The organism is Streptomyces sp. NPDC049915, assembly GCF_040656475.1.
Lineage (GTDB): Bacteria > Actinomycetota > Actinomycetes > Streptomycetales > Streptomycetaceae > Streptomyces.
Map to the genome: position 1 here is coordinate 1 of NZ_JBFAMH010000036.1, position 53,995 is coordinate 53,995.

At 71.2% G+C, this 53,995-nt stretch carries 46 protein-coding genes; 21 read left to right on the plus strand and 25 right to left on the minus strand.

Annotation, left to right across the window (positions count from 1 at the left end):
- Nucleotides 1-289: 289 nt before the first annotated feature.
- A complete protein-coding gene (locus AB0J12_RS35590; protein ID WP_363268822.1) occupies nucleotides 290-1,507 on the minus strand; it encodes a helix-turn-helix domain-containing protein in 1,218 nt (405 codons plus the stop codon).
- A 378-nt stretch (nucleotides 1,508-1,885) separates the two neighbouring features.
- Nucleotides 1,886-2,200 (minus strand): hypothetical protein, encoded by a 315-nt coding sequence (locus AB0J12_RS35595; RefSeq protein ID WP_363268823.1) that lies wholly within the window; start codon nucleotides 2,198-2,200, stop codon nucleotides 1,886-1,888.
- Nucleotides 2,201-2,509: 309 nt separating this feature from the next.
- Here AB0J12_RS35595 and AB0J12_RS35600 point away from each other — a divergent pair, with 309 nt between their 5' ends.
- Nucleotides 2,510-3,037: a universal stress protein gene (locus tag AB0J12_RS35600; RefSeq protein WP_363268824.1), complete on the plus strand. Its 528-nt coding sequence runs from the start codon at nucleotides 2,510-2,512 to the stop codon at nucleotides 3,035-3,037.
- A gap of 146 nt (nucleotides 3,038-3,183) precedes the next feature.
- Nucleotides 3,184-3,738: a hypothetical protein gene (locus tag AB0J12_RS35605; protein ID WP_363268825.1), complete on the plus strand. Its 555-nt coding sequence runs from the start codon at nucleotides 3,184-3,186 to the stop codon at nucleotides 3,736-3,738.
- 147 nt (nucleotides 3,739-3,885) lie between these two features.
- Here the strand turns inward: AB0J12_RS35605 and glmS are convergent, their stop codons facing one another.
- Together glmS and AB0J12_RS35615 are read right to left on the minus strand one after the other, a co-directional pair.
- Complete coding sequence (glmS, locus tag AB0J12_RS35610; protein WP_363268826.1) at nucleotides 3,886-5,703, minus strand: glutamine--fructose-6-phosphate transaminase (isomerizing); 1,818 nt, start codon at nucleotides 5,701-5,703, stop codon at nucleotides 3,886-3,888.
- 14 nt (nucleotides 5,704-5,717) lie between these two features.
- Nucleotides 5,718-5,975 carry a hypothetical protein gene (locus tag AB0J12_RS35615; RefSeq protein ID WP_363268827.1) on the minus strand — a complete coding sequence of 86 codons (258 nt, stop codon included), beginning with the start codon at nucleotides 5,973-5,975 and terminating at the stop codon, nucleotides 5,718-5,720.
- A gap of 165 nt (nucleotides 5,976-6,140) precedes the next feature.
- Here AB0J12_RS35615 and AB0J12_RS35620 point away from each other — a divergent pair, with 165 nt between their 5' ends.
- The gene (locus tag AB0J12_RS35620) at nucleotides 6,141-7,706 is read left to right on the plus strand and encodes a metallophosphoesterase family protein (RefSeq protein WP_363268828.1); all 1,566 of its coding nucleotides are present in this window, start codon (nucleotides 6,141-6,143) and stop codon (nucleotides 7,704-7,706) included.
- 30 nt (nucleotides 7,707-7,736) lie between these two features.
- Here the strand turns inward: AB0J12_RS35620 and AB0J12_RS35625 are convergent, their stop codons facing one another.
- Complete coding sequence (locus AB0J12_RS35625; protein WP_363268829.1) at nucleotides 7,737-8,612, minus strand: DUF4429 domain-containing protein; 876 nt, start codon at nucleotides 8,610-8,612, stop codon at nucleotides 7,737-7,739.
- A 62-nt stretch (nucleotides 8,613-8,674) separates the two neighbouring features.
- Between AB0J12_RS35625 and AB0J12_RS35630 the strand changes: the two genes are divergently transcribed.
- A complete protein-coding gene (locus AB0J12_RS35630) occupies nucleotides 8,675-10,309 on the plus strand; it encodes a beta-N-acetylhexosaminidase (protein ID WP_363268830.1) in 1,635 nt (544 codons plus the stop codon).
- Nucleotides 10,310-10,380: 71 nt separating this feature from the next.
- Here the strand turns inward: AB0J12_RS35630 and AB0J12_RS35635 are convergent, their stop codons facing one another.
- The 10 genes from AB0J12_RS35635 to AB0J12_RS35680 form a co-directional block, all read right to left on the minus strand.
- The gene (locus AB0J12_RS35635) at nucleotides 10,381-12,153 is read right to left on the minus strand and encodes an IucA/IucC family siderophore biosynthesis protein (RefSeq protein ID WP_363268832.1); all 1,773 of its coding nucleotides are present in this window, start codon (nucleotides 12,151-12,153) and stop codon (nucleotides 10,381-10,383) included.
- Entirely contained in the window at nucleotides 12,150-12,674 is a 525-nt protein-coding gene (locus AB0J12_RS35640) for a GNAT family N-acetyltransferase (protein WP_363268834.1), read from the minus strand. The genes AB0J12_RS35635 and AB0J12_RS35640 overlap by 4 nt, the downstream gene beginning before the upstream one ends.
- Nucleotides 12,671-13,954 carry a lysine N(6)-hydroxylase/L-ornithine N(5)-oxygenase family protein gene (locus AB0J12_RS35645; RefSeq protein ID WP_363268836.1) on the minus strand — a complete coding sequence of 428 codons (1,284 nt, stop codon included), beginning with the start codon at nucleotides 13,952-13,954 and terminating at the stop codon, nucleotides 12,671-12,673. The genes AB0J12_RS35640 and AB0J12_RS35645 overlap by 4 nt, the downstream gene beginning before the upstream one ends.
- The gene (desA, locus tag AB0J12_RS35650; RefSeq protein WP_363268838.1) at nucleotides 13,938-15,380 is read right to left on the minus strand and encodes a lysine decarboxylase DesA; all 1,443 of its coding nucleotides are present in this window, start codon (nucleotides 15,378-15,380) and stop codon (nucleotides 13,938-13,940) included. The genes AB0J12_RS35645 and desA overlap by 17 nt, the downstream gene beginning before the upstream one ends.
- Nucleotides 15,381-15,491: 111 nt before the next feature.
- Nucleotides 15,492-16,346, minus strand: coding sequence for a siderophore-interacting protein (locus AB0J12_RS35655; RefSeq protein ID WP_363268839.1), 855 nt, complete (start codon nucleotides 16,344-16,346; stop codon nucleotides 15,492-15,494).
- Nucleotides 16,347-16,499: 153 nt separating this feature from the next.
- Complete coding sequence (locus AB0J12_RS35660) at nucleotides 16,500-17,549, minus strand: ABC transporter substrate-binding protein (RefSeq protein WP_363268840.1); 1,050 nt, start codon at nucleotides 17,547-17,549, stop codon at nucleotides 16,500-16,502.
- A 99-nt stretch (nucleotides 17,550-17,648) separates the two neighbouring features.
- Nucleotides 17,649-18,809: an acyl-CoA dehydrogenase family protein gene (locus AB0J12_RS35665; RefSeq protein WP_363268841.1), complete on the minus strand. Its 1,161-nt coding sequence runs from the start codon at nucleotides 18,807-18,809 to the stop codon at nucleotides 17,649-17,651.
- A gap of 5 nt (nucleotides 18,810-18,814) precedes the next feature.
- On the minus strand, nucleotides 18,815-19,756 hold the full coding sequence (locus AB0J12_RS35670; protein ID WP_363268843.1) for a hydroxymethylglutaryl-CoA lyase: 942 nt from the start codon (nucleotides 19,754-19,756) through the stop codon (nucleotides 18,815-18,817).
- Complete coding sequence (locus AB0J12_RS35675; protein ID WP_363268845.1) at nucleotides 19,753-21,714, minus strand: biotin carboxylase N-terminal domain-containing protein; 1,962 nt, start codon at nucleotides 21,712-21,714, stop codon at nucleotides 19,753-19,755. Before AB0J12_RS35675 ends, AB0J12_RS35670 begins: the two co-directional genes overlap by 4 nt.
- Nucleotides 21,715-21,725: 11 nt before the next feature.
- Nucleotides 21,726-23,342, minus strand: coding sequence for a carboxyl transferase domain-containing protein (locus AB0J12_RS35680; protein ID WP_363268846.1), 1,617 nt, complete (start codon nucleotides 23,340-23,342; stop codon nucleotides 21,726-21,728).
- A 95-nt stretch (nucleotides 23,343-23,437) separates the two neighbouring features.
- Between AB0J12_RS35680 and AB0J12_RS35685 the strand changes: the two genes are divergently transcribed.
- Nucleotides 23,438-24,034, plus strand: coding sequence for a TetR/AcrR family transcriptional regulator (locus AB0J12_RS35685; protein ID WP_363268847.1), 597 nt, complete (start codon nucleotides 23,438-23,440; stop codon nucleotides 24,032-24,034).
- Nucleotides 24,035-24,047: 13 nt separating this feature from the next.
- On the opposite strand, the gene tgmC is transcribed toward AB0J12_RS35685, so the two are convergent.
- The 4 genes from tgmC to AB0J12_RS35705 form a co-directional block, all read right to left on the minus strand.
- Complete coding sequence (gene tgmC / locus AB0J12_RS35690; RefSeq protein WP_363268848.1) at nucleotides 24,048-25,166, minus strand: ATP-grasp peptide maturase system methyltransferase; 1,119 nt, start codon at nucleotides 25,164-25,166, stop codon at nucleotides 24,048-24,050.
- Entirely contained in the window at nucleotides 25,163-26,086 is a 924-nt protein-coding gene (gene tgmB, locus AB0J12_RS35695) for an ATP-grasp ribosomal peptide maturase (protein WP_363268874.1), read from the minus strand. Before tgmB ends, tgmC begins: the two co-directional genes overlap by 4 nt.
- Nucleotides 26,087-26,102: 16 nt before the next feature.
- Complete coding sequence (gene tgmA / locus AB0J12_RS35700; RefSeq protein ID WP_363268875.1) at nucleotides 26,103-26,390, minus strand: putative ATP-grasp-modified RiPP; 288 nt, start codon at nucleotides 26,388-26,390, stop codon at nucleotides 26,103-26,105.
- Nucleotides 26,391-26,529: 139 nt separating this feature from the next.
- Nucleotides 26,530-27,099 (minus strand): DUF6415 family natural product biosynthesis protein, encoded by a 570-nt coding sequence (locus AB0J12_RS35705; protein WP_363268849.1) that lies wholly within the window; start codon nucleotides 27,097-27,099, stop codon nucleotides 26,530-26,532.
- A 516-nt stretch (nucleotides 27,100-27,615) separates the two neighbouring features.
- Here AB0J12_RS35705 and AB0J12_RS35710 point away from each other — a divergent pair.
- From AB0J12_RS35710 to AB0J12_RS35720, 3 genes are all read left to right on the plus strand, one after another.
- On the plus strand, nucleotides 27,616-28,584 hold the full coding sequence (locus AB0J12_RS35710) for a hypothetical protein (RefSeq protein ID WP_363268850.1): 969 nt from the start codon (nucleotides 27,616-27,618) through the stop codon (nucleotides 28,582-28,584).
- A 1-nt stretch (nucleotide 28,585) separates the two neighbouring features.
- Entirely contained in the window at nucleotides 28,586-29,140 is a 555-nt protein-coding gene (locus AB0J12_RS35715; RefSeq protein ID WP_363268851.1) for a GNAT family N-acetyltransferase, read from the plus strand.
- Between the two features lie 290 nt (nucleotides 29,141-29,430).
- Nucleotides 29,431-30,006, plus strand: a complete 576-nt coding sequence (locus AB0J12_RS35720) for a hypothetical protein (protein ID WP_363268852.1) — start codon at nucleotides 29,431-29,433, stop codon at nucleotides 30,004-30,006.
- A 15-nt stretch (nucleotides 30,007-30,021) separates the two neighbouring features.
- Here AB0J12_RS35720 and AB0J12_RS35725 read toward each other — a convergent pair whose 3' ends face one another.
- The gene (locus AB0J12_RS35725) at nucleotides 30,022-30,450 is read right to left on the minus strand and encodes a DUF3592 domain-containing protein (RefSeq protein ID WP_363268853.1); all 429 of its coding nucleotides are present in this window, start codon (nucleotides 30,448-30,450) and stop codon (nucleotides 30,022-30,024) included.
- Nucleotides 30,451-30,624: 174 nt separating this feature from the next.
- Here AB0J12_RS35725 and AB0J12_RS35730 point away from each other — a divergent pair, with 174 nt between their 5' ends.
- From AB0J12_RS35730 to AB0J12_RS35740, 3 genes are read left to right on the plus strand one after another with little or no spacing between them, the layout of a single operon-like run.
- Nucleotides 30,625-31,782, plus strand: coding sequence for an acyl-CoA dehydrogenase family protein (locus AB0J12_RS35730; RefSeq protein ID WP_363268854.1), 1,158 nt, complete (start codon nucleotides 30,625-30,627; stop codon nucleotides 31,780-31,782).
- Between the two features lie 35 nt (nucleotides 31,783-31,817).
- Nucleotides 31,818-32,690, plus strand: coding sequence for an acyl-CoA thioesterase II (gene tesB, locus AB0J12_RS35735; protein WP_363268855.1), 873 nt, complete (start codon nucleotides 31,818-31,820; stop codon nucleotides 32,688-32,690).
- A gap of 26 nt (nucleotides 32,691-32,716) precedes the next feature.
- Nucleotides 32,717-33,763 carry a cation diffusion facilitator family transporter gene (locus AB0J12_RS35740; protein ID WP_363268856.1) on the plus strand — a complete coding sequence of 349 codons (1,047 nt, stop codon included), beginning with the start codon at nucleotides 32,717-32,719 and terminating at the stop codon, nucleotides 33,761-33,763.
- Nucleotides 33,764-34,082: 319 nt separating this feature from the next.
- Here AB0J12_RS35740 and AB0J12_RS35745 read toward each other — a convergent pair whose 3' ends face one another.
- Together AB0J12_RS35745 and AB0J12_RS35750 are read right to left on the minus strand one after the other, a co-directional pair.
- Nucleotides 34,083-34,871: a phosphatase gene (locus tag AB0J12_RS35745; RefSeq protein ID WP_363268857.1), complete on the minus strand. Its 789-nt coding sequence runs from the start codon at nucleotides 34,869-34,871 to the stop codon at nucleotides 34,083-34,085.
- A 74-nt stretch (nucleotides 34,872-34,945) separates the two neighbouring features.
- The gene (locus AB0J12_RS35750) at nucleotides 34,946-36,412 is read right to left on the minus strand and encodes a PucR family transcriptional regulator ligand-binding domain-containing protein (protein ID WP_363268859.1); all 1,467 of its coding nucleotides are present in this window, start codon (nucleotides 36,410-36,412) and stop codon (nucleotides 34,946-34,948) included.
- 168 nt (nucleotides 36,413-36,580) lie between these two features.
- Between AB0J12_RS35750 and AB0J12_RS35755 the strand changes: the two genes are divergently transcribed.
- From AB0J12_RS35755 to AB0J12_RS35790, 8 genes are all read left to right on the plus strand, one after another.
- The gene (locus tag AB0J12_RS35755; RefSeq protein ID WP_363268860.1) at nucleotides 36,581-38,041 is read left to right on the plus strand and encodes a sodium:solute symporter; all 1,461 of its coding nucleotides are present in this window, start codon (nucleotides 36,581-36,583) and stop codon (nucleotides 38,039-38,041) included.
- Between the two features lie 57 nt (nucleotides 38,042-38,098).
- Complete coding sequence (gene speB / locus AB0J12_RS35760) at nucleotides 38,099-39,079, plus strand: agmatinase (protein ID WP_363268861.1); 981 nt, start codon at nucleotides 38,099-38,101, stop codon at nucleotides 39,077-39,079.
- The gene (locus AB0J12_RS35765; protein ID WP_363268862.1) at nucleotides 39,076-40,761 is read left to right on the plus strand and encodes a thiamine pyrophosphate-binding protein; all 1,686 of its coding nucleotides are present in this window, start codon (nucleotides 39,076-39,078) and stop codon (nucleotides 40,759-40,761) included. Before speB ends, AB0J12_RS35765 begins: the two co-directional genes overlap by 4 nt.
- Nucleotides 40,762-40,838: 77 nt before the next feature.
- Nucleotides 40,839-41,756: a serine hydrolase gene (locus AB0J12_RS35770; protein WP_363268863.1), complete on the plus strand. Its 918-nt coding sequence runs from the start codon at nucleotides 40,839-40,841 to the stop codon at nucleotides 41,754-41,756.
- Nucleotides 41,757-41,809: 53 nt separating this feature from the next.
- Nucleotides 41,810-42,817 (plus strand): esterase-like activity of phytase family protein, encoded by a 1,008-nt coding sequence (locus AB0J12_RS35775; protein WP_363268864.1) that lies wholly within the window; start codon nucleotides 41,810-41,812, stop codon nucleotides 42,815-42,817.
- Between the two features lie 123 nt (nucleotides 42,818-42,940).
- Nucleotides 42,941-46,660, plus strand: a complete 3,720-nt coding sequence (locus tag AB0J12_RS35780) for an ABC transporter ATP-binding protein (RefSeq protein ID WP_363268865.1) — start codon at nucleotides 42,941-42,943, stop codon at nucleotides 46,658-46,660.
- Between the two features lie 220 nt (nucleotides 46,661-46,880).
- On the plus strand, nucleotides 46,881-47,276 hold the full coding sequence (locus tag AB0J12_RS35785; RefSeq protein ID WP_363268866.1) for a hypothetical protein: 396 nt from the start codon (nucleotides 46,881-46,883) through the stop codon (nucleotides 47,274-47,276).
- Nucleotides 47,277-47,363: 87 nt separating this feature from the next.
- Nucleotides 47,364-48,776 carry a S28 family serine protease gene (locus AB0J12_RS35790; RefSeq protein WP_363268867.1) on the plus strand — a complete coding sequence of 471 codons (1,413 nt, stop codon included), beginning with the start codon at nucleotides 47,364-47,366 and terminating at the stop codon, nucleotides 48,774-48,776.
- Between the two features lie 380 nt (nucleotides 48,777-49,156).
- On the opposite strand, the gene AB0J12_RS35795 is transcribed toward AB0J12_RS35790, so the two are convergent.
- Nucleotides 49,157-50,995, minus strand: coding sequence for a glycoside hydrolase family 3 protein (locus AB0J12_RS35795; protein ID WP_363268868.1), 1,839 nt, complete (start codon nucleotides 50,993-50,995; stop codon nucleotides 49,157-49,159).
- Nucleotides 50,996-51,260: 265 nt separating this feature from the next.
- Here AB0J12_RS35795 and AB0J12_RS35800 point away from each other — a divergent pair, with 265 nt between their 5' ends.
- The gene (locus tag AB0J12_RS35800) at nucleotides 51,261-51,887 is read left to right on the plus strand and encodes a GNAT family protein (RefSeq protein ID WP_363268869.1); all 627 of its coding nucleotides are present in this window, start codon (nucleotides 51,261-51,263) and stop codon (nucleotides 51,885-51,887) included.
- Between the two features lie 8 nt (nucleotides 51,888-51,895).
- On the opposite strand, the gene AB0J12_RS35805 is transcribed toward AB0J12_RS35800, so the two are convergent.
- Together AB0J12_RS35805 and AB0J12_RS35810 are read right to left on the minus strand one after the other, a co-directional pair.
- Nucleotides 51,896-52,696 (minus strand): sugar phosphate isomerase/epimerase family protein, encoded by an 801-nt coding sequence (locus tag AB0J12_RS35805; protein WP_363268871.1) that lies wholly within the window; start codon nucleotides 52,694-52,696, stop codon nucleotides 51,896-51,898.
- A 48-nt stretch (nucleotides 52,697-52,744) separates the two neighbouring features.
- Nucleotides 52,745-53,341 carry a dihydrofolate reductase family protein gene (locus tag AB0J12_RS35810; protein ID WP_363268872.1) on the minus strand — a complete coding sequence of 199 codons (597 nt, stop codon included), beginning with the start codon at nucleotides 53,339-53,341 and terminating at the stop codon, nucleotides 52,745-52,747.
- Nucleotides 53,342-53,491: 150 nt separating this feature from the next.
- On the opposite strand from AB0J12_RS35810, the gene AB0J12_RS35815 reads away from it, so the two are divergent.
- Complete coding sequence (locus AB0J12_RS35815) at nucleotides 53,492-53,881, plus strand: tautomerase family protein (RefSeq protein WP_363268873.1); 390 nt, start codon at nucleotides 53,492-53,494, stop codon at nucleotides 53,879-53,881.
- Nucleotides 53,882-53,995: the final 114 nt, after the last annotated feature.

Here is a 53,995-nt window from a genome sequence, read left to right on the forward strand (position 1 = left end):
CCGCCGTCGGCGGGTGCCGGCCGTCGTAGCTGTCCGCCGGCCGCCGCGCGTGCGCGCACAGCTGCGGGCGGTCGCCATGCCGACATAGCTGCGGGCAGTCGTGCCTCCCCCAAGCTCTTCGAGCAGGGGGGACCCCCAGGGCGGCACGGGTGGGCGCAGCCGCACCCCGTCGCGCCGGGCTGCGCACCCACACCCCCGGCCCGCACCCACGCCGGGCGCGTAGCCCGAGCCGCGCGGCAACGCGAAAGGGGCCCGTAGGGACGGCTGTCCCCACGGGCCCCCCGCTCGGTCAGGAGCCGCTGCGTTGGCTCGGCAGGCTCAGCGGTGCCGGGGTTGCGGAGCTCAGCGCGCCTACCGTGGTGCGGCGGGACTGCAGGGGCACCGGAGTGTCCGGGTGCAGGGCCGCCGGGGCGTGCGGGTGCGGTGCCGACGGGCCGGCCAGCGCAGCCGGCTGCTGCGTCGGGTCGGCCTCGGCCGGTTTCTCAGCCTGTGGGCGCCTGGCCCGGTACGCGGCACGGTACGCCGCCGGGGACGAACCCAGCTGGCGGCGGAAGTGGCCGCGCAAGGCCACCGGCGAGCGGAAGCCGCAGCGGCCCGCGACCTCGTCCACCGAGTAGTCCGACGTCTCCAGCAGCCGCTGGGCCTGGAGCACCCGCTGCGTGATCAGCCACTGCAGCGGTGCGCTTCCGGTCAGTGAACGGAAGCGGCGGTCGAACGTGCGGCGGCTCATGTACGCGCGCGCGGCCAGTGTCTCCACGTCGAACTGCTCGTGGAGATGCTCCAGCGCCCAGGCGACGACCTCGGCGAGCGGGTCGGCGCCGATCTCCTCCGGTAAAGACCGATCGAGGTAGCGCTCCTGCCCTCCGGACCGGCGCGGCGGCACCACCAGGCGGCGGGCGAGCGCACCGGCCGCCTCGTTGCCGTGGTCCGTGCGCACGATGTGGAGGCAGAGGTCGATTCCGGCCGCCGTACCGGCGGAGGTGAGGACGTCTCCGTCGTCGACGAAGAGCTCTCGCGGATCGACGTGCACCGACGGATAGCGCTTGGCCAGCGTCGGTGCGTACATCCAGTGTGTCGTCGCCGGGCGGCCGTCCAGCAGGCCGGCCGCGGCGAGTACGAACGCGCCGGTGCACAGCCCGACGATGCGGGCACCTTCCTCATGCGCCCGGCGCAGTGCGTCGAGCGCTTCCTCCGGTGGCGGTGAGGTGATCGAGCGCCAGGCCGGTACGACGACCGTGCCGGCGCGTGAGATCGCCTCCAGCCCGTGTGGCGCGGAGAGTTCCAGGCCTCCTGTGGTCCGCAGGGGGCCTTCCTCGCCCGCGCACACCAGCAAGCGGTAGCGCGGAACGCCGGCGTCCTGGCGGTCAACCCCGAACACCGACAGCGGAATGGAACTCTCGAAAATGGGGCCGCCGCTGAACAGCAGCACCGCGACGATCTCCTTGCGGCGGCGCCCGGACAGCTTCCGGGCCGCGGTGTCCGGCGCGGCAGTGGAGTCGTGGCTCATCCTGCTAAGCCCCCCTCGGTGGTCGCGGCTCCTCGGTTGTGTCGCTCCTGCACGTTTCCCCTCGGTCCTGCACGAGTCCCCCGCCGTAAGACAGTCAAGATCGAATCTACTGTGTCCCGCCAAGCCGCGGTGACCGGTTCGCCACCCCGTGGATTGTCGACATGACAACTTGGCGTAAAGCATTCGATCACGAAGCGTTGCACTCGGGGAGGGCGCAGGGAAGTGCGCCTCGTCGCGGTGGCCAATCCACGTAGGGTGCGGGAGGGTCCTGAGACCCTTTCCTTGCAGGTCGAACGGGGGGTGGCAGGTGTTCGGAGGCGGTCGGGGGCGGTATCAAGAAGTTGGCTGAAAAGAGACGGGTGCGTGCGCGGAAACCGGTCAGCTGACCGGTGTGTTTCCCTCCGTGTGCGCCGGGGGTGCGGAGAGGCGCCCTCCGCGGTGCGTGACGCTCCCCGTGCGCTGGTGACGCCCGCCGTACGGCGGCGGTTCCTCCAGCAGCCGGGCCGGGAAGCGCTCGGAGCGGCGCAGCAGCAGCCGGCAGACGGCGGTGACCGCAGCGAGGCCCAGTGCGGTGCCGGTGGCGCCGCCGAGCGAAGTGCCGTACCAGAGCAGTACCACGGGAACCAGGACGCAGCTGAAGGCCGCCCAGCGGACGACATCGGTCGAGGTGTCCTCGGTACGCAGTGCGGGCATGGCCCCTCCTGGAGTCGATCACCGGTTCAACGCCTGTTCGACCGGTCGGTCACCGTGTGACGGCCGCGGGATGATCGTCCGGCCGACGTCAGCGGATCTGGTCGGAACCGCCTGTACGGGGCAGCAACCATTGCGTTACGGGCGCCCACTCGTGCATGCTCCGGTGAACCCCGCTGTGCAGGCGCGGGATCTGGGCTAAGGAGGCGTGCCGCCGTACCCTTGGGGGTATGGGGTTGGGAAGACGTTTCCCGGACACAGCTCCGCCGCACACTGTCGTCCCCCATAAAGGATCACAACGCCGAGACAGCCATGGCCGGTCACGAATTCTTCGAACCAGCGGACCGCAAGCGGCCGGTCGCCGACCCGTCGGCGATGGAGCCCCAGGCGGCCGAAGAGGCACGCCATCCCTGCGATCCCGCTTTCAAGCACGGCGTGGTCGTCGGCTTCGACGGCTCGACGTCCAGTGAGCGTGCGCTGGCGTACGCGATCGGTATGGCGCACCGGTCCCGTTCGGGGCTGATCATCGTCCATGTCGCCAACCGGCTGCCGACCACGGTGTGGGCCGGCTGCGAGCCGCCTGTCTTCGTCGACGTCCCCGATCACCGCACCGAGGTGCTCGGCCTGGAACTGGCCTGCGCGGACTACCTCGCCGAGGTGCCGTGGATCCTGGTCGAGCGCGGCGGCGACATCTGCCACGAGCTGGAAGAAGTCGGACAGGAATACGAGGCCGACGCGATCGTCGTCGGGTCCACACACGGCATCGTCGGCCGGATCTTCGGCTCCGTCGCCGGACGCCTCGCCAAGCGGGCGAAGCGGCCCGTGATCGTCATCCCCTGACGTCTCCGGTTCTCTGCGCGCGACTCACGGCGTGTCAACCTCCCTGTGCAATGCGTGAAGTTACTCGCGCGTTGCAGGTGTTTGTGCGGTTGTGAAGGACATATACCGGTCACCGCACAACTGCACATGCATGAAGGGAGCCCGCCGTGGACAACGACGTCTCTGCGGGAAGCGTCAGTACTGCCGTGGTCGGCCGACTCGCCCTGGGTATCACCCTGTTGGCGTTCGGGCTCGGTACGACCGGTGTCATCGACGGCGTGGCGACATCCGACGCCGTGTCACTGGCCCACTACGTGGGCGGGGTCGCGCTGTTCCTCGTCGGGCTGCTGGCCCTGCGTGACGGCGCCGCCGGCGTGGGGTACGTCGCTCTCGGCGCCCTGTGGTTCACCTGGGCCGTCTCGGGGCACGGCTCGGCCCACGCGGCGGGGCTCTTCCTGCTGCTGTTCGCGCTGGTGGCTCTCACGCTGACCCTCGCGGGTGGCGACACCCTCGGCCAGGCCGTGCACGGCCTGCTGTTCCTGGCGATGCTCGTGCTCGCCGTCGCACAGTTCGCGGACAGCTCCGTGCTCACCAAGGCCGGCGGCTGGGTGGCGGTCGCCTCCGGTGCGGTGGCCTGGTACGCGGCGACCGCGGCGGCCGCGCACTGGCCGACGGTGCTTCCTCGGCGTGCGGCGGGCCGGGGGGTGACGGCCACCGGGTAGCTGCCGCCGGCCGGGGGGTGGGCGGCTCCCCGGCGTTTGTGAGCGGACCCCCTGGTGATGGGGCATCACCAGGGGGTCCGTTCTCTTGTGCGGCCGCTGCGGGTTCGTTGTGGCTGGTCGCGCAGTTCCCCGCGCGCCTTACGTCGGTTATTCGACCGTTACCGACTTGGCCAGGTTGCGGGGCTTGTCGATGTCCCTGCCCAGGGCCTTGGCCGTGTGGTAGGCGAGGAGTTGGAGGGGGATGCCCATCAGGATCGGGTCGAGTTCGTCCTCGTTCTTCGGGACCACGATCGTGTGGTCGGCCTTCTCCTGGTGCTGGTGGGCGACGGCGACGATGCGGCCGCTGCGGGCCTTGATCTCCTCCATCGCGGCGCGGTTCTTCTCCAGCAGGTCGTCGTCCGGGACGATGGCGACCGTCGGCAGGGCGGGCTCGATCAGGGCCAGCGGGCCGTGCTTCAGCTCGGAGGCCGGGTAGGCCTCGGCGTGGATGTACGAGACCTCCTTGAGCTTCAGGGAGGCCTCGCGGGCCACCGGGTAGCCCCGGACACGCCCGATGAAGAGCATCGAGCGGGCCTCGGCGAGCTCTTCTGCCAGCTTCTTGATCTCGTCCTCGTTCTCGAGCATCGCGGAGATCTGCGCGGGCAGCTTGCGCAGGCCCTCGATGATCCGCTTGCCGTCGCGGACCGAGAGGTCGCGGGTGCGGCCGAGGTGCAGGGCGAGCAGGGCGAAGGCGACCGTGGTGTTGGTGAAGCACTTCGTGGAGACCACGCAGACCTCGGGGCCGGCGTGCACGTAGACGCCGCCGTCCGCCTCGCGGGCGATGGCCGAGCCGACCACGTTGACGACGCCGAGGACGCGGGCGCCCTTGCGCTTGAGCTCCTGGACGGCCGCGAGGACGTCGTAGGTCTCACCGGACTGGGAGACCGCGATGTACAGGGTGTCGGGGTCCACGACCGCGTTGCGGTAGCGGAACTCCGAGGCGGGCTCGGCGTCGGCGGGGATGCGGGCCAGCTCCTCGATCATCTGGGCGCCGATCATGCCCGCGTGGTACGAGGTGCCGCAGCCGAGGATCTTCACGCGGCGGATGCGGCGCGCCTCACGGGCGTCCAGGTTGAGGCCGCCGAGGTGCACGGTGGAGAAGCGCTCGTCGATGCGGCCGCGCAGCACGCGGTCCACGGCGTCGGCCTGCTCGTGGATCTCCTTGTGCATGTAGGTGTCGTGGCCGCCCATGTCGTAGGAGGCGGCCTCCCACTCCACGGTGGTGGGCTCGGCCGTGGTGCGGGTGCCCTCGGTGGTGTAGGTGCGGAAGTCGTCGGCCTTGAGGGTGGCCATCTCGCCGTCGTCGAGAGTCACTATCTGCCGGGTGTGGGCGACCAGCGCGGCGATGTCGGAGGCGACGAACATCTCCTTCTCGCCGATGCCGAGGACGACCGGCGAGCCGTTGCGGGCGACGACGATGCGGTCGTTGAAGTCCGCGTGCATGACGGCGATGCCGTAGGTGCCCTCGACCAGGCGCAGCGCGTCGCGGACCTTGTCCTCGAGCTTGTCGGCCTGGGAGCGGGCGACGAGGTGGACGAGGACCTCGGTGTCCGTCTCGGAGAGGAACTCGACGCCGTCGGCCTCCAGCTTGCGGCGCAGGTCGGTGGCGTTGTCGATGATGCCGTTGTGGACGACGGCGACCTTGCCCGTGGCGTCCATGTGCGGGTGGGCGTTGACGTCGGAGGGGGCGCCGTGGGTGGCCCAGCGGGTGTGGGCGATGCCGGTGGTGCCCTTGAAGCGCGCCGGGACCTTGGCCTCCAGGTCGCGCACCCGGCCCTTGGCCTTGACCATCTTCAGGCCGGCGGTCTTCGGCGAGGTGACGACGATGCCCGCGGAGTCGTAGCCGCGGTACTCCAGTCGCTGGAGGCCCTCGAGCAGGAGGGGGGCGACGTCACGCTTCCCGATGTATCCGACGATTCCGCACATATGTTAGGTATTCCTCAGCCGTAGACGATGCGGCGCAACTGCCGGAGCGACAGCTCCGGGGGCGCCACTGCGCGATACTTCAGGTCCGCCGCGATCCGCTCGAAGATCGTCGTGTTCACCAGGCCCTGGGCCTGGAGTTCCCGGTGGCGGCGACGGACGTACTCCTCGGTCGTCTCGTCGAAAAACGCGAGCACGTCCTGGATCACCCGCAGCGCCTCGCCCCTGCTCAGGGGCGTGGAGCGCGTCAGGTGATCTACGAGTTCGTCGTGCACCCGGTAGATCCTGGGGTACCGGCCGCTCTTTCGCAAGAAACCTGCCCGATTTCGGGCAAGCGACTGTTGGAACTCTCATGAGCGGCTGTTTGTCGGCTGTCCATCCGGCGGCCGGACTCCCGTTGTCTGCGCAGACGAGTTTCAGACGCCATGGACATTCCTCGTATGGGAGTACCGGACCAGCTCGCCGACCGCATGAGCATGGCCGAACAGCACGAGTACCTGCGGTCGAGATTCTCCCGCCGCACCATGTTCCGCGGCGGCGCCGTCACCCTGGGGGCCGTGGTCGGTGGCGCGTTCGTGACGGGTGCCACCGCCCAGGCCGCCGTGCCGACCCAGCGAACTGCTCCGGCCACCGAGAGCGTCGACGGCGCCCTGGTCGCTCCCTTCGGCCGCCACCTCGCCTATGGCAACGACCCGCGCACCGAGATGACCATCTCCTGGCAGGTCCCGGTCGCCGTGAAGAAGCCGTTCGTGCGCATCGGCGCGCACCCCTGGGACCTCTCCCGCAAGATCGAGGCCGAGGTGCGCACCCTGTACACCCCGGCCGGTGTCGGCGCGAGCGGCGACCACACCCAGTACTACCTGCACGCCCAGCTGAGCCACCTGCGCCCCGGTCGCACCTATTACTACGGGGTCGGCCACGAGGGCTTCGACCCGGCCGAGTCCCACCTGCTGGGCACCCTGGGCACCTTCACCACCGCGCCCGCCCACAAGGCGCCGTTCACCTTCACCGCCTTCGGCGACCAGGGCGTCAGCTACCACGCGCTGGCCAACGACGCGCTGATCCTCGGCCAGAACCCGGCCTTCCACCTGCACGCCGGCGACATCGCGTACGGGGACCCGTCCGGCGCGGGCAAGACCACCGACACCGGCTTCGACTCGCGCACCTGGGACCAGTTCCTGTACCAGACCGAGTCCGTCGCCAAGCAGGTCCCGTGGATGGTGTCGTACGGCAACCACGACATGGAGGCCTGGTACTCGCCCAACGGCTACGGCGGCGAGGAGGCCCGCTTCACCCTGCCCGACAACGGGCCGGACAAGAAGAACCTGCCCGGCGTCTACTCCTTCGTCCACGGCAACACCGCGATCATCTCGCTCGACCCCAACGACGTCTCGTACGAGATCCCGGCCAACCTCGGCATCTCCGGCGGCACGCAGACGACGTGGTTCGAGGACCAGCTGAAGAAGTTCCGGGCGGCGACGGACATCGACTTCGTCGTCGTCTTCTTCCACCACTGCGCCTACTGCACCTCCACCGCGCACGCCTCGGAGGGGGGCGTGCGCCAGGAGTGGGTGCCGCTGTTCGAGAAGTACCAGGTCGACCTCGTCATCAACGGTCACAACCACCAGTACGAGCGCACCGACGTGATCAAGGGCGACCAGGTCGCGAAGAAGCTGCCGATCGGCGGCACGGCCTACCCCGAGACCGAGGGCGTGGTGTACGTCACGGCGGGCGCGGCGGGCCGCAGCCTGTACGCGTTCACCGCGCCGGACTCCTACGAGGGCCACGAGCACGAGGTCGACTCCGTCGCCTCCTTCGTCAACCTCAAGGGCGGCAAGCAGAACGAGACCGTCGCCTGGTCCCGGGTGCGCTACCTGAACTACTCCTTCCTGCGGGTGGACGTCGAGCCCGCGCCGCAGGGCCACTGGACCACGCTGAAGGTCCAGGGCATCGCCGAGACCGGCGACCGGATCGACCACTTCACGGTCGCCCGCCGGGCGAAGTAGGCCCCGGTGTGACGGCAGGCGGTCCTGGTGTCACAGACGCTTCAGGACCGCCTGCTTGGCCAGCGTGAACTCCTCCTGGGTGAGCACGCCCGCGTGGTGCAGCTCGCCCAGTTCCCGCAGCCGCCGCAGCAGGGCGTCGGTCTCGTCCTCGGCGGCGGGCGGCCCGGCCGCCGGCGCCGCCACGGTCTGCGGCCGGTCCGCGGGCGTGGACGGGTGCGGCAGCCGCGCCTGCACCGCCGCCGCGACCAGCGCCATCAGCGGGTCCCGCTTGAACCCCCACAGCTCCACCGCGTGCGGGTCGTACTTCGGCGGCGCCTTGGTGGGCGCGTCCTTCACCGTGAAGCGCAGACAGCCGTTCTCCAGGCCCACCGCAGGCTGCCACTCCACGGCCGCGATCTCCTTCAGGGCGAGCGTGCGCGGACCGGCGGCGGCCTTCACGTCCTCCGTCTTCCAGTTCCACTCCAGGCGGACCTGTTCCCCGTCGAAGCTCGCCGTGCCGTCCCCGGCGGACATCGACAGCGGCACCCGCGGACCCGGCAGCAGGTATGAGGTGACCGGTCCGGACTCCACCTCGTCCAGCAGCAGGGCGCCGCGCACCTCGTCCGTGAAGTACTCGGCCACGCCGTACCGGTCGGACTCCACCACCAGCTGGTAGGGATCGTGCGGCTCGGTGAGCCGGCCCCCGGTCGCCTGCAGCAGCGGATCGGCGCCCTCGCGCAGCCGCAGCCTGAGCCGCCCCGACTTCCTGCCCTGCTCGAACGACACCCCCGCCAACGCCTCCAGCGGTACGACGAGTTCGCCCAGCGTCCTGCGCAGCACGCCGACGGCCTTGTCCCGACCCGGCGTCAGCCGCAGGGCATCACCGTCGAACGCCCAGGTGCCGTCCTTCTGGATGATTTCCGCCATGCGGGGATTGTTTCACCGGATCTGCGGGACAGTGGTCTCAACCACTTCCGAAGGGAGCGCATGTGAGACGGCACCACAGCACGACTCCCCGACAGCGGACCACGGCCACCCGCACGGCCCGGGTCCTCGGCGCACTGCTGCTGACCGCGGCGGGCGCCCTCACCGTCGGCGCGACCGCCCCCCGGGCCATACCGCAGACTCCCGCCGCCCGGGCCACGCCACTCGGCCAGGTGGTCCCGGCGCCCGCGTCGGTCACCGCGAGCGGGCAGCCGTACCGCATCACCGGCGGCACCTTCCTGCGCGTCGACGACGATCCCGCGGCCGAGCGGGTCGCCGCCTACCTCGCGGACGTCCTGCGGCCCTCCACCGGCTACCCGCTGCCCATCGTCCACGAGGGCACGAGCGGCATCGCCCTGCACCTGACCCCCGGTCGGTACGGTGCGGAGGGCTACCGGCTGCGCAGCGGCCCCGGCGGTGTCACCCTCACCGCGGGCACACCGGCCGGCCTCTTCCACGGCGTGCAGACGCTCCGTCAGCTGCTGCCCGCCGCCGTCGAGAAGGACACCGTGCAGCCCGGCCCCTGGCTGGTGGCCGGCGGCACCATCACCGACACCCCGCGCTACGGTTACCGCGGCGCCATGCTCGACGTCTCCCGGCACTTCTTCACCGTCGACCAGGTGAAGCGGTACATCGACGAACTCGCCCTCTACAAGATCAACAAGCTGCATCTGCACCTCAGCGACGACCAGGGCTGGCGCATCGCCGTCGACTCCTGGCCCCGCCTGGCCACCTACGGCGGCTCCACCCAGGTCGGCGGCGGCCTCGGCGGCTTCTACACCAAGGACGACTACCGGGAGATCGTCCGCTACGCCGCCTCCCGCCATCTCGACGTGGTCCCCGAGATCGACATGCCCGGCCACACCAACGCGGCCCTCGCCTCCTACGCCGAACTCAACTGCGACGGCACCGCGCCCCCGCTGTACACCGGCACGAGCGTCGGCTTCAGCTCGCTGTGCGTGCCCAAGGACGTCACCTACCGCTTCGTCGACGACGTCGTACGCGAGCTGGCCGCACTCACCCCGGGCCGCTATCTGCACATCGGCGGCGACGAGGCGCACTCCACCAGCCACGCCGACTACGTGACGTTCATGAACCGGATCCAGCCCGACGTCGCCAAGTACGGCAAGACGGTCATCGGCTGGCACCAGCTCACCGGCGCCACCCCCGCCCCCGGCGCCCTCGCCCAGTACTGGGGCCTGGACTCCACCAGCGCCACAGAGAAGGCCCAGGTCGCACAGGCCGCGCAGCACGGCACCGGGCTGATCCTGTCGCCCGCCGACCACCTCTACCTCGACATGAAGTACGACAGCACGACCAAGCAGGGCGCTACCTGGGCCGGCTACGTCGAGGTGAGGAAGTCCTACGACTGGGACCCGGCCGCCTACCTGCCCGGCGCCCCCGCCACCGCGGTCAAGGGCGTCGAGGCGCCGATGTGGACGGAGCGCATCACCACGTCCGCCGACATCGAGTACATGGCCTTCCCGCGCGTCGCCGGCGTCGCCGAACTGGGCTGGTCCCCTGCGGCCACCCACGACTGGGACGCCTACAAGGGCCGCCTGGCCGCCCAGGGCCCGCGCTGGGACGCCCTCGGCATCGGCTACTACAAGTCGCCCCAGGTCCCCTGGCCGGCTCCCTGACCACCCCGACGCACAACACCGACGGGCGCCCCGGTGGACCGTACACCGGGGCGCCCGCCCGCTTTCGGAGGTCAGAACCCGGCGATCGGGTTCTCCAGCGTGCCCACCAGCTGCAACGCCCCCGAAGGGTCGGCCAGGTCGACCATCTGCCGGTTGTCGCGCAGCTGGAGCCGGTTGAGGCAGGACAGCGCGAACGCCGGGGCGAACATGTCGTACTGCCGGAACCGGTCGGCGAGTTCGGGATGCGCCTGCTGGTACTCGCGGGTGACCTCGGCGACCGTCCGCCAGAAGCCGTCCTCGGTCAGCACCCCCTCGTCGGCGAGCAGCGCGGCCAGGAAACGGAAGAAGCAGTCGAAGACGTCCGTGAAGACCGACAGCAGCTTCTTGTCCTCCGGCACCTCGACCCGGATGCGCGCCACCTCCGGCGGCAGCACCGCGTCCGGGTCCATCACCGCGATCTCCTCGGCGATGTCCTTGTAGACCGCCCGCTGCACCACGCCGTCCCGCAGCACCAGGATCGTGTTCTCCCCGTGCGGCATGAACACCAGGTCGTAGGCGTAGAAGCTGTGCAGCAGCGGCGTGTAGTACGCCCGCAGATAGCGCCGCAGCCACTCGGTGGGCGCGAGGCCCGACCGCTCGATCAGCGCGGCCGCGAAGGCACGGCCCTCGTGGTCGACGTGCAGCAGCGAGGCCATCGTCGCTAGCTGCTCACCGTCCGCCAGCGACGGCACCGGGGACTCCCGCCACAGCGCGGCCAGCATCTTGCGGTACGGCGAGTAGCGGTCGGTCGCCTGCTCGTACTCCAGGTGCCGGTAGCCGACGGCCGCCCGCTCCCGGAGGATCGACAGGCCCGCCGACTTCAGCACCGGGTCGCCCTCGATCAGCTGCGCCAGCCAGTCGTTGATGGCCGGGGTCGCCTCCATGTACGCGGCGGACAGCCCCCGCATGAAGCCCATGTTGAGGACGGACAGAGCCGTCTTGACGTAGTGCTTGTGCGGGTGCGAGGCGTTGAAGAAGGTCCGTATGGACTGCTGCGCCAGATACTCGTCGTCGCCCTCGCCCAGGCACACCAGGTGCCGGCGCGCGACCTCGGCGGCGAAAGTGACGGTGAGCTTGTTCCACCACTGCCACGGGTGGACCGGCATCAGCAGGTAGTCGGCCGGATCCAGGCCCTGCTCGCGCAGCACGCCGTGGAACCGCTCCACGGTCTCCTCACCCAGCTCCTCGCGAACGAAGCTCTCGTACTCGATGCCGGCACCGGCCGTGAACGCCGCCCTGGACCGGTGCGCCGCCAGCCACACCAGCCGGACGGGGCTCGCCGTCTCCGGCGCGTACGACAGGTACTCGTGGATGCCGAAGCCGAGCCGCCCGTTGTTGGCGACGAAGCAGGGGTGGCCCTCGGTCATCCCGGTCTCGATCGCCTGGAAACCGCTCCTGGCCAATTCGGCGGCGCTCACGCGCGGTGCGGTGAGTTTGTAGCAGGTGCCGGAGAGGGTGGAGGAGATCTCCTCCAGATACACCGGCAGGATCTCGTCGCTCAGCCCCAGGGACCCCTTCAGCTCGATGACGAAGTCCAGGGCGGCGAGCGGCAGTTCGGCCCTGTCGCGGTGGCGGGTGAGCGAGCGGGCGTCCACCTGCCAGTGGTCCAGGGCACGGCGCACGGCGGTGAAACCGTACCGGGTCAGCCCGTCGTCGCTGCGGACGACGTACTGCCCGGGAGAGGTCTCCTCGGGGGTGATCAGCCGCTCGTGCGCGAACTCGGCGAGCGCCTTGCGCACCAGCAGTCGGTTGGCCTCCTCCCAGCGCTCCGGCGACAGGTGGGCCACGGCGTCGGCGAGGGTCATGCGCGCACCGCCTTCTCGAACTGCTCACGGGTGCAGAAGCTCAGCAGCGCCCGCTTCTCCGGCTTGTCGATCTCCCGCTCCGGCACGAAGCCCACGGCCGCGTTGAGCGCGTGCACGGCCGTGTTGCGCACGTCCGGCTCCACGACGACACGCCGCACCGCCGGGTCCTCGAAGAGGTGCCCCATCACGGCGGTGATGACGGCCCGCGTGAACCCGTGCACGGGCGTGTCGGCCGGCGGCGTCAGGAAGTGCATGCCGACATCGCCCGGCCGCGCCTCGTACAGGCCGGCCAGCTCGCGGTGGGCGGGGTCGTAGCGCTCCATGAGGAAGACGGGCTCGCCGCCGTCGAGCCCGAGCAGCGCCTCGTGGTGCTCGTCCGCGGCGATCTCCCTGTACGCCCGCTCGACGTCCTGGAGTGTCGCGTCCTGCATCATCCAGAACGCCGCCTTGGGATGCGTGACCCAGGAGTGCACCAGCTCGGCGTCCTTCAGCGGGTCGAGGGGGCGGAACGTGAAGGTCATGCGGCGAACTCCTGGAAGGCGATGGTCTTCTCGACCGGGTAGTACTCGCTGCCGAGCAGTTCCCGGATGATGTAGCTGTTGCGGTACGCGCCCATGCCCAGGTCGGGGCTGGTGATGCTGTGGGTGTGGACGCCGGCGTTCTGCAGGAAGACGCCCCGGCCGGTGACGTCGACGGCGTAGTTGCGGGCGACGTCCAGGCTGCCGTGCGAGTCGTACACCAGTCGGTCGCGGATGGGCTTCAGGAACTCCGGCTCGACGTATCTGTACCCGGTGGCCAGGATCAGACCGTCGGTGACGATCTCGAAGTCCTTGCCCTGCTCCTCCTGGTGGAAGGTGAGGGTGTACGCGCCGTTGCCGTACGTCGCCTGGGTCAGCGCGGAGTTGGTGAGCAGCCGGGTGGGCACCGGGCCGCCGAGGTTCTTCTCGTAGAGCAGGTCGAAGATCTCGTTGATCAGGTCGCCGTCGATGCCCTTGAACAGGCCCTTCTGGCGCTCCGTGAGCCGGTAGCGGGTCGCCTCCGGCAGGGCGTGGTAGTAGTCGATGTACTCGGGGGAGGTCATCTCCAGGGTGAGCTTGGTGTACTCCAGCGGGAAGAAGCGCGGGGAGCGGGTGACCCAGTTCAGCCGGTAGCCGTGGACGTCGATCTCGCTGAGCAGGTCGTGGTAGATCTCGGCGGCGGACTGCCCGGAGCCGACCAGCGTGATCGTCTCCTTGCGCTGCAGCTCGGCCTTGTGCTGCACGTAGCGCGAGTTGTGGAGGAGGTCGCCGCCCAGGCCCCGGCAGGCCTCGGGGATGTGGGGCGGGGTGCCGGTGCCGAGGACCAGGTGGCGGGCGCGGAACGTCTCACCGTCGGCGGTCCGCACGGCGTACAGCTCGTCGCTCTCGTCGTACGTCACCTCGGTGACCGTCGTGCTGAAGCGCACGCTGCTCAGCTTGTTCGCGGCCCAGCGGCAGTAGGCGTCGTACTCGACGCGCAGCGGGTAGAAGTTCTCCCGGATGTAGAAGGAGTACAGCCGGCCCTGCTCCTTGAGGTAGTTCAGGAACGAGTACGGCGAGGTCGGGTCGGCCAGGGTGACCAGGTCCGACATGAACGGCGTCTGCAGGTGCGCGCCGTCGAGGAACATGCCGGCGTGCCACTCGAAGTCCGGCTTGGACTCCAGGAAGAGTCCGTCCAGCTCGGCGATGGGCTCCGTCAGGCAGGCCAGGCCGAGGTTGAAGGGCCCGAGCCCGATGCCCACGAAGTCGTAGGTGCGGTCTCGGGATTCAGCAAGCGCGGTCAAGGGACTCTCCCAGGTACTGCTCGGCGTGGCCGGCGATCAGGTCGAGCACGGCCGCGATGTCCTCGGCCGTCGTCTCGGGATTGAGCAGGGTGAACTTCAGGTAGTGGCGGCCCGCGACCTTGGTGCCGGCGACGATGGCGTCCCCGGAGGCGAACAGGGCCTTGCGGGCGCGGAGGTTGGCGCGGTCGATCTCGGCCGGGTCGGTGACGGCGGCCGGGATGTAGCGGAAGACCAGGGTGGACAGGGCCGGTTCGACGACGACGTCGTAGCGCGGGTCGCCGGCCAGCAGCCGGAAGCCCTCCCGCGCCAGGTCGCACACCTCGTCGAAGAGCCGGCCGACGCTGTCGGCGCCCATCACGCGCAGCGTCAGCCAGAGCTTCAGGGCGTCGAAGCGGCGGGTGGTCTGCAGGGACTTGTCGACCTGGTTGGGGATGCGCTCGGCGACCATGCGGCGCGGGTTGAGGTACTCGGCGTGGTAGGTGGCGTGCCGCAGGGTGGCGGCGTCGCGGACCAGTACGGCGGAGGAACTCACCGGCTGAAAGAAGGACTTGTGGTAGTCGACGGTGACCGAGTCGGCGCGCTCGATGCCGGTCAGCAGCGCGCGCCGGGTGGGGGAGACCAGCAGCCCGCAGCCGTAGGCGGCGTCGACGTGCATCCAGGTGCCGTACTGGGCGCACAGCTCCGCGATCTCGGGCAGCGGGTCGATGGAGCCGAAGTCGGTGGTGCCGGCGGTGGCGACGACGGCCATCGGCACCAGGCCGTCCTCGCGGCAGCGCTGGAGTTCGCGGGCGAGGGCGACGGTCTGCATCCGCTTGTCGTGGTCGACGGGGAGGGTGACGACCGCGTCGGGGCCGAGGCCGAGGAGTTTGGCGGACTTCTTCACGCTGAAGTGGCTGACCTCGGAGGCGAAGACGCGCAGCCGTGCGAGGGAGTCGCTCTTGGCCTCTTCCCGGGCAAGCAGCAGCGCCTGGAGGTTGGACTGGCTGCCGCCGGAGGTGAAGACGCCGTCGGCGGCCGGGCCGAGGCCGATGCGCTGTGCGGTCCAGTCGACGATCCGGCGCTCGATGAGGGTGCCGCCGGCCGACTGGTCCCAGGTGTCGAGGGAGGAGTTGACGGCGGACAGGACGGCCTCGCCGAGCACGGCGGGGATGACGACGGGGCAGTTGAGGTGGGCGAGGTAGCGGGGGTGATGGAAGTAGACGGCGTCGCGGAGGTAGACCTCCTCCAGTTCGTCCAGGGCGGCCGTGGTGTCGAGCAGCGGCTCGTCCAGGTCGATGCCCTCGATGCGGGGGGCGAGGTCGTCGGCGGTGACGCCGGTGAACGGACGGTCGGTGGTGGCGAGTTTCGCGGCCACCCGCTCGACTCCTTCGGTCACGGAGCGGCGGTAGTGCTCCGTGGTGAGGTCATTGAGCAGGTGCGAGCGCATGTGGGGGTCCTCCGGTGGGGACAGTCCGTGCGGGCTAATTTAGGTTAGCCTAACCTAAATTGATCAGGTGCCGACATGGCTGTGCCGTGACCGCGGTCACGAAGGGGGGAGTTACTCCGCCGCGCGGAGCTGTTCCTCGGTCATGCCCTGCCGCCAGTACCCGACGAACGTCACGCGCCGCCGGTCGACGCCACGCTCCCCGACGAAGTGCCGGCGCAGCTCCTTGACCCGGCCGGACTCACCGGCGAGCCACACGTACGGCCGTGCCGAGACGGGCAGGGGGGCGGTCCGTACGGCGTCGACGGTCGTGGGGGACCCGTCGTGCCGTACGAGCCACGTGATCTCGACGTCCGCCTCGGTGGCCACGTCCTGGATGTCACCGGCGTGCGGCACCTCCAGCCAGGCACGCACCCGCGTACCGGCCGGCAGGGACTCCAGGACGGCGGTCGCGGCGGGCACGGCCGTCTCGTCGCCCCACAGCACGACGAGATCGGTGTCCGCGGGCGGACGGAAGCGGACGGCCCGGTTGTCGGCGACCGCAGGGCCGAGCAGCAGCACCCGGTCACCGGCCGCGGCCCGGGCGGCCCAGCGGGAGGCGGGACCGGCGGGAGCGACCGCACCGGGCCCGACGCCGTGCAGCGCGAAGTCGATGTCGATCTCGCTGGTGCGCCCCCAGGCGTCCTGACGCAGGGCGCGCAGCGTGTACGACCGCATCACGGCCCGTACGTCGTCCGGGAGTTCCCGCCACCCTTGCCACCAGCCGTCGCCCAGCTCGATCGGCACGACCGGCTCCGGCTGCCCCGGATGCGGCAGGAACAGCGACAGCGACTGATCACGCCCCACCGACCGCAAGGCGTCCAGATCGGCCCCGGCGAAGGAAACCCGGACGAGCGACGGCCCGAGCCGCCTCGTCCGGACAACCTGAAGGGAAAAGAAACGGAACGGAGCGGCTACGGCCGTGGTCATGGAGGCTCCTCAAGCGACGTCAGATTGTGGGAGAGGGCGAGGTGTCCCACTCCAGGGGGCGGGAACTGCGCGACCAGCCACAAACGGCCCGCAGCCCGCCCACGGCGAAGCGCCCCCACGGCGCTTAGGGGGGCACCTCACCGGCGGAACATGTCAGCCAACCTTCTTGGCCTTCTCCAGCGCCTCGGCCAGCTGCTCGAGCAACGGCGCACACTTGTCGTAGGACAGAATCGGCTCGGGATTACGGGAGATGACCTGCCCGGCCTTCACCGCGGGCAGCTTCTTCCAGGTGGCCTCGGAGATGTCGGCGGGCTGCACCGCAGACGTGCGGTTGTCCATCATGATGATGTCCGCCGCGTACTTGTCGACGTTCTCCCAGCTCAGCGACTCGAACCAGCCGCCGCCCTGCTTCTTCGCGCTCTCCGGCGGCTCGACGAAGTTCACGCCGAGGGCCTTGAAGTACTCCAGGTCGATGGAGAGGTCGGTGCCGGAGACGTAGAACAGGTCCTGGCTGGCGCTGCCCGCCATCACCTTGATGTCCGGCTTGGCCTTCGCCGCGGCGTGCAGCCGGGCCGCCGCGTCCTCGAACCGCTTCTTCGCCCGGGTGACCTTCGCGGCGGTCACGTCACCGCCGAGGGACTTCGCCAGCTCGAGCATGCGCGCGAGCGGCTCGGTCAGCTGGCGGTCGTAGACGGAGATGCCGGCGCTGGGCGCGCCGACGGCTTCGATCTTCTTCTTCGACTCCTCCGGGACGTACCAGAGGCTGCCGACGTTGTCGAACATGGTGGAGATGAGCAGGTCCGGCTGGAGCGCGGCGTACTGCTCGATGTTGAACTGGCCCCACTCGTTGCCGAGGACGGTCACCTTGTTCACGTCCAGGCCGCCGGCCTGCACGTCGGCCTTGCCGTCCTTGGTCTTCGTCGGGCCGAAGACGCCCTTCACCTCGACGCCGTAGTCGTGCAGCGCGGCGGCGACACCGGTGAACGCGACGATGTTCGACGGCACCTGGTCGGCCTTCGCCGTCTGCCCGCGGTCGTCCTTGAAGGTCCAGGGGCCGGACCTTGCGGCGGCGGTGCCCTTGCCCGAGCCCCCGGATGTCGCGTCGTCGTCACCGCAGGCGGCGAGCGCGGCACCGAGGCCGATGACGCCGCCCGCGGCCAGGATCCCGCGGCGGGTGAAGTGGGTGGCGCTGGCGTTGGGCATGGGTATGACTGCTTTCGAACGGGGCGGAGCGCCCGCAGGACAGGTTCGAAGGTAGGTTAGCCTAACCTCACTCACTGTCCAGGGGGCGCCCCCTCGCGCTCAGCTCACGAGCCCCAACTCCCGTGCGATCAGCATCCGCTGGACCTCGCTCGTGCCCTCCCCGATCTCCAGGATCTTCGAGTCGCGCCACATGCGGGCCACCGGGTACTCGTTCATGAAGCCGTAGCCGCCGTGGACCTGGGTGGCGTCGCGGGCGTTGTCCACCGCGATCGTGGAGGAGTACAGCTTCGCCAGGGCCGCCTCCTTCTTGAAGGGCTCCCCGGCGACCAGACGGGCCGCCGCGTCGCGCCAGGCCAGGCGCGCGGTGTGGGCGCGCATCTCCATGTCGGCGATCTTGAACTGGATGGCCTGGTTGGCGCCGATCGGCTTGCCGAAGGCGTGCCGCTCCTTGGCGTACTTCACCGACTCGTCCACGCAGCCCTGCGCCAGGCCGGTCGCGAGCGCCGCGATGGCGATGCGTCCCTCGTCGAGGATGCGCAGGAACTGCGCGTACCCGCGGCCCTCCTCGCCCAGCAGGTTCGCGGCCGGGACCCGGACGTCCTGGAAGGACAGCTCACGGGTGTCGGAGGCGTTCCAGCCGACCTTCGAGTACGGCGCCGCGACGGTGAAGCCCGGGGTGCCGGACGGCACGATGATCGCGGAGATCCGCGGCCGGCCGTCGGGCTTGCGGCCCGTGACCGCGGTGACCGTGACCAGGCCGGTGACGTCCGTGCCGGAGTTGGTGATGAAGCACTTGGTGCCGTTGATCACCCACTCGTTCGTGTCCGGGTCCAGGCGGGCCGTGGTGCGGGTGGCACCGGCGTCCGAGCCGCCGTCCGGCTCGGTCAGGCCGAACGCGCCGAGGATCTCGCCCGCGCACAGCCGGGGCAGCCACTCCCGCTTCTGCTCCTGGGTGCCGAACAGATGGATCGGCATCGCACCCAGCGACACCCCCGCCTCGAGCGTGATCGCCACAGACGAGTCCACCCGGGCCAGCTCCTCCAGGGCCACGCCGAGCGCCAGATAGTCGCCGCCCATGCCGCCGTACTCCTCCGGGAACGGCAGCCCGAACAGGCCCATGCGCCCCATCTCCCGCACGATCTCGTACGGGAACTCGTGCCGCTCGTAGAAGTCACCGATCTTCGGCGCCACCACGTCGTGCGCGAACTCCTCGACCGTGCGCCGGAGTTCTTCCAGTTCGGGGGAGAGTCGGTAGTCCATGCTGATCACTGGTCCTTGTGGGAGAGGGCGCGGACGGTACGGGAGGGGCTGGGGCGGCCCAGCTGTTCGGCCATCCAGACGCTTGTGGCGACGAGACGGCCGAGGTCGACCCCGGTGTCGATACCGAGGCCGTGCAGCATCCACACCAGGTCCTCGGTGGCGAGATTGCCGGTGGCGGACTTCGCGTAGGGGCAGCCGCCCAGGCCGCCCGCGGAGGCGTCGACGGTGGTGACGCCGTGCTGCAGCGCGGCCAGGGTGTTGGCGAGGGCCTGGCCGTAGGTGTCGTGGAAGTGCACGCCCAGGGACCCGGTGCCGATTCCGGCTTCCTTCAGCGCGGTCAGCAGCGCGGTGACGTGCCCCGGGGTCGCCACCCCGATGGTGTCGCCGAGGCTCAGCTCGTCGCAGCCCAGGTCCAGCAGCGTCCGGCAGACCCGGACGACCTGGTCGACGGGGACCGGGCCCTCCCAGGGGTCGCCGAAGCACATGGACAGATAGCCGCGGACATGGACGCCCTCCGCCTTCGCCCGCGACACCACCGGGGCGAACATCGCGAGCGCCTCGTCCACCGTGCGGTTGAGGTTGGCCTTGGCGAAGGACTCGGTGGCGCTGGCGAACACGGCGACCCGGGTCGCCTTCAGCGCCAGCGCCCGCTCCAGGCCGCGTTCGTTCGGCACCAGCACCGGCAGGTCCACGGGCAGCGCGCTCACGAGGGGGAACAGCTGCTCGGCGTCGGCGAGCTGGGGCACCCACTTGGGGTGCACGAAGCTGGTCGCCTCGATCGTGGTCAGGCCGGCTTCGGCCAGGCGGCGGACGAACTCCGCCTTCACCTCGGTCGGCACGGCGGCCTTCTCGTTCTGCAGCCCGTCGCGCGCACCGACCTCGTGGATGCGCACCCGGGCGGGCAGCCCGGCGGCCGGGACCGTCATCGGCAGTCCGGGAGCAGTCATCGCGCCGCCTCCTCGTGCGGGGTGATCACGGCCAGCACCTGGTCCATGGCGACCGTCGTGCCGGGGGTGACGTCCAGTTCGGCGACCGTGCCGGCGTGCGGGGCGGAGATGACGTGCTCCATCTTCATCGCCTCCACCACCAGCAGGCTCTGCCCGGCGGCCACCTCGTCGCCGACGGCCACCTTCACCACCGTCACCGTGCCCGGCATCGGCGCGGTCAGCGAGTCGGCGCCCGCGTGCCCGGAGCGGGTGAGGGACGCGGCGACCGGGTCGTGGTCGCGCACGTGCCAGGCGTCGCCGTCCCGGCCGAGCCAGTCGGCGGCGTGGTGGAAGGTGTGCCGGACGCCGTCGAGGGTGACGGTGACCGTGTCGCCGGTGACGGTGTGGGTGCCGCGCGGGGTGTGGTCCACGGGCTCGGTGACCCGCAGCGGGAAGGAGACGGGCTTGGGCGTGCCGCCCATCCGCCAGCCGCTCGGCACGGAGAAGGGATCGACCCAGCCGTCCCCTTCCGGCTTCAGCGCGTGCAGACGTACGGCCGCCGCCGCCTCGTACACCTCCTCCGGCACGCCGGTGGGGACCAGGTCGTCCACCACCCGCTCCACCAGCCCGGTGTCCAGGTCGCCGGAGACGACCGCCGGGTGTGCGAGCAGCCGGCGCAGGAAGCCCGCGTTGGTCTGCACGCCGAGCGTCACCGTCTCCGCGAGGGCCGCGCGGAGTCTGCGCAGAGCGGTCGCCCGGTCGGGGCCGTATGCGATGACCTTGGACAGCATCGGGTCGTACAGGCTGCCGACCTCGGTGCCCTCGCTGAGCCCGGAGTCGGTGCGCACCCCTCCCCCAAGCTCTCCGAGCAGGGGGGACCCCCAGCCGTCGGGTTCGCGCAGCTTGAGCACCGTGCCGCCCGAGGGGAGGAAGCCGCGCGCCGGGTCCTCGGCGCAGATACGGGCCTCGATCGCGTGCCCGGTGAGGCGGACGTCGTCCTGCCCGAAGCCGAGCGGCTCACCGGCCGCCACCCGCAGCTGCCACTCCACCAGGTCCAGGCCGGTGATGAGCTCGGTGACCGGGTGCTCGACCTGGAGACGGGTGTTCATCTCCATGAAGTAGTACTGCGACGGGTCGCCGCCGGGGACGATGAACTCCACCGTGCCCGCGCCGCGGTAGCCGCAGGAGCGGGCCGCCTGCGCGGCCGCCTCGCCCATCGACGCGCGCGTGGCCTCGTCGAGGAGCACGCTCGGCGCCTCCTCGATGATCTTCTGGTGGCGCCGCTGCAGCGAGCACTCGCGCTCGCCGAGGTGGACGACGTTCCCGTGGCCGTCGGCCAGCACCTGGATCTCGATGTGCCGGGGCCGGTCGATCCACCGCTCGACCAGCAGCGTGTCGTCGCCGAAGGAGGCGCGGGCCTCGCGGCGGGCGGCGGCGATCTCGTCGGCCAGTCGGTCGGCGTCCCGCACCAGCCGCATGCCCTTGCCGCCACCGCCGGCCGACGGCTTCAGCAGCACGGGCATGCCGATCGTGCGGGCTGCGTCGGCGAGCTGGTCGTCGCTGAGCCCGCTGCCGCTGGAGCCCGGCACGACCGGCACGCCGGCCGCCCGCACGGTCTCCTTGGCGCGGATCTTGTCGCCCATCAGCGCGATGGCGTCGGCCGGGGGACCGATGAAGACGATCCCGGCCTCCTCGCAGGCGCGGGCGAAGGCCGCGTTCTCGGCGAGGAAGCCGTAGCCCGGGTGGACGGCCTGCGCGCCGGTGCTCCGGGCGGCCTCCAGCAGCCGTTCGATGGACAGATAGCTCTCGGCGGCCGGCGCCGGACCGATACGGACCGCCGTGTCGGCCTCCCGGACGTGCCGGGCGTCCGCGTCGGCGTCGGAGAAGACGGCCACCGAGCGCACGCCCATGGACCGCAGGGTGCGGATGACGCGGACGGCGATCTCGCCCCGGTTGGCCACGAGTACGGTGTCGAACACGAGTCCCCTCCTCACATCCGGAAGACGCCGAACTGGGGATCACCCAGGGGCGCGTTGGCGCAGGCCGTCAGGGCGAGCCCGAGGACCTGGCGGGTGTCCAGCGGGTCGATGACGCCGTCGTCCCACAGGCGGGCGGTGGCGTAGTAGGCGTTGCCCTGCCGCTCGTACTGCGCGCGGATCGGCGCCTTGAAGGTCTCCTCCTCCTCGGCGGCCCAGTCCTCACCCCGCGCTTCCATCTGGTCCCGCTTGACGGTGGCGAGCACGGAGGCGGCCTGCTCGCCGCCCATCACGGAGATCTTGGCGTTGGGCCACATCCACAGGAAGCGGGGCGAGTAGGCCCGGCCGCACATGGAGTAGTTGCCCGCGCCGTACGACCCGCCGACGACGACGGTCAGCTTCGGCACGCGCGTGCAGGCGACGGCGGTGACCATCTTCGCGCCGTGCTTGGCGATGCCGCCGGCCTCGTAGTCCTTGCCGACCATGAACCCGGAGATGTTCTGCAGGAACACCAGCGGGATGCCGCGTTGGTCGCACAGCTCGATGAAGTGCGCGCCCTTCTGCGCCGACTCGGCGAACAGGATGCCGTTGTTGGCGACGATCCCCACCGGGTGCCCCATGATCCGGGCGAAGCCGGTGACGAGGGTCTGCCCGAACTCGCTCTTGAACTCCGCGAACCGGGAGCCGTCGGCGATACGGGCGATGACCTCGCGGACGTCGTAGGGGGTGCGGGAGTCGACGGGCACGGCGCCGTAGAGGCCGTAGGGGTCGACCTTGGGCTCTGTGACGGGCGCGACCTGCCAGGGCAGGGAGGGACGCGCCGGGAGGGTGGCGACGATGTTCCGCACGATCCGCAGGGCGTGCGCGTCATCCTCCGCGAGGTGGTCGGTGACGCCCGAGACGCGGGAGTGGACCTCGCCGCCGCCCAGCTCCTCGGCCGTGACGACCTCGCCGGTGGCGGCCTTCACCAGGGGCGGACCGCCGAGGAAGATCGTGCCCTGGTTGCGGACGATGACGGCCTCGTCGCTCATGGCGGGGACGTACGCGCCACCCGCCGTGCACGAGCCGAGGACGGCGGCGATCTGCGGAATCCCGGCGCCCGACATCCGGGCCTGGTTGTAGAAGATCCGCCCGAAGTGGTCACGGTCCGGGAAGACCTCGTCCTGCATCGGCAGGAAGGCGCCGCCGGAGTCGACGAGGTACAGGCAGGGAAGCCGGTTGTCGAGCGCCACCTCTTGGGCGCGCAGGTGCTTCTTCACGGTCATCGGGTAGTACGTGCCGCCCTTGACGGTGGCGTCGTTGGCGACGATCACGCACTCACGGCCGCTGACCCGGCCGATCCCGGCGATCACGCCCGCCGCCGGGGCCTGCCCGTCGTACATCCCGTCGGCGGCCAGCGGCGCCAGCTCCAGGAAGGGCGAGCCCGGGTCGAGCAGCGTGTCCACCCTGTCCCGCGGCAGCAGCTTGCCGCGCGCGGTGTGCCGTGCCCGCGCCTTCTCACCTCCGCCCAGGCGGGCGGCGGCCAGCTTGCCGCGCAGCTCATCGACGAGAGCGCGGTGCGCCTCCTCGTTGGCCTGCCAGGCCTCCGACGCGGGATCGGCCGCGCTCGTCAGCTCCGGTGCCTCTTGCATCCTTGCGGTCCCCTCACCCAGTGATCACTGTTAATGAGCGTTAACCATTTCCTCCAGGTTAACGACCGCTAACCTGCCTGTCTAGAATTGACGGCATGGCCACCAGAACCGACGCCCCGACCCGCCGCGACCAGATCCTCAAGGCGGCTGCCCGGCTGTTCGCCGAACGCGGTTTCCACGGCGTCGGCGTCGACGAGATAGGCGCGGCCGTGGGAATCAGCGGACCCGGCCTGTACCGGCACTTCCCGGGCAAGGACGCGATGCTCGCCGAGCTGCTCGTCGGGATCAGCGGACGGCTGCTGACCGGGGCGAAACTGCGGGTGGCGGAGGCGGACGGGGTACCGGCGAGCACCGTGCTGGACTCCCTGATCGAGGGCCACATCGACTTCGCGCTGGACGACCGCCCGCTGATCACCCTCCACGACCGCGAACTGGACCGCCTGCGCGACAGCGACCGCAAGCTGGTGCGCCAGCTGCAGCGGCAGTACGTCGAGCTGTGGGTGGAGGTCGTACGGGAGGTGTACCCGGGGCTGGGGGAGGCGGCGGCGCGCTCCGCGGTGCACTCGGTCTTCGGTCTGCTGAACTCCACCCCCCACCTGGGCCGCGGCGGCACGCTGCCCGGCCGGGGGGTGACGGCGGAACTGCTGCACCGGATGGCTCGGGGGGCGTTCTCGGCGGCGGAGGCGTCGTAGCGGACGGTGTGATCTACCAGCGGTAGCTGTGCTTGCCGGGCGTGACATGGACGGTGAATCGCTCGAGCCCGGGCGCACCGGCGGCCTGCCAGCGGCGCACATGCTCTTCGGCGGTGTCCCAGAGGGCGTTCGGCCCGTCCTGCCGTACGGTCCACCGTCGGCCGTCGTGGTGGAGGGCGGCCCACGAGCCGGATGCGACGTCGAGGAGCACGTCCTCATGGCGCCCGTCGTGTGCCAGGGCGAGACGCTGTGCCTCCGGTACGGCCGCCTGGACGATGAACCGGCAGGTCCAGTCGTCGAGGACGCCGGCGCCGAGGCAGGTCTCGCGTTCCTTGCCGGCGCTGAGGTCCGGCAGAAGGTCCAGCGGTGGCGGAAGGTGCGGCCGGGCGAGCATGAAGCTGACCCGCCCGCCGATCAGAGGCCCGGACGCGGTGCCGTCGGCGTGCACGGTCAGCCGGGCCAGCTCCGATGCGCCGAGCCAGCCGCCGACGGTGGCGAGGACGAGCCCGCCGGGCCGGGTCTGCTCGATCCAGGGCGCGGGGATCGTCCGTACGCCGCAGGTTGCGATGATCCTGTCGTAGGGCGCGCCCTCGGCGTAGCCGTCCAGCCCGTCCCCGGTGACGAGCGTCGGGTGGATGCCGAGCCGGCCGAGGGCGGTGCGTGCCCTGACGGCCACGTCCTCGTCGTACTCGATGGAGGTGACGTTCTCCTCGCCGAGCCGCTGGGTGAGCAGCGCGGTCGAGTAGCCGGTGCCGGTGCCGATCTCCAGCACGCGCATACCTGGTTCGACCTGGAGGTCCTCCAGCATGCGCAGGACGAGGGAGGGGAGCGTGCTGGAACTCGTCGGCTCGCGCAGGATGCGGCCGCGGATGTCGGTCGGTACGACGGTGCCGGCGATCTGGGTCACCAGCGACTCGTCGCTGTAACAGGCTTCGAGCCAGCCGGGGTCGCTCTCCAGGACCGGCTCCCAGGCGGAAGGCACGGAGTTCTGGATACGGCGGAAGAAGCCGCCGCGGAGGAACTCGTGCCGGGGGACTGCTTCGGCCGCCCGCTTCCACGCGGGTGAGCGCAGGTTGCCTCCGGCCGACAGGGTGTCGATGAGCGACGCGAGGAGCTGGGGGTGGTCGGTCATGTCCTCTCCAACAGGTCTGCCAGGGCCGTCAGCATGGGCAGACCGGTCTCCGTCTGGAGCCAGTACCACTGGCCGCTGGGATTGCATTCCAGGAACCACCATCGGCCGTCGCCGTCCACGCAGAAGTCGAAAGCGCCGAAGACCAGCCCGAAGTGGCGCAGATAGCGGCGCAGTGCGGTCTCGATGCCGGGCGGCGGCTCGATGGGGGTGTAGGTCAGGCGGCTGTGTCCGGGGCGCCAGTCGAGGAGGTCCGAGTCGATGCGGACGCAGAACACCTGGGAGCCGATGACGGTCACACGGACGTCGGCCGTCTTCGTTACGCGTTCCTGGAACAGGTGGGCCGTCCCGGCCACGCGGTCGTCGATGTCTTCGTCCGTCACCTCGGCGACCGTGACGACGGATGAGTCGCCGTCGACCAGATACACCGGATTCTGCAGGGGCTTGCAGACGACCGAGCCGTACCGCTTGATGAAGGCCCGGGCGACGTCCGGGTCGGACGTGATGAGCGTGGGCGGTACGTCGAAGCCGGCCCGCACCGCTGCGGCCAGCCCCGAGGGCTTGAACTCCGCGTCACCGATGCGGTGCGGGTGGTTGACGTACAGGCAGCCCGGCAGGGAGGCCAGCACGCCACCGAGGCCGTAGCGGGCCTGGGTGACGGCAAATCGGGCGTCCTGCTCGGTGAGGTGCGGGAAGGAGAAGCCGGAGGGGCGGCGGTAGTAGAGGGCGCGGATGCGGGACAGGTCCGCAGTGCGGGTCGGGGTGGAGATACGCCCCCGGATGCCGCGATCGGTGACCTCGGCTTCCATCGACAGTGATGCCGGGAAATCCCCGGAGTCGAGCCGCACGACCGGGACACCCCTGCCGTGCAGCTCGCGGATCACCACGTCGGAGGTGGGGTCGTACAGGCTGGTGACGACCAGTACCGGCCTGGTCCCTTCACTGGTCGCCGTCGCTGCCGGTGTCGCTGTCCTGCGTGGAGCCGTTGCCGTCGGGGCTGGTGCCGGTGGACGGGGCCGTGCCGGTGCTGGTGCCGTGGCCGGGCATCTCCATGACGCGCCCGTCGGCGTCGAAGAAGACGGTGGCCTGGGTGACCGGGTCGATCTCGGCGCGTGCGTAGTCCGGGGCCATGGTGGGGTACGGGGCCATGCGGCTCAGACTCCAGGGGGCAGGTGTACGGGTTCCGGACGGCAGCGGTGAGCTGGTCGGAAGTCGGTCGGAGTGCACGAACAAGGGGTGCTCCTTTGCTGTGAGGCGGTGCGTTGCGTACGGGAGTCTTGGTTGGTTGCGACCCTGACCCTGCGGTCGCCGTGGGGGTACGTCAGCCGGGTGTCCGCGTCGGTACCGGGGCGCGGACCGGCAGGGCTCACCGTTGGGCGTGGCCCGCGTTCTCGTAGTGGTCGCACAGGGCGCGCAGGACGCGGGCCAGGCGGCGGGCGTGACCGGCGGGGCCGCCGAAGCGGGGACTGGGCTCTGCGTCCAGCTTGCGGCGGGCCTCGCCGATGCAGGCGAGGGCGCAGTAGCGGGAGACGCTGTCCTTCGGCAGTCGGGCCGCCCTCTTGGCGACTTCGGGGATCAGGAGCTCCAGGTGGCCGCGCAGGACGGCGGTGCCGGTCTCCACCTCGATGGGCGCCGAAGGCGGTGCCTCGGCGCCTTCCGGGCCGAGGATGCGCTCGATGGTTTCCCGGATGGTGGCGATATCGATGAGGGCGGTGGCGTTGCTGCCGTTCGGGGGAGTGTTCACAGCACCGCCCCTCCGTGTGGCCCGGCAGGTCTGGCACCCGCACGGCGGGTAGGCGGTCGAGAGCGACAACGGCTCATCACTGTTCAGGACCTTGACCGTCCCCCGGTCCTGGGTGACGGTGCCGTAGCGGTCCACCTGGTACACGCGCAGGGTCATCTTGACCCCCGGGTCGTTCGGGGAGGTAGCTTGCATGGTGTCGACGCTCCTCTGCAGCGTTGGCCATGCCCCGGGGCCGTTCGCGCGGTCGCCGGGGTCAGCGTTGTTCTCCGAGGAAACCCGAAATGCCCACCCCCACATCAGGTCAGTTCTGGGGCAGTTACTTGCCGTCGACCGGACGTTTTTCAACGACGGCGCTCTCCAGGGCTACCGTCGAAGCGCAGGGACAACGGCGCCGGGGGAGAAACTGTGGCCAGACACAGGAACGCGAAACTTGAAGCGCTGCTGGCCGAGTTCGGGTACACACACGCCGGGCTCGCGGAGGAGGTGAATCAGGTAGCCCAGGAGTTATTCGGACAGCCCGCGCAATGCACCGACCGCCACGTCCGCCGATGGATCAGCGGCGAAGTGCAATGGCCATGGGCCCGGTACCTTCTGCCTCTCCAGAGAATCTTCGGGCGCAGTCCGGAGGGCATGGGCTTCACCCCGCGCAAAACGTCACGGATGCCGAGCGTGCCTCCGCAGCCGGTAGCCACAAAGGAGCACCGCACCGTGAAACGCCGCGAGTTCGTCGCGGTCGGCCTTGCCGCCGCACTCGGCCTGGACGTCATTCCGGTGGAGGGCCGGTTGGGGGCCAGCGATGTGCACCGCATTCGGGCGCTCGTCCCGGCCCTCTACAGGCATGATCACCAACTGGGTGGCGGCGCCCTGCACGCGGTGGCGATGGACGCCCTGCGACGAGTCCAGCACACATTGAACCGATGTAGTTATGGCGAGCGCGTGGAACGTCTCCTGTACTCCGCGATGGGTGACCTTGCCGCCTCAGCAGGATGGTTCGCCTACGACGCGGGCCGTCAGCAAGACGCCAGCCGCCTCTACAGTCAGGCCCTCCAGGCGGGCATGCTGTCGGCCGATGGAATGTTGCAGGCCCGGGTGTGGTCCAACCTCGCCATGCAGGCCCGTCTGCTTGGCCGGGACCGTGAGGCGCTGCGGATCGGGCGGGCAGCCGTCGAGACCCGGCAGGCCAGGACAGACCCCTGGCTGATGGCACTGTTGCACTGCCGCCAGGCCGTCGGATATGCCCGCACAGGTGAACGAGCCAGAGCCGAGCGCTCTCTCGCCCGCGCCGAGACTGCCTACGACCGCGCCGGAGACGAGCCCGCCCCTTGGCTCTCCTTCCTCACCCCCGGCGAGATCACCGGCCTGGCCGGTGCCGCCCATCAGGCCCTCGGCAAGTACGAGCGGGCAGAGCGACTGACCGCCGACGCGCTCACCATGTTGGAGCCACGTTTCGAGCGGAACCGTGTGTACTACACCGTGCAACGTGCGCAGGCACTTCTCGACGGCGGCAAGGTCGAGCAGGCCGCCGTCGAGGCAGGCAGGGCCGCTGAGTTGGCCAGCCGGTTGCATAGCGAGCGGGTGCGGAACAAACTCGACGATCTGCGGTGCCGTCTGACACCCCACGCACGGGTACCGGCCGTTGCCGATTTCCTGGAACGGACCCGACAGACAGGAGCGTGAAATGGACGGATTGCGGCTGGAGCGCAGGGACGCGGAAAGCCTGAACGACATCCGCCCCCAGCTGCTTCGGGTGTACGCCGAGATCTACGCGGACCGGCTCCAGGAGGAGTTCCACCATGTCGAACGTTTCGACGAGAGACTCGGCTGGAATACGGAAGTCCCCGGGTTCGGAGCGGTTTGCGGCTATCTCGACGGTCGGCCGATCGGCTACGCCTACGGCTGCACGCTTCAGCCGGACACGCGATGGTGGACCGGTCTGCGAACCCCCGTTGCCGCAAATGTGATCACGGAGACGGGAAGCCGCACTTTCGCGCTGTCCGAGCTGATGGTGGTGCAAGAGGTTCGCGGAACCGGGGCGGCACGGAAGATCCACGACGCGTTGCTGAGCGACAGGTCCGAAGAACGCGTGACACTCCTCGTCGAGCGCGAACATCCGCGAGTCCGAAGGCTGTATGAGTCCTGGGGATACGAGTGGCGCGGCGAGGTCTTGCCGTTCCCCGACGCTCCCCTGTACGACGCGCTGGTGCTGCAGTTGAGCGGCGCAGCGGTCGGGTAGGCGATGGCAGCCGACGCCTTGTGACGGAGGCTGTGAGTTGTAGTGGCCGCTCACCGGCGACGTGGCTGTAGGGCCCCGAGGAAAGCGGGGCCCGGGTGGGTCGTCGATCGGGTCGGCTGGGCGGCCGGTCGAGGTGTGGGGCGCGGGGGCGCCTCGCATGGGCGCCGGGTGGGTTGGTGGCTGCGGGTGGTGGCGGGTAGGTGCCTACCGGCGGTGGTGACGCAGGCTTCCGCCCACGTCAGTCGCGTGATCTGATGCCTCCGCAGTGATCAAAAAAGGGGGGAGTCGTCATGGTCGGTGTGCGGGGCAGAGCCGTGGGCATGGGGGTGCGGCGGGCCGTGGTCGTGGTCGCCGCGTTGGTGTTGCTGAGCGGGGTCGCCGGCGGTGACCGGGCCCGGGACTGGGCGCAGGGGCGGGGGCTCGACGCAAGAGGGGGCGGCGAGATCGGCTCCGAGCACGTCCGGGTCGGTGGTGAGTACTGGGTGAGCATGCCCCTGGCGGGCAATGTCACCGCGGAACCGCTCACCGTGGTGCGGGCTCAGTGGGTGCACGTGCCGCAGGGGCTCCGGGTGCTGCGCTACGGCGTGTCGGCTGTCGACGGCGACGGCGTCTGCATTCTGGGAGTCATGGACGACGCGTCGTTCCCGCAGGGGGCGGCGCCCGGTGCCGGGGTCCACGGCGAGCGTCCGGTCCGCGTGCCCGCTCACGGCCGTGCCGACGCCTGCCTGCTGGCCCGCGTGAAGGTGACCGGGGCGGCACAGGACGGTCTTGAAGGCATACGGGTCTGGTACCGCCAGGGCTCGGTCGTCTACCGGCAGGATCTCGCGTGGGAAGCCGGCCTGCGGCTCAAGCCCGAGGAGGAATGACCCACGGCGCCGCCCTCAGAGGGTGACGGCCAGCACGAGCACCACTGCCACCGTCCCCGCCGTGAGCACCGCCCCCAGCACCGTGAACACTCTGTCGACCACCGGCGTGTCCCAGCCCTGGATGATGAACCGGCTGGGCTTCGCCGGGTCGTAGAGGACCACGACCGACGCGCCCACGCCGAAGCCGGGAACGACCTTGTCGCGGCCGAAGCGTGACGCGTGCGTGTACGCGCGGCCGTCCTCGGTCGTCCAGGTCGCGACGGGGTGGTGATACCGGGGGCCTCCTTCGTCGCTGCGCCGGGTGTCGTGGCGGACGATCCGGCCCCGCGCGGTGACACCCGTGCGGCGCAGGGCTTCCGCGCGGCGCAGGCCGGAGACGCCGAAGCCGAGGAAACCCGCGCCGACCGTCAGCGGGATGAGCGAGAAGAGCCCTACCGGTTGCATGATCTGTGCGACGCGCGGGCGGGGGTGCCGGTTGCCGCACGTGCGTCGTGCGTCGTTCGCCATCGGGCGTGACGAGCGTTACGACCCTCCCCCTCTGGACGCGCTTCCCTACTCGCCGGTACCGTGGGAAGTGAGCAAGCGCTTAGACAGTCGACGTACGTGGAGGTGGCGGCCGTGCGCCGTACGGTGTTCAACGAGGATCACGAGGCGTTCCGGGAGACCCTCCGCGCCTTCATCGAGGCCGAGGTCGTCCCCGTCTACGACGAGTGGTTCGCCGCCGGCCAGGCGCCGCGCGACTTCTACTACAAGCTCGGTGAGCTGGGCATCTTCGGCATCAGCGTGCCGGAGGAGTTCGGCGGCGCGGGCCTGGACACCCACAAGTTCGAAGCCGTCATGTACGAGGAGACCTCTCGTGCGGGCATCCAGTTCGGCGGCTCCGGCGTGCACGTCCTGCTCGCCCTGCCGTACATCAAGATGCTCGCCACCGACGAGCAGAAGAAGCGGTTCCTGCCGAAGTTCGTCAGCGGCGAGGAGATGTGGGCCATCGCCATGACCGAGCCGGGGACCGGTTCGGACCTGGCCGGCATGAAGTCCACCGCCAAGCTCTCCGAGGACGGCACGCACTACGTCCTCAACGGCGCCAAGACCTTCATCACCGGTGGCGTCCACGCCGACCGCGTGATCGTGTGCGCCCGCACCGCCGCGCCGACCGCCGAGGACCGCCGCCACGGCATCTCCCTCTTCGCCGTCGACACCAAGTCCGAGGGCTACTCCGTCGGCCGCAAACTGGACAAGCTGGGCCTGAAGACCTCCGACACCGCCGAGCTGGCGTTCGTCGACGTCAAGGTGCCCGTCGAGGACCTGCTCGGCGAGGAGAACAAGGGCTTCTACTACCTCGGCCACAACCTCGCCTCCGAGCGCTGGGGCATCGCCTTCGGCGCCTACGCGCAGGCCAAGGCCGCCGTCCGGTTCGCCAAGCAGTACGTGCAGGAGCGCACCGTCTTCGGCAAGCCGGTCGCCCACTTCCAGAACACCAAGTTCGAGCTGGCCGCCTGCCAGGCCGAGGTCGACGCCGCCGAGGCCGTCGCCGACCGCGCGACCGAGGCGCTGGACGCCGGTGAGCTGACCCCCGCCGAGGCCGCCTCCGCCAAGCTGTTCTGCACCGAGGTCGCCCACCGCGTCATCGACCGCTGCCTCCAGCTGCACGGCGGCTACGGCTACATGAACGAGTACCCGATCGCCCGCCTGTACGCGGACAACCGCGTCAACCGTATCTACGGCGGCACCAGCGAGATCATGAAGACGATCATCGCGAAGGACATGGGTCTGTAGGACACCGGGAATCGCTGGCCGGTACAACTACTGCCATGAGCCAGGCACTCCAGGATCTCCTCGATCTGCTCGACCTCGAGCAGATCGAGGAGAACATCTTCCGCGGCCGGTCCCGCTCCGCCGTCGTCCCCCGCGTCTTCGGCGGGCAGGTCGCGGCCCAGGCGCTGGTCGCCGCCGGGCGGACGGTCCCCGCGGACCGGCTCCCCCACTCGCTGCACGCGTACTTCCTGCGCATGGGCGACCCCGGGGCGCCCATCGTCTACGACGTCGAGCGCATCCGGGACGGCCGCTCCTTCACCACCCGGCGCGTGGTCGCCATCCAGCACGGCCGGCCGATCTTCTCGCTGTCCGCCTCCTTCCAGGTGTACGAGGAGGGCCTCGACCACCAGGCCCCCATGCCGCCCGCCCCGGACCCCGCCGCCCTGCCCACCTCGCAGGAACGGCTGCGCGGCTACGACCACCTCGCCCCGGACGTCGTCGAGCGGTTCCTCGAAGCGCGTGAGGCGATCGACCTCAGATACGTGGACGAGCCGCCGTACGGCCGCTTCGGCGCACCGCGCGAGCCGCACTCCCAGGTGTGGTTCCGCACCAACGGCAAGCTCGACGACGACCCCCTGCTGCACGTCGTCCTCGCTACCTACGTCTCCGACATGACCCTCCTGGACTCCGTGCTGCTCGCGCACGGGCGCGGCGGATGGGCCGTCGGCGACGTGGTCGGCGCCTCGCTGGACCACGCCATGTGGTTCCACCGGCCCTTCCGCGCCGACGAGTGGCTGCTGTACGACCAGGAGTCCCCGTCGGCCTCCGGCGGCCGGGGCCTCGGTCAGGCGCGGATCTACACCCAGGACGGGCGACTGGCCATCTCGGTGATCCAGGAGGGCGTGGTCCGCGTTCCCCGGGAACACTGAAGGCTCTCCCGGGAACACTGAGGGGCATGGCCCCACACCAGGCGCAACAGCAGGCGCAGCAGAGCGCACCGCAGGGCGGCGGCGAGTCCACGGTCACCGTGATCGTCGCCGCCCTCGCCAATCTCGGGATCGCCCTGGCGAAGGCGGTCGCCGGGGTGATCAGCGGCTCCAGCGCGATGCTGTCCGAGGCCGCGCACTCGGTCGCCGACACGGTCACCGAGGTCCTGCTGCTCACCGCTCTCAAACGCAGCGAGAAACCCGCCGACGAGGACCATCCCCTCGGCTACGGGCCCGAGCGGTACATCTGGGCGCTGCTCGCCGCCGTCGCCACCTTCGTCGGCGGCGCCGTCTTCTCCCTCTACGACGGCGTCCACACCCTCCTCGCGGGCGAGGAACTCGGCGACCCCCTCCTGTCGTACGTCGTCCTCGCCGTGGCCTTCCTGCTGGAGGGCTTCTCGCTGCGCACGGGCGTGCGGCAGGCGCGCGGGGAGGCGGCCCGGCTCGACGTGCCGTTCCGGCACTACCTGCGGCACACTCCGGACACCGCCGTGAAGGCGGTCGTGCTGGAGGACTCCGCCGCGCTGGTCGGCCTGGTGCTGGCCGCGGGCGGGCTGCTCGGCGGGCAGCTCAGCGGGTCGGGCGTGTGGGACGCGCTCGCGTCCCTGTGCATCGGCGTTCTCCTGCTCTACGTCGCCTGGGTGCTGGGCCGCTCCAACGCCGAGCTGCTGATCGGGCGTCCGCTGCCGAAGACGATGCGGGAGCGGATCAGGCGGGAGCTGCTGGCCGTGGACGAGATCGAGGCCGTACTGGAGCTGACCACCCTCGTGCAGGGTCCGCAGGAAGCCCTGGTGGCGGCCAAGGTCGACTTCCGGGACGTGTCCACGGCCGCGCAGATCGAGCGGGCCTGCGAGCAGGCCGAACGGCGGCTGCGGGAGCTGCTCCCCGCGATCGGACGGGTCTATCTGGACCCCACGCCGGGGCGGGCGGCTCAGATCGCGGCACAGACCCCCGACCTCACGCCGCACGAGGAGGCGGGCGAGTCCCCGCCGGGGAACTCACCCGCCTCGCCGTGACCTCGCGTCAGCCGGACGTGGGCGCACCCGGCGTCGAAGGACGCCGCGTGCACATGGCAGGCCGATCCGGCGGAGCCGGAGTTCCAGCACACGTCGACGTCGGTGACGTCGGCGGAGGCGGGGGCCGCGGCCACGAAGCCGGCGGCGAGCGGACCGGCCAGGACGAGCGAGACACGCCGGAGCATGTTGTCTCCGTGTCGTCGGGGGGGATGTGCCCCCGACTCTCCGGCAGCGAGTGCCGCCCCGCGGGGCAGGAGGTGCGGCCGGGTGGACGCGTACCCCGCTCGGCCCTCTCGCCCGGCCCCCTGACGCGGCCGGATCAGGCCAGACCCGCCTGGTCCAGCAGATACGCCGTCATCGGGTCGTAGTGGCGCGGGCTGACCACGTGGTCGTCGAGCGGCACCGCGACCTGCAGGGTGCCCTCGGCCTCGGCGAGGAAGAGCGCCGGGTCGTTGCAGTCGGCGTACCCGACGGAGTCCACGCCGTGCTGCCCGGCGTACCCGGCCCAGCCGTGGTCGGCGACGACCAGGTCGGGCAGCGGGCGGCCTTCGCGCTCCAGGCCGGTGAGGATGGCCCGCATCGGCTCACCGGAGTGGGTGTGCCACAGCGACGCCCCGTGCTCCAGCACCGCCACGTCCGCGAACTGCATGACGTACCCCTCCTCGGTGCTCAGCCCCTCGGGGATGACGACGATCTCGCAGCCCGCCGCCCGCAGCGCGGCGGCCGTGGCGCGGTGCACGTCGAGCAGGCCGCCGGGGTGCCCGGTGGCGAACAGCACCCGCTGTGCGCCGTCGGCCGCCTTGCGCAGCCGCCCCGCCATGCGCTCCAGGGCGTCGACGGTCAGCTCCGGGTCGATGGTGTCCTGGCCGTAGCGGTACTCGGGGTCGTCGTTGACGCCGACCCGCTCCGCCATCACCGCGAGGACGTCCTGCTCGTCGCTCCAGCGGTCGCCGAGCTCCAGGCCGAGCCAGTAGTGACGGTTGCCGTTCGCCAGCTGCCGGTAGTGGGAGAGGTTGTTCTCGCGGGGCGTGGCGACGTCGCCCGCGATACGGGTGCGGACGAGGTGGGCGACGAGTTCGGCGCGGCTGGGCGTCCCGGGTATCGGCATGGTCACCATTGTGAGGCAGATCGCTGTGCGAGCCGACGGCGTACCGGCCGCTGGGACGCGCGTCACGTGCCGCCTCACATCTGCTTCAGCGCCAGCCACAGCTCCATCCGTACGTCCGTGTCGTCCAGGTCGGCGTTCAGCAGGGCCGCGCAGCGGGCGATGCGCTGGCGGACGGTGTTGCGGTGCACGGACAGGGCGACGGCGGTGCGGTCCCAGCTGCCGTGCAGGGACAGCCAGGTGCGCAGGGTCTCGGTGAGCGCCGGGGTGAGCGGGGCGAGCAGGGCGCGGGCGTGCGCGGCGGCCTCCTCGGCGGGCAGCAGGTCGGCCAGCGCGGGGCGGGCGTCGTGCCGGACGAGCGGGGTGCGGCCGGCGCGGGCGCGGGCCAGCGCGCGGGCGGCCTGGCGGTCGGCTGCCGCCCAGTCGGCCGGGCCGGCGGGCGCGCTCACGCCGAGCGTCCAGCCGGACTGCTCCAGCACGTCGTGGTCGGCGGGCACCAGCAGACGTACGGCGTCGTCGGCCAGGTCCACCAGCGGGGTGCCGAGGGCCGCGCCGAGCGCGGAGGCGGCCATCGGGTCCGGGGCCTGCCCGTCGGGGACGGCGTGTACGACGACCCGGCTGTCCGCGCCGAGCAGCGCGGCCACCTCCTCGGGTGCCGCGCCCAGCAGCAGCCGGACCAACGCGGAGGAGCGGGCGGCGCCCGTGCCGCTCTGGTGCTCGCCGGTGAGCAGGGTGAGCAGGACGGCGGCGACCGAGGCGATGGTGTGGTCGGCGGGGTCGCGCTGCGTGGCGGCGACGCCGAGTGCGAAGCCCTGACCGGCGCCGAGGGCGTAGGCGGCGAGATGCACGCCGGCGGCGGTGTCCGTGGCGGTGGTGGAGGAGCGGCGGGTGACCACGGCGGCCAGTTCGGCGAGCGCGCCCATGGCCTCCTCGGGCTGCTCCCGGCCCGCCTCGGCGATCCGGGCGCCCTCCGGGCCGTACAGCACCGCCCGGCCGCTCACCCGCTGGGCGAGCTGGCGCAGCACCGAGGGCACCGGGTCGGGGCGGGCCGCGGCGGCCGCCAGGGACTGCTGGGCCTCGGTGACCCGGCGCAGTTCGGCGAGGCGGGCCTGGGCCATCAGCTGCCACACCGCCCGGGCGACCCCGGAGAACGTGGTCTGCGGCGGGACCTCCAGCAGCGGCAGCCCCTGCGCCTCGCACGCCTCGACCAGGGCGCGCGGCACGGTGTCGTGCACCGGCGCCACGCCGAAGCCGAGGGCGGCGCCGCCCGCGGCGACGATCCGGGAGACGTAGTCGTCGAAGTAAGTGCTCGTCCCGGCGGCGTCGGGGATGTGCACGCCCGCGGTCAGCAGCAGCTCGCCGCCGAGCAGATACGGGTAGGGGTCGGACATCTCGGAGGTGTGCGCCCACCGGATGGCGACCCCTGCGTCGCGGGGCCCGGCGATCTGGCGCAGGGCCAGGTCCTCACGGGCCAGGAGCGAGGTGAGGGGAACGGGTGGCGTGGGGGGTACGGGCTGCTCCGCCACGGTGTGCACTCCCTCCATCTACCGGTCGTACGAATGGAGGAAACGTACACTTCGCAGTCGCTTTTCGGCCACCTAGTGTCAGGTGGGAACCGGCAGCCGCGGGTACGGGCGGATGTCCCCGCGAACCGCTGCCGACTCTTCCCTCACTTTCACGACACGCCACCGAGAACGGTGGAAGGAGGCCCCATGGCCGTCGACTACACAGTCATCGTCCTGTACTTGGCCGGCATGCTGGCCATGGGCTGGTGGGGCATGCGCCGCGCCAAGTCGAAGAGCGACTTCCTGGTGGCGGGCCGCCGCCTGGGACCCGCGATGTACTCCGGCACCATGGCGGCCATCGTCCTCGGCGGCGCCTCCACCATCGGCGGCGTGGGCCTCGGCTACCAGTACGGACTCTCCGGCGCCTGGATGGTCTTCACCATCGGCCTCGGCCTGCTCGCCCTGTCGGTCTTCTTCTCCGCGCGCATCGCGCGGCTGAAGGTCTACACCGTCTCCGAGATGCTCGACCTGCGCTACGGCGGCAGGGCCGGCGTCATCTCCGGCGTGGTCATGTGGGCGTACACCCTCATGCTCGCGGTGACCTCCACGATCGCCTACGCCACGATCTTCGACGTCCTGTTCGACATGAACCGCACGGTCGCGATCATCCTCGGCGGCGCGATCGTCGTCGCCTACTCCACGCTCGGCGGCATGTGGTCCATCACGCTGACCGACATGGTCCAGTTCGTCGTGAAGACCATCGGCGTGCTGCTCCTGCTGCTGCCCATCGCCGTGGTCAAGGCGGGCGGCTTCTCGGAGATGAAGGCCAAGCTGCCGACCTCGTACTTCGACCCGCTGGGAATCGGCGGCGAGACGATCTTCACCTATGTGCTGATCTACACCTTCGGCATGCTGATCGGCCAGGACATCTGGCAGCGCGTGTTCACCGCCCGCAGCGACAGGACGGCCCGGTACGGCGGCACCGTCGCCGGCACCTACTGCCTGGTCTACGCCCTCGCCGGCGCCGTCATCGGCACCGCCGCCAAGGTCCTGTACCCCAAGCTGGGCAGCCCGGACGACGCCTTCGCCACCATCGTCAAGGACGAACTGCCCATCGGTGTGCGCGGCCTGGTGCTCGCCGCCGCCCTCGCCGCGGTGATGTCGACCTCTTCCGGCGCGCTGATCGCCTGCGCCACCGTCGCCAACAACGACATCTGGTCCCGGCTGCGCGGCATGGTCAAAAACTCCGGTGAGGAGCACGACGAGGTCAAGGGCAACCGCGCCTTCATCCTCATCATGGGCATCGCCGTGATCTGCACGGCCATCGCCCTCAACAACGTCGTAGAGGCGCTGACCGTGGCGTACAACCTGCTCGTCGGCGGGCTGCTGGTGCCGATCCTCGGCGGGCTGCTGTGGAAGCGCGGCACCGTGCAGGGCGCGCTCGCCGCCGTGATCGTCGGCGGTCTCGCCGTCATCGGCCTGATGGCCGGCTACGGCATCCTCGCCAACGAGCCCGTCTACTACGGCCTGCTGGCCTCCCTCGCCTCCTACGTCGTCGTCTCCCTCGCGACGAAGCCCACCGACGCGGCCGTCCTGACCGCCTGGCGCGAGCGCCTGGCCGGCCGGACCGCCGAACCCCTGTCCGAACCGGTCCCGGCTCCCCAGTAAAATCATAGGGACCAAGCAGTACATACGCGACGAAGCGTAAGAAAGAAGGCAGTTCCCATGAGCAGCAACGAGACGCCCCGCGGGCCCGTCGACTCGTCCCGCATCCCGCGGTACGCCGGCCCCGCGACCTTCGCCCGGCTGCCCCGCCTCGACGAGGTCGGCCGCGCCGATGTCGCCGTCGTGGGCGTGCCGTTCGACTCCGGCGTCTCGTACCGGCCGGGCGCCCGCTTCGGCGGCAACGCCATCCGTGAGGCGTCCCGGCTGCTGCGCCCCTACAACCCGGCGCAGGACGCCTCCCCGTTCGCCCTCGCGCAGGTGGCCGACGGCGGCGACATCGCCGTGAACCCCTTCAACATCAACGAGGCCGTCGACACGATCGAGGCCGCCGCCGACGACCTCCTCGGCACCGGCGCCCGCCTGATGACCCTCGGCGGCGACCACACGATCGCGCTGCCGCTGCTGCGCTCGGTGGCGAAGAAGCACGGCCCGGTCGCCCTGCTCCACTTCGACGCCCACCTGGACACCTGGGACACCTACTTCGGCGCCGAGTACACCCACGGCACCCCGTTCCGCCGCGCGGTGGAGGAGGGCATCCTCGACACCGAGGCGCTCTCCCACGTCGGCACCCGCGGCCCGCTGTACGGCAAGCAGGACCTCACCGACGACGAGAAGATGGGCTTCGGCATCGTCACCTCCGCGGACGTCTACCGCCGCGGCGCCGACGAGATCGCCGACCAGCTGCGCCAGCGCATCGGCGACCGCCCGCTGTACATCTCCATCGACATCGACTGCCTCGACCCGGCCCACGCCCCCGGCACCGGCACCCCCGAGGCGGGCGGCATGACCTCCCGCGAGCTGCTGGAGATCCTGCGCGGCCTGGCCTCGTGCAACCTGGTCTCCGCGGACGTCGTCGAGGTGGCCCCCGCTTACGACCACGCCGAGATCACCTCGGTGGCGGCCTCCCACACGGCGTACGAACTGACCACCATCATGAGCCGCCAGATCGCGGCCGCCCGCAAGGAGAACGAGGGCAAGTGACCCACGACCACGACCTGGAGCTCCGTCCGAGTGCCGCCCAGACGGAGGCCGCGCTGAATCCGCCCGCCGGGCGCAACGGCGGAGACCTGGTCGTGGAGACCCTGACCGGGCTCGGCGCGACGACCGTCTTCGGCCTGCCCGGCCAGCACGCCCTCGGCATGTTCGACGCCCTGCGCCGCTCCGACCTGCGCTATGTGGGCCTGCGCGTGGAGAACAACGCGGGCTTCGCCGCCGACGCCTACGGCCGGATCACCGGTGAGGCGGCCCCGCTGCTGCTGTCGACCGGCCCCGGAGCCCTCACCTCGCTGGCCGCGCTGCAGGAGGCGGCGGCCGCCTCGGCCCCCGTCCTGGCGATCAGCAGCCAGATCCCGACGGCCGGCCTCGGCGGCGGCCGCCACGGCTATCTGCACGAACTGCCCGACCAGGCCGCCTCCTTCCGCGGGGTCGTGAAGTCCGTGCACACGGTCCGCACCCAGTCCCAGATCCCGTCCGCGATCGCGGCGGCCTGGAAGTCGGCGCTGAGCGCCCCGCACGGCCCGGTGTGGGTGGAGATCCCGCAGGACGTGCTGCTCGCCGGGACCCGCCTGCCGGTGGTGACGGCGCTGGACGCCACCCCGGACGAGCTGGTCCCGCGCCCCGAACTGACGGCGGTGGCGGCCGACTTGCTGTCGCGCGCCGAGCGGCCCGCGATCATCGCGGGCGGGGGAGTGGTCCGCGCGGACGCCTCCGGCAAGCTGCGCGCGCTCGCCGAGAAGCTTCAGGCGCCGGTGGTCACCACCTTCGGCGGCAAGGGCGCCTTCCCCTGGGAGCACCCGCTGTCCCTCCAGTCCTGGCTGGAGGACCGGCACACCACCGACTTCCTGGAGGACGCCGACGTCCTGCTGGTCGTCGGCTCGGGCCTTGGTGAACTCTCCTCGAACTACCACACGTTCGCCCCCCGGGGCCACGTGATCCAGGTCGAGGCCGACCTCGGCAAGCTGGAGTCCAACCATCCGGCCCTCGGCATCCACGCCGACGCCCGGCTCGCCCTGCAGGCCCTCCTGGAGACCGTCACCGAGCGCCCCGACCCGACCACCCCCGAGCGCGTCCGGGACCTGCTCGCCAAGGTCCGCGAGCGGATCGACGCCCAGGACCTCACGCTGGAGCAGCAGGTGCTCGCGTCGGTGCGCCGCGCGCTGCCGGCCGACGCGCCCTCCTTCTGGGACATGACGATCCTCGCCTACTGGGCGTGGTCCGCGTTCGACGCCAAGGCCCCCAACGCCATGCACTCCGCGCAGGGCGCCGGCGGCCTCGGCTACGGCTTCCCGGCCGCCCTCGGCGCCGCGGCGGCCGATCCGGCCCGCCCGGTCCTGGCGGTCTCCGGCGACGGCGGCGCCCTGTACTCCATCGCCGAGCTGGCCACGGCCCGCCAGTACGGCCTGAACGTCACCTGGCTGATCGTCGACGACGGCGGCTACGGCATCCTGCGCGAGTACATGACGGACGCCTTCGGCCAGGCCACGGCGACCGAGCTGACCCGCCCGGACTACGTGGCCCTGGCGGAATCCTTCGGGGTACCGGGCGTGCGCACCACCCCCGAAGCCCTGGAGGCCGACCTGGCGAAGGCGCTCGCGACGCCGGGCCCGTCGGTGGTCGTACTTCCCGCCGTGCTGCGCATGTTCGCGCCGACGCACCTCAACTGAGGTCATTCGCCCGCTTTTGAGTCACCACCCTGCCGAGCCGTACAACCATTCGGTCGAATTCGTGCGTCAACAGGGGTATGACTCAGGGGATATCCAGGCGCGCCCGTCTGCTGGCCGCCGCCGTCGGTGCGGGCGTTCTCGTTCCGGGCGTGGTCGCCGCCACGCCCGCCGCCGCCGCGCCAACGACCGTAAGCTGCACGTCGGCCAAGGCCGGCCTCGCCGCCAAACTGCAGAAGGACATCACGGGGGCGCTCGCCGGCCGCACGGGTACCGTCGCGCTCGGCGTCTACGACCGTACGACCAACACGACCTGCACGCTCCGCGCCACCAGCAGCTTCGACTCGGCGAGCACCGTCAAGGTCACCGTGCTCGCCACACTGCTGTGGGACGCCAAGAAGCACAACCGGTATCTGACCGACCGTGAGGCCACCCTCACCAAGGCCATGATCACCCAGTCGGACAACGACGCCACCAGCGCGCTGTGGAAGCAGCTCGGCCTGACGAAGATCAAGGGCTTCCTCGCCGCCGCCGGGATGACGAAGACGACCCCCGGCGCGGACGGCTACTGGGGCCTGACGCAGGTCAACGTCACCGACGAGCAGAAGCTGCTCAAGCTCGTCACCGCGAAGAACAGCGTGCTCAGCGACAACTCCCGCGCCTACATCCTGAAGCTCATGGGCCAGGTCGTCTCCTCGCAGCGCTGGGGTACGCCCGCCGGTGCGCCCTCCTCCGTCGCCGTGCACGTCAAGAACGGCTGGCTGCAGCGGGCCACGCACGGCTGGCGGGTGCACAGCCTGGGCACCTTCAACGGCGCCGGCCACGACTACACGATCACGGTGCTGACGCAGGACAACAGCACCATGAGCTACGGCGTCACCACCATCCAGAACGTCGCCAAGGTCATCCACCGGGACCTGGTGCCGGCCGCCACCGCCCGCTACACGCCGACCAGCCGGCCGAGCGAGGCGTTCGTCGCGGTGCCGCCGCCGGGCTGACGTTCCGTCACGCCGCCGCCCGCCGGTCACCGTACCCGCCTACGGTGACCGGCATGCGCTTTGGACCCGTACTCGCCGGCCTGGCGGTGGTCGCCTCCCTGACCGCCGCCTGGCCCGCCGACGTCCAGGAACGACACGCCTGTTCGCCCACCGTGACCCTCGAGGGCTTCTCCGACGCCCTCGACATGAAGACGTACCGGGGGGAGTTCGTCGGCAACCTCTCCGCGCTCGCCGTCGACCGGGACGGCTCCTTGGCCGCTCTCTCCGACCGCTCCTTCCTGTTCCGCCTGGACCGGCGGACGCTCACACCGACGTCCGTGGTGCCGCTCGCCGACGAGAGCGGGGCGCGGCTCGACTCCGAGGGCCTGGCGGTCGACCGGGACGGCAGCCGGCTGATCACCTCCGAGATCGAGCCGTCGGTACGCCGCTACGACCCCGACGGCCGTCTCCTGGGGCGCCTGCCGGTGCCGGACATGCTGTGGGCCGCCCCGGCCGGCCGCGCACGGCCCAACGGCACCTTCGAGGGCCTGACCCTCCTGCCGGACGGCCACACCCTGCTGGCATCGATGGAGTACCCGCTGACCGGCGACCCGGCGGACACCGTCCGCTTCCAGACCTGGGAGCGCCGCGCGGACAGCTTCAGCCTCGCCGCCCAGTACGCCTACCGCACCGACCCCGGCCTCGGCGTCGCCGAGGTCCAGGGGATCGGCCACGGCCGCCTCCTCGTCCTGGAGCGCGCCTTCACCACCGGCGTCGGCGACACCGTCCGCCTCTACCTGGCCGGCCTGCGCCACGCGACGGACGTCAGCGGGATCGCATGGCTGACCGGGCGGCCCGGTGTCCGCCCGGTCGGGAAGACCCTGCTGGCCGACATCGCGTCCTGCCCGTCCCTCGGCGCCACCGCGAAGCAGCCCCAGCCGAACCCGGTGCTCGACAACATCGAGGGCATGGCGGTCACCGGCCGGGACCACGGCACCCTGAGAGTGACCCTGGTCAGCGACGACAACCAGAACGCGGCGCAGACGACCCGGTTCTACTTCCTGCGGCTCCGGATCGGGTGAGCGGCCGGGCGCGGCGGCGGCCCCGGACCCCTCGGTCGGCCGCCCGTTTGTTGCGCGGGGATGAAATCGCAGCCCGTCGGCGTTGGAGCCTTCCGGTAGAGCAGGACCACTGGGAGGCACGGAGTGACACCGCAACGGGGATGGGCTCGGCGACTGTGGGGTTATGCCTGGCGGTATCCGAAGGACGTCCTCCTCGCCCTCGGCTCCTCCCTCGGCGGCATGGCCGTCATGGCCGTCGTCCCGCTGGTCACCAAGGTGATCATCGACGACGTGATCGGCGACCACAGCCGCCGTATGGCCCCGTGGGCCGGCGCGCTGATCGTCGCCGCCCTGCTCGTGTACGTCCTCACCTACATCCGCCGCTACTACGGCGGCCGGCTCGCCCTCGACGTCCAGCACGACCTGCGCACGGAGATGTTCGGCACGATCACCCGGCTGGACGGCCGGCGGCAGGACGAGCTGTCCACCGGGCAGGTCGTCGGGCGGGCCACCAGTGACCTGCAGCTGATCCAGGGCCTGCTGTTCATGCTGCCGATGACCATCGGCAACATCCTGCTGTTCCTGATCTCCCTGGGGATCATGGCCTCGCTCTCCCTGCCGCTGACCCTGGTCGCGCTGGCCGTGGCGCCCGCGCTCTGGTACATCGCCCGGCGCAGCCGCACCAAGCTGCACCCGGCCACCTGGTACGCGCAGGCCCAGGCGGCCGCCGTCGCGGGCGTGGTCGACGGCGCGGTCAGCGGCGTACGCGTGGTGAAGGGCTTCGGGCAGGAGGAGCAGGAGACCGGCAAGCTGCGCGAGGTCGGCCGCAGGCTGTACGCGGGACGCCTGCGCACGATCCGCCTGAACAGCAGGTACACCCCCGCCCTGCAGGCCGTCCCGGCGCTCGGCCAGGTCGCGATGCTGGCGCTCGGCGGCTGGCTCGCCGTGCGCGGGCACATCACGCTCGGCACCTTCGTCGCCTTCTCCACCTACCTCGCCCAGCTCGTCGGCCCGGTCCGCATGCTCGCGATGGTCCTCACCGTCGGCCAGCAGGCCCGCGCCGGCACCGAACGCGTCCTGGAGCTGATCGACACCGAGCCGACCCTGAAGGACGGCACCAAGACGCTGCCCGCCGACGCACCGGCGACGGTCGAGTTCGACGACGTGTCCTTCGGATACGACCACGAGCGCCCGGTGCTGCGGGGGCTCAGCTTCGAGATCCGGCCGGGCGAGACCCTCGCCGTCGTCGGCTCCTCCGGCTCCGGCAAGTCCACCCTCTCCCTGCTCCTGCCGCGCTTCTACGACGTCTCCCACGGCGCCGTCCTGGTCGGCGGCCACGACGTGCGCGAGCTGACCCTTCAGTCGCTGCGCGCCGCGATCGGCCTGGTCCCCGAGGACTCCTTCCTCTTCTCCGACACCGTCCGCAACAACATCGCCTACGGCCGCCCCGACGCGAGTGACGAGGAGATCGAGGCCGCCGCGCGCGCCGCCCAGGCGGACCGTTTCATCCGGGACCTTCCCGACGGCTACGCCACCACGGTCGGCGAGCACGGCCTGACCCTCTCCGGCGGCCAGCGCCAGCGCATCGCGCTCGCCCGCGCCCTCCTCACCGACCCCCGCCTGCTCGTCCTGGACGACGCGACCTCCGCCGTCGACGCCCGCGTGGAGCACGAGATCCACGAGGCGCTCAAGGAGGTCATGCAGGGTCGCACCACCCTGCTGATCGCGCACCGCCGCTCCACCCTCAACCTCGCCGACCGCATCGCCGTCCTCGACGACGGCCGGCTCGCCGACCTCGGCACCCACGACGAGCTGCAGGAACGCTGCGCCCTGTACCGGCGGCTGCTCACCGACCCCGACGAGCTCGGCGGGGTCTCCCCGGGCCACACCCAGCCTGCCGCGCCCGCCGAGGACACCTCGCTGCGTGCGGAACTGGACGCCGAGTTCGACGCCGAGCGCGGCATCACGCCCCGGCTGTGGGCGGGCGAGCGCGAGCCCCGGGACGCGGCGCTGCACGGCACCCCGGCCACGCCGGAGCTGCTGGCCCAGGTCGAGGCGCTGCCCCCGGCCACCGACACCCCCGGCGTCGACGAGGCGGCCGCGGTCCGCGCGGAGGATTCCTACGGCCTGCGCCGCCTCCTGCGCGGCTTCGGGCTGCCCCTGCTGGTCAGCCTCGCCCTGGTCGCCGTGGACGCCGGGGTGGGCCTGCTGCTGCCGGTGCTGATCCGGCACGGCATCGACAGCGGCGTGACCCGAATGGCACTGGGTGCCGTCTGGTCGGCGTCGCTGCTGGCGCTGCTCGCGGTGGCCGCGCAGTGGGCGGCCCAGGTCGGCGAGACCCGGATGACCGGCCGTACCGGCGAGCGGGTCCTGTACTCGCTGCGCCTGAAGATCTTCTCCCAGCTCCAGCGGCTCGGCCTCGACTACTACGAGCGGGAGCTGACCGGCCGGATCATGACGAGGATGACGACGGACGTCGACGCCCTCTCCACCTTCCTCCAGACCGGCCTGGTCACCGCCTTCGTCTCGGTCGTCACGTTCTTCGGCATCATGGCCGCCCTGCTGGTGATCGACCTCCAGCTCGCGCTCGTCGTCTTCGCCACGCTGCCGCCGCTGATCGTCGGCACCTACTTCTTCCGCAGGGCCAGCGTGAAGGCGTACGAGCTGGCCCGGGAGCGGGTGTCGGCGGTCAACGCCGATCTGCAGGAGTCCGTGTCGGGCCTCAGGATCGTGCAGGCGTTCCGGCGTGAGCGCGACGGCGGACGGCGGTTCGCCGAGCGCAGCGACAGCTACCGGCAGGCACGCATCCGCGGCCAGTGGCTGATCTCCATCTACTTCCCCTTCGTGCAGTTCCTGTCGTCGGCCGCCGCGGCCGCGGTGCTGATCGTCGGCGCGGGCCGGGTGGAGGCGGCGACGCTCACCACCGGCGGGTTGGTGGCGTACCTGCTGTACATCGACCTGTTCTTCGCGCCGGTGCAGCAGCTCTCCCAGGTCTTCGACGGCTACCAGCAGGCCACGGTGTCGCTGGGCCGCGTCCAGGAGCTGCTGCGCGAGCCGACGTCCACGAAGGCCGCGCGGGAGCCGCTGGAGGTGCTGTCCCTGCGCGGCGAGATCGCCTTCGACAAGGTGCACTTCGCCTACGGCGCCGACGAGGAAGCCCTGGGCGGCATCGACCTGCGCATCCCCGCCGGGCAGACGGTCGCCTTCGTCGGCGAGACCGGCGCCGGCAAGTCCACCCTCGTCAAGCTGGTGGCCCGGTTCTACGACCCGACCGGTGGCCGGGTGACGGTCGACGGCACGGATCTGCGCGACCTGGACCTCACGTCGTACCGCCACCGTCTGGGTGTGGTGCCGCAGGAGGCGTACCTCTTCCCCGGCACGATCCGCGACGCCATCGCCTACGGCCGGCCCGACGCCACCGACGCGGAGGTGGAGGCGGCGGCCCGCGCGGTCGGCGCGCACGACATGATCGCCACGCTGGAGGGCGGTTATCTGCACCAGGTCGCCGAGCGCGGCCGCAACCTGTCCGCGGGGCAGCGGCAGTTGATCGCGCTGGCCCGCGCCGAGCTGGTCGACCCGGACATCCTGCTGCTCGACGAGGCGACGGCCGCACTGGATCTGGCGACCGAGGCCCAGGTCAACCAGGCCACGGACCGCCTGGCGGGCCGCCGCACCACCCTGGTCGTGGCGCACCGGCTGACCACCGCCGCCCGCGCTGACCGGGTGGTGGTCGTGGACCACGGCCGCGTCGCCGAGGACGGCACCCACGAGGAACTCCTCGCCCGCGACGGCCACTACGCCCGTCTGTGGCGCACGTTCGTCGGCGAGGCCGAGCCGGAGGAGCCGGTCGGCGCGTCCCGCTGACCTCCGCGCCCCGAAAGGGGCGCGGGGAACTGCGCGCCCAGCCACAACCCACCCGCGGTCGAACGCAATCAGCCCGCCCCCCCGCACCGATTCCCTGACGGTCGTGCAACCATCCGACACACGTACCGCGTCCGTACACTCGTACGCTTCTTGACGCGCGGACGCACCATCGCGAACCCGCACGCGCGGACGCGCAATCGCGGACGTAGGAGGGACGACTGTGGACTGGGGTGGGATACGGCGGCGGACGGCGGTCGGGCTGGGAGTGCTGACCGCGGCCGGGCTGTTCGCGCTGGCCGCGCCGGGCAGTGCCGAGGCCGCCGCGGCGCCCACGCGGTGCGGCGGTCACAGGGTGGCGACGCTGCCCTTTACCACCGGCAGCGTGCAGGTCTACCGGAGTGACGGCTACGTCTGCGCGATCACCGTGCCCCGGCGTCCCGGCCCCCGCCAGACCATGTCGGTCAGCGTGCAGGCGCGCGGCGGACGTCCCGTGGTGGACCAGGGCCGGTTCATCCAGCGGGCCGGACCGGTCACCGTGCACGCCGGGCACCGCTGCGTACGCGTCCTCGGCACGGTGGGCGGCGGATCGGTCAACTCCGGTTGGATTCTTTGCTGAACCGTTTTGCCTTTCTTTGACTCCCCCTGGTGGAAACGATGTTGCTCCGATAGCTTCCGGCGCACATCTGTCTCACAAGGAGGGTGCATGCGCAAGGCACTCAGATGGCTGCTGGCGTTCACCGTGCTCATAGGCACGCTGAGCGCGGCGGGCGCGGCCACCGCCGCCGACGCCACCGGCGGCCAGGACATCAAGGACCGGCTTCTCTCCATACCGGGCATGAGCCTGATACAGGAGAAGCCGTATCCCGGCTACCGCTACTTCGTTCTGAACTTCACGCAGCCGGTCGACCACCGCCACCCCTCGGCCGGCACGTTCCAGCAGCGCATCACCGTGCTGCACAAGGACGTCAGCCGCCCGACGGTCTTCTACACCAGCGGCTACAACGTCTCCACGACCCCGTCCCGCCGCGAGCCCACCCAGATCGTCGACGGCAACCAGGTCTCCATGGAGTACCGCTACTTCACCCCGTCCCGCCCCGCCCCGGCCGACTGGTCCAAGCTCGACATCTGGCAGGCCGCCGGCGACCAGCACCGCGTCTTCGAGGCGCTGAAGCCGCTCTACTCGAAGAACTGGCTTGCCACCGGCGGCTCCAAGGGCGGCATGACCGCCACCTACTACGAGCGCTTCTACCCGCGGGACATGGACGGCGTCGTCGCCTACGTCGCCCCCAACGACGTGGTGAACAACGAGGATTCGGCCTACGACCGCTTCTTCGCCTCCGTCGGGACCAAGGAGTGCCGCGACAAGCTGAACGCGGTACAGCGCGAGGCGCTGGTGCGCCGCGAACCGCTGGAGCGGAAGTACACGGCGTACGCCTCCGAGAACGGCTACACCTTCACCACCATCGGCTCCCTGGACCGCGCCTACGAGGCCGTCGTCCTCGACTACGTGTGGGGCTTCTGGCAGTACAGCCTGCTCGCCGACTGCGACAAGATCCCCGCGAACGCCGCCACGGCGAGCGACGACGAGATCTGGAACTCGATCGACGAGATCTCCGGCTTCTCCGCCTACGCCGACCAGGGCCTGGAGACCTATACGCCGTACTACTACCAGGCGGGCACCCAGCTCGGCGCGCCCACCATCCACTTCCCGCACATCGAGAAGCAGTACATCCGCTACGGCTACCAGCCGCCGCGCAACTTCGTCCCGCGCGAGATCCCGATGCGCTTCCAGCCGTGGGCGATGCGCGACGTCGACACCTGGGTGCGGCACAACGCCCGCCACATGCTCTTCGTGTACGGCCAGAACGACCCGTGGGGCAGCGAGCGCTTCCGCGTCGACAAGGGCGCCAAGGACTCCTACGTCTTCACCGCGCCCGGCCTGAACCACGGCGCCAACGTGGCCGGTCTGCTGCCCGCGCAGAAGGACCTGGCCACCGCCCGCATCCTGCAGTGGGCCGGCGTCCACCAGGACACCGCGCAGGCCAAGCCGCTGGCGAAGTTCGACAGCCGGCTGGACGTGCGCGACATCGAGCGCGAGCCCGCCCTGCGCCCGTAGGTCACATCCGGCGGGCGCAGCCGACCGGCTGCTCCCGCCGAGCCGCACGTACAGGGCCGTGGCCGCCGGGCAGAACGACCGGCCGGCCACGGCCCGCACCACCCTGTACCGCGGCGCGCGGCGGGCCGCGGCCGTCGCAGGCCGTCTGGCGGGCCTCGCCGTCCACCGAGCCGTGGACGCAGTCGCCGACGAGGGCGCGGCCCGCCCGCGCCGCCGCTCCCACCCGGCACCGCCGCCGGCAGCGCGCACCCCACCGGCTCCCGCGCATCCCCGCCCCCCGCACTCCCCGCGACCGGCGTGGCCCGTGGCCGCGGGTGCCCGCCAGACGCGCGAGGTGCTTCGGCCGGTCCGGGGTGGTGCGCCCGGGGCGGGCCGTGGCGTCAGTACGCCAGGCCGTGCCCGATGGGGTACAGCACCTGCGCCGGATCGTCCGCCCGCATCACCGGCACCGGTAGCTTCCCGCGCGGATCCACCTGCCCGGCGATCACCCGGGCGGCGGCGCGCAGTTCGACGTCGGTCCACGAATAGGACGCCAGACAGGCGCGTACGTCGGGCAGTTGGGCCACGTCGTAGGGGTTGCGCACGGCGACGGCCACCACCGGCCTGCCCGTCGCGAGGAGCCGCCGCACCAGCGTGCGCTGGCTGCTGCCCGCGGTGACGTTGTACGTCCCGACGACGACCGCGTCCGCGTCCGCCGCGGCGGCGACGGCCCGGTCGATCGTCGCCGTGGAGGGGGCCGTACCGGTGGACAGGGCGGTCGCGGTGAAGCCCAGCTCGGTCAGGGCGGCGGCGAGGACCCCGGTGGGCGGGCCGGTGGTGCCCGACGGGGAGGCCGGGTCGGCGCCCACCACGAGCAGCTTCTTGTGCTCGCGCCGGTTCAGCGGCAGCAGTCCGCCCTCGTTGACCAGCAGCGTCGTCGTCCGCTCGGCGATCCGGTCGGCCGCCGCGAGATGCGCGGGCGTCCCCACCGTGCGCTCCACGCCCGCGTGGCTGACGTACGGCTTGTCGAACAGTCCGAGGCGCGCCTTGAGCCGCAGGATGCGCAGGATCGACTGATCGAGCCGCTCCTCGGTGAGTTCCCCGGTGCGTACGGCGGTGAGGACGGCGTTCCACGCCACGTCCAGGTCGGGCGGGTTGAGCAGCTGGTCCACGCCCGCCTTCAGCGCGAGCACCGGCACCCGGTCGTCGCCGTACTTGCTGCGCACTCCCTCCATGCCGAGCGAGTCGGTGACCACGACCCCGTCGTAGCCCAGCTCCTCGCGCAGGATGCCGGTGAGGATCGGGCGGGAGAGGGTCGCCGGGTCGCCGGAGGGGTCCAGCGCAGGGAACTGGATGTGCGCCGTCATGATCGAGTCGATGCCGGCCCTGATGGCCGCCCGGAACGGCACCGCGTCCAGCGTCTCCCACTGCTCGCGGCTGTGCGTGATGACCGGGAAGCCGTAGTGGCTGTCGACGGCGGTGTCGCCGTGCCCGGGGAAGTGCTTGGCGGTCGCCGCGACCCCCGCGTGCCGGTACCCGCCGACCTCGGCGGCGACCAGTGCGGCGACCGCGTCGGCGTCCGCGCCGAAGGAACGCACGCCGATGACCGGGTTGGCCGGGTTGACGTTCACGTCGGCGACGGGGGAGTAGTCCTGCCGGATGCCGATCGCGCTCAGTTCGGCGCCGGAGATCCGGCCGAGGGTGCGCGCGTCGGAGCGGGAGCCGCCGGCGCCTATCGCCATCGCGCCGGGGAAGAGCGTGGCGGGCTTGCCGACACGGCACACGATGCCGTGCTCCTGGTCGGTGGAGAGGAGCAGGGGCAGTCCGCGCGGCAGCTTCAGGGACGCCTGCTGGATGCCGTTGGACAGGCCGGCGATCTGCTGCGGGTCGCGGGTGTTGTGCGCCCACACGAAGTAGATGATGCCGCCGACGCGGTACTTCTCGACCAGCTCGGCGGCCGTGCGGACCCCGATCTCGGCGAGGTTGGCGTCGATGTCGGCCTGGTCGGGGGCGGTCGCCGAGTGGCCGTAGACCCGCATGACGAAGAGCTGGCCGACCTTCTCCTCCAGGGACATCCGGGAGATGAGGTCGCGCAGTGTGCGCTCGTCGTTGGGGGCGGCTGTGGCCGTCGTGGCGGGCCCGACGGCGAGGGCGGCGCTCAGACCGGCCGTCGCGGCGAGGACGGTGCGTCTGGCGGGTCGTGCGGTGTTTCCCGTGCTGTCCGTGCTGGCGTGGTGCACGTGCGCTCCTTCCGGAGGGGGAACCGCTGAAGGAAACTTCCGAGAGGTCACCAATATCCGGGAAGTTTCTGCCAGTCAAGACAATGCGCAGGCGACGCAGCCGGTGCGGATCGAGTCAACCGGCTTGCTCCCTGCCCCTGATGGCGAGCCGTCCGACGACGAGCAGCTGACGCACGGGGGTGTTATTTCGGTCGACGACCGGGGTCCGGCTGCGGAAAACTCTCCGCTCGTCGGCAGCGGTGCACGCGAGGAGAGGTGGCACGGGGTGGGCTTCACGCTGAAGGGCCCTGTTCTGGAGGGCGCACTGGTGCGCCTGGAGCCGCTGGAGCACCGGCACGCCGCCGGGCTTGCGGAGGCGGCCGAGGAGAACCGGGACACCTACGCCTTCACCTGGGTGCCGCGCACCTACGAGGTCCCGGCGTACCTCGACGCCCAGCTGGCCCGCGCGGCGGCCGGAACCCTGGCCCCCTACGCCCAGGTGTCCCGGGCGACGGGACGGGTCGTGGGCACCACGTCGTACTGGGACCCGCGCAGCTGGCGGTCCGAGGACCGGCTCGACGCGATCGAGATCGGCTTCACCTGGCTCGCGGCCTCCGCACAGGGAACCGGCGTCAACGCCGAGGCCAAGCTGCTGCTGCTCCGCCACGCCTTCGAGGAGTGGGGCGTGGCCCGCGTGGACCTCAAGACCGACGCCCGCAACGCCCGCTCCCGCGCCGCCATCGAGTCCGTCGGCGCCCGTTTCGAGGGCATCCTGCGCAACTGGTCCCGCTCCTGGGTGCCGGGAGAGGAGGACGACCTGCGCGACTCGGCGATCTTCTCGATCACGGCGTCCGAGTGGCCCGAGTGCCGCAAGCGGCTGGAGGAGCGGGTCGCGCGCTACGCCGCGAGGTGACGGAGGGCTCAGGCCGACTCGTTGAGCAGCCGCGCCAGATGCTCCCGCCCGGTGTCCAGCAGCCCCGGCAGCGGCGCCGCCGACTCGTACCACCGTTTCTCGTACTCCCAGCACAGCCAGCCGTCCCAGCCGTGCCGGGAGAGTTCCTCCACGACCTCGGCCAGCGGCAGCACCCCGGCGCCCAGCGCCACCGGGGTCGTGTCGTCGGCCGAGGCGATGTCCTTGACCTGGACATAGCCCAGGTGCGGGGCGAGCGCGGCGTACGTCTGCGACGGCTGCTCGCCGCCCAGCCAGGTGTGCATCACGTCCCACAGCGCGCCCACGCTGCCGTGCCCGACGGGGCCGAGCACGCGGATCGCGTCGGCGCCGGTGCGGTGCGAGTCATGGGTCTCCAGAAGCACCCGCACACCGAGCGCGGAGGCGTCCTCGGCGGCCGTACCGAGCCGCCGTGCGGCCGTCGCGTCGGCCTCCTCGCGCGACTGCTCCGGGCGGCCGCCGGGGAAGACGCGGACGAAGGGCGCGCCGAGGTCGTGGGCCAGCTGGAGCAGGGCGCGGATCTCGTCCAGTACGGGCCCGTCGTCGCCCGGCGCGGCCACGCGCGCGTACCCGGCGACACCGAGCAGTTCCACACCGGCCGCCTTGAAAGCGGCAGCGGTATCGGCCCGTTCGGCCGGGGAGAGCCCCGGGTGCACCGGCTCCTCGGGATGGGCACGCAGCTCCACGCCGTGATAGCCGTGCGCGACGGCCAGGCTCAGCACGTCGGGGAGGGGCAGACCGGGAACGCCGAGAGTGGAGAACGCCAGCTTCATGTCCAGGACCCTACTCGCAGCCCGCCGCTTCAAACCTGCGCACCGCGGCTACTCCTGCGCCACCGCCCGGTAGACGCACACCTCGGCGCCCGTCTTCGCGGTCACCGTCGAGACCAGCTGGAACGGCCGCCGCACTCCGTCCGCCGGGAAGATCGACATGCCGCCGCCGAGCAGCACCGGCATCCGCATCAGCATCAGCTCGTCGAGCATCCCCTCGGCCAGCAGCGAGCGCACCAGACGCGGGCTGCCCGCGATCAGCAGATCGCCCCCCGGCGTGGCCCGCAGGTCCTCGATCCGCTCCATCGCCTCACCGGCCCGGATCAGCCGCATGTTGTCCCAGGGCACGTCGGACTCGTCCAGGGTGCCGGAGACGAGGTACGTGCGGACCGTGTTCATCCGGTCGGCGAAGATCTCCCCGGCCCGCTCCGGCCACAGCGTGGCCATGGCCTGCCAGGTCCGCTCCCCGCACAGCAGCGCGTCCGCCTTGGCGAGCGCCCCCTCGAACGCGCCGCCGACGACCTCCGGATCGACATACGGAAGCGACCAGCCGCCGTGCGCGAAGTCGCCGTCGGCGTCCTCCTCCGGCTCGCCGGGCGCCTGTACGACACCGTCGAGACTGATGAACTCGCTGGCCACGGTACGCATGGGACTCATTCCTGCCTTGTGCGGACCCGCCCAGTATCGGGCTGCTATGCCCGCAGGTGGCCCATTTGGCACGCCGCGAAACACAGACTCCGCCCAACGTCACTGTACCTACTGGTATGTACGGCTACTCGCCCGACCCCTGGAGCCCGCATGCCACTGGTCCGCATAGACACCCTGGGCCCGGACACGGTCCGCCTGCACACGCTCGGTGACGCGGTGCACCAGGCGCTCATGGACACCCTGGGCATCCCGCCCGAGGACCGCTTCCAGATCCTGACCACCCACGACGGCACGACCAGCACCCTGCGCTACGGCGACCACCTCGGCATCCCCCATGACGACGGTGTCGTCCTCGTCGCCGTCACCCTGCGGGCCGGCCGCAGCCCGTCACAGAAGCGGGCCCTGTACCGCCGCATAGCCGAGCCGGCCGAGGCGCGCGCCGGCGTCGAGCCGCGCAACGTAGTGATCACGCTGTACGAGAACGCCTCACCGGACTGGTCCTTCGGCCACGGCGAGGCCCAGTACGACACCGAAAACTGACCGCCGCACCCGCGTACGACGGGAAGGGGACGGGGTGGGGGGTGTCCGCCCGCAGCGGCCGGCACCGGCACAGGGCGCCCCTCGTCGGAAACGGGCGGCCGGACCGAGGACGGA

Bases quoted from the DNA above. Each gene is read 5' to 3' on its own strand.
- AB0J12_RS35590 (WP_363268822.1), bottom strand. From the start codon at position 1,507: ATGAGCCACGACTCCACTGCCGCGCCGGACACCGCGGCCCGGAAGCTG.
- tesB (WP_363268855.1), top strand. From the start codon at position 31,818: ATGAGCCAGGCACTCCAGGATCTCCTCGATCTGCTCGACCTCGAGCAG.
- AB0J12_RS35660 (WP_363268840.1), bottom strand. From the start codon at position 17,549: ATGCCCAACGCCAGCGCCACCCACTTCACCCGCCGCGGGATCCTGGCC.
- AB0J12_RS35595 (WP_363268823.1), bottom strand. From the start codon at position 2,200: ATGCCCGCACTGCGTACCGAGGACACCTCGACCGATGTCGTCCGCTGG.
- speB (WP_363268861.1), top strand. From the start codon at position 38,099: ATGAGCAGCAACGAGACGCCCCGCGGGCCCGTCGACTCGTCCCGCATC.
- AB0J12_RS35635 (WP_363268832.1), bottom strand. From the start codon at position 12,153: ATGACCCTCGCCGACGCCGTGGCCCACCTGTCGCCGGAGCGCTGGGAG.
- tgmC (WP_363268848.1), bottom strand. From the start codon at position 25,166: ATGACCGACCACCCCCAGCTCCTCGCGTCGCTCATCGACACCCTGTCG.
- AB0J12_RS35600 (WP_363268824.1), top strand. From the start codon at position 2,510: ATGGCCGGTCACGAATTCTTCGAACCAGCGGACCGCAAGCGGCCGGTC.
- AB0J12_RS35620 (WP_363268828.1), top strand. From the start codon at position 6,141: ATGGGAGTACCGGACCAGCTCGCCGACCGCATGAGCATGGCCGAACAG.
- AB0J12_RS35715 (WP_363268851.1), top strand. From the start codon at position 28,586: ATGGACGGATTGCGGCTGGAGCGCAGGGACGCGGAAAGCCTGAACGAC.
- AB0J12_RS35685 (WP_363268847.1), top strand. From the start codon at position 23,438: ATGGCCACCAGAACCGACGCCCCGACCCGCCGCGACCAGATCCTCAAG.
- AB0J12_RS35625 (WP_363268829.1), bottom strand. From the start codon at position 8,612: ATGGCGGAAATCATCCAGAAGGACGGCACCTGGGCGTTCGACGGTGAT.
- AB0J12_RS35815 (WP_363268873.1), top strand. From the start codon at position 53,492: ATGCCACTGGTCCGCATAGACACCCTGGGCCCGGACACGGTCCGCCTG.
- AB0J12_RS35670 (WP_363268843.1), bottom strand. From the start codon at position 19,756: ATGACTGCTCCCGGACTGCCGATGACGGTCCCGGCCGCCGGGCTGCCC.
- AB0J12_RS35680 (WP_363268846.1), bottom strand. From the start codon at position 23,342: ATGCAAGAGGCACCGGAGCTGACGAGCGCGGCCGATCCCGCGTCGGAG.
- AB0J12_RS35705 (WP_363268849.1), bottom strand. From the start codon at position 27,099: ATGCAAGCTACCTCCCCGAACGACCCGGGGGTCAAGATGACCCTGCGC.
- AB0J12_RS35775 (WP_363268864.1), top strand. From the start codon at position 41,810: ATGCGCTTTGGACCCGTACTCGCCGGCCTGGCGGTGGTCGCCTCCCTG.
- desA (WP_363268838.1), bottom strand. From the start codon at position 15,380: ATGCGCTCGCACCTGCTCAATGACCTCACCACGGAGCACTACCGCCGC.
- AB0J12_RS35725 (WP_363268853.1), bottom strand. From the start codon at position 30,450: ATGCAACCGGTAGGGCTCTTCTCGCTCATCCCGCTGACGGTCGGCGCG.
- AB0J12_RS35755 (WP_363268860.1), top strand. From the start codon at position 36,581: ATGGCCGTCGACTACACAGTCATCGTCCTGTACTTGGCCGGCATGCTG.
- AB0J12_RS35770 (WP_363268863.1), top strand. From the start codon at position 40,839: ATGACTCAGGGGATATCCAGGCGCGCCCGTCTGCTGGCCGCCGCCGTC.
- AB0J12_RS35640 (WP_363268834.1), bottom strand. From the start codon at position 12,674: ATGACCTTCACGTTCCGCCCCCTCGACCCGCTGAAGGACGCCGAGCTG.
- AB0J12_RS35750 (WP_363268859.1), bottom strand. From the start codon at position 36,412: ATGGAGGGAGTGCACACCGTGGCGGAGCAGCCCGTACCCCCCACGCCA.
- glmS (WP_363268826.1), bottom strand. From the start codon at position 5,703: ATGTGCGGAATCGTCGGATACATCGGGAAGCGTGACGTCGCCCCCCTC.
- AB0J12_RS35745 (WP_363268857.1), bottom strand. From the start codon at position 34,871: ATGCCGATACCCGGGACGCCCAGCCGCGCCGAACTCGTCGCCCACCTC.
- AB0J12_RS35740 (WP_363268856.1), top strand. From the start codon at position 32,717: ATGGCCCCACACCAGGCGCAACAGCAGGCGCAGCAGAGCGCACCGCAG.
- AB0J12_RS35805 (WP_363268871.1), bottom strand. From the start codon at position 52,696: ATGAAGCTGGCGTTCTCCACTCTCGGCGTTCCCGGTCTGCCCCTCCCC.
- AB0J12_RS35720 (WP_363268852.1), top strand. From the start codon at position 29,431: ATGGTCGGTGTGCGGGGCAGAGCCGTGGGCATGGGGGTGCGGCGGGCC.
- AB0J12_RS35665 (WP_363268841.1), bottom strand. From the start codon at position 18,809: ATGGACTACCGACTCTCCCCCGAACTGGAAGAACTCCGGCGCACGGTC.
- AB0J12_RS35790 (WP_363268867.1), top strand. From the start codon at position 47,364: ATGCGCAAGGCACTCAGATGGCTGCTGGCGTTCACCGTGCTCATAGGC.
- AB0J12_RS35810 (WP_363268872.1), bottom strand. From the start codon at position 53,341: ATGCGTACCGTGGCCAGCGAGTTCATCAGTCTCGACGGTGTCGTACAG.
- AB0J12_RS35655 (WP_363268839.1), bottom strand. From the start codon at position 16,346: ATGACCACGGCCGTAGCCGCTCCGTTCCGTTTCTTTTCCCTTCAGGTT.